At 69.5% G+C, this 56,395-nt stretch carries 46 protein-coding genes (2 of these 46 running past the window's edge); 26 read left to right on the top strand and 20 right to left on the bottom strand.

Features of this window, described 5'->3' with window-relative positions:
• The 7 genes from DAT35_RS37065 to DAT35_RS37095 all read left to right on the top strand — a co-directional run.
• Nucleotides 1–122, top strand: partial view of a thioredoxin domain-containing protein gene (locus DAT35_RS37065; protein ID WP_108073997.1) — the final stretch only. 874 nt of this gene lie to the left of the window's left edge; the window shows 122 of its 996 coding nt (coding positions 875–996); its start codon lies off the left edge, out of view; the stop codon is at nt 120–122.
• A gap of 7 nt (nt 123–129) precedes the next feature.
• Nucleotides 130–1,545 carry a DUF4388 domain-containing protein gene (locus DAT35_RS37070; protein WP_199243107.1) on the top strand — a complete coding sequence of 472 codons (1,416 nt, stop codon included), beginning with the start codon at nt 130–132 and terminating at the stop codon, nt 1,543–1,545.
• 1 nt (nt 1,546) lies between these two features.
• Nucleotides 1,547–2,566 (top strand): tRNA pseudouridine(13) synthase TruD, encoded by a 1,020-nt coding sequence (gene truD / locus DAT35_RS37075; protein ID WP_108073999.1) that lies wholly within the window; start codon nt 1,547–1,549, stop codon nt 2,564–2,566.
• 228 nt (nt 2,567–2,794) lie between these two features.
• A complete protein-coding gene (locus tag DAT35_RS37080; protein ID WP_233261944.1) occupies nt 2,795–3,907 on the top strand; it encodes a sugar ABC transporter substrate-binding protein in 1,113 nt (370 codons plus the stop codon).
• Between the two features lie 563 nt (nt 3,908–4,470).
• A complete protein-coding gene (locus DAT35_RS37085) occupies nt 4,471–5,790 on the top strand; it encodes a ferritin-like domain-containing protein (protein ID WP_108074001.1) in 1,320 nt (439 codons plus the stop codon).
• 76 nt (nt 5,791–5,866) lie between these two features.
• Nucleotides 5,867–7,132 carry an alpha/beta fold hydrolase gene (locus DAT35_RS37090; RefSeq protein ID WP_108074002.1) on the top strand — a complete coding sequence of 422 codons (1,266 nt, stop codon included), beginning with the start codon at nt 5,867–5,869 and terminating at the stop codon, nt 7,130–7,132.
• Between the two features lie 119 nt (nt 7,133–7,251).
• On the top strand, nt 7,252–7,476 hold the full coding sequence (locus DAT35_RS37095; protein ID WP_108068934.1) for a hypothetical protein: 225 nt from the start codon (nt 7,252–7,254) through the stop codon (nt 7,474–7,476).
• A gap of 256 nt (nt 7,477–7,732) precedes the next feature.
• Here DAT35_RS37095 and DAT35_RS37100 read toward each other — a convergent pair whose 3' ends face one another.
• Together DAT35_RS37100 and DAT35_RS37105 are read right to left on the bottom strand one after the other, a co-directional pair.
• Nucleotides 7,733–9,430 carry an OmpA family protein gene (locus DAT35_RS37100; protein WP_108074003.1) on the bottom strand — a complete coding sequence of 566 codons (1,698 nt, stop codon included), beginning with the start codon at nt 9,428–9,430 and terminating at the stop codon, nt 7,733–7,735.
• Between the two features lie 18 nt (nt 9,431–9,448).
• Nucleotides 9,449–9,778 (bottom strand): DUF4398 domain-containing protein, encoded by a 330-nt coding sequence (locus tag DAT35_RS37105; protein ID WP_108074004.1) that lies wholly within the window; start codon nt 9,776–9,778, stop codon nt 9,449–9,451.
• A 160-nt stretch (nt 9,779–9,938) separates the two neighbouring features.
• Between DAT35_RS37105 and DAT35_RS37110 the strand changes: the two genes are divergently transcribed.
• The 4 genes from DAT35_RS37110 to DAT35_RS37130 all read left to right on the top strand — a co-directional run bounded on the left by DAT35_RS37110 (nt 9,939) and on the right by DAT35_RS37130 (nt 14,605).
• Complete coding sequence (locus DAT35_RS37110; protein ID WP_199243108.1) at nt 9,939–10,925, top strand: HEAT repeat domain-containing protein; 987 nt, start codon at nt 9,939–9,941, stop codon at nt 10,923–10,925.
• On the top strand, nt 10,922–11,842 hold the full coding sequence (locus tag DAT35_RS37115; protein WP_108074006.1) for an N-acetylmuramoyl-L-alanine amidase-like domain-containing protein: 921 nt from the start codon (nt 10,922–10,924) through the stop codon (nt 11,840–11,842). The genes DAT35_RS37110 and DAT35_RS37115 overlap by 4 nt, the downstream gene beginning before the upstream one ends.
• A gap of 190 nt (nt 11,843–12,032) precedes the next feature.
• On the top strand, nt 12,033–13,925 hold the full coding sequence (locus DAT35_RS37125; protein WP_146210053.1) for a hypothetical protein: 1,893 nt from the start codon (nt 12,033–12,035) through the stop codon (nt 13,923–13,925).
• 11 nt (nt 13,926–13,936) lie between these two features.
• Nucleotides 13,937–14,605, top strand: a complete 669-nt coding sequence (locus tag DAT35_RS37130) for a hypothetical protein (RefSeq protein WP_108074009.1) — start codon at nt 13,937–13,939, stop codon at nt 14,603–14,605.
• Between the two features lie 30 nt (nt 14,606–14,635).
• On the opposite strand, the gene DAT35_RS37135 is transcribed toward DAT35_RS37130, so the two are convergent.
• The 5 genes from DAT35_RS37135 to DAT35_RS37155 form a co-directional block, all read right to left on the bottom strand.
• Nucleotides 14,636–14,986 (bottom strand): hypothetical protein, encoded by a 351-nt coding sequence (locus tag DAT35_RS37135; RefSeq protein WP_233261945.1) that lies wholly within the window; start codon nt 14,984–14,986, stop codon nt 14,636–14,638.
• A gap of 180 nt (nt 14,987–15,166) precedes the next feature.
• Nucleotides 15,167–16,126, bottom strand: coding sequence for a DUF2381 family protein (locus DAT35_RS37140; RefSeq protein ID WP_108074010.1), 960 nt, complete (start codon nt 16,124–16,126; stop codon nt 15,167–15,169).
• A gap of 58 nt (nt 16,127–16,184) precedes the next feature.
• Nucleotides 16,185–17,843 (bottom strand): PAS domain-containing sensor histidine kinase, encoded by a 1,659-nt coding sequence (locus tag DAT35_RS37145; RefSeq protein WP_108074011.1) that lies wholly within the window; start codon nt 17,841–17,843, stop codon nt 16,185–16,187.
• Between the two features lie 273 nt (nt 17,844–18,116).
• Nucleotides 18,117–18,560 carry a DUF2007 domain-containing protein gene (locus tag DAT35_RS37150; RefSeq protein WP_108074012.1) on the bottom strand — a complete coding sequence of 148 codons (444 nt, stop codon included), beginning with the start codon at nt 18,558–18,560 and terminating at the stop codon, nt 18,117–18,119.
• Between the two features lie 59 nt (nt 18,561–18,619).
• Entirely contained in the window at nt 18,620–18,976 is a 357-nt protein-coding gene (locus tag DAT35_RS37155) for a response regulator (protein ID WP_108074013.1), read from the bottom strand.
• A gap of 152 nt (nt 18,977–19,128) precedes the next feature.
• Between DAT35_RS37155 and hpf the strand changes: the two genes are divergently transcribed.
• The 3 genes from hpf (at nt 19,129) to DAT35_RS37170 (ending at nt 22,535) form a co-directional block, all read left to right on the top strand.
• Entirely contained in the window at nt 19,129–19,476 is a 348-nt protein-coding gene (gene hpf, locus DAT35_RS37160; protein ID WP_108074014.1) for a ribosome hibernation-promoting factor, HPF/YfiA family, read from the top strand.
• Between the two features lie 126 nt (nt 19,477–19,602).
• On the top strand, nt 19,603–21,543 hold the full coding sequence (locus DAT35_RS37165; RefSeq protein WP_108074015.1) for an MXAN_5187 family protein: 1,941 nt from the start codon (nt 19,603–19,605) through the stop codon (nt 21,541–21,543).
• A 104-nt stretch (nt 21,544–21,647) separates the two neighbouring features.
• Nucleotides 21,648–22,535 carry an NAD(P)-dependent oxidoreductase gene (locus DAT35_RS37170; RefSeq protein ID WP_108074016.1) on the top strand — a complete coding sequence of 296 codons (888 nt, stop codon included), beginning with the start codon at nt 21,648–21,650 and terminating at the stop codon, nt 22,533–22,535.
• A 12-nt stretch (nt 22,536–22,547) separates the two neighbouring features.
• Here DAT35_RS37170 and DAT35_RS37175 read toward each other — a convergent pair whose 3' ends face one another.
• From DAT35_RS37175 to DAT35_RS37195, 5 genes are all read right to left on the bottom strand, one after another.
• The gene (locus tag DAT35_RS37175) at nt 22,548–23,372 is read right to left on the bottom strand and encodes a slipin family protein (RefSeq protein WP_108074017.1); all 825 of its coding nucleotides are present in this window, start codon (nt 23,370–23,372) and stop codon (nt 22,548–22,550) included.
• 312 nt (nt 23,373–23,684) lie between these two features.
• Nucleotides 23,685–24,860 (bottom strand): elongation factor Tu, encoded by a 1,176-nt coding sequence (gene tuf, locus DAT35_RS37180; RefSeq protein WP_108074018.1) that lies wholly within the window; start codon nt 24,858–24,860, stop codon nt 23,685–23,687.
• A 338-nt stretch (nt 24,861–25,198) separates the two neighbouring features.
• Nucleotides 25,199–26,428 (bottom strand): HlyD family secretion protein, encoded by a 1,230-nt coding sequence (locus DAT35_RS37185; protein ID WP_108074019.1) that lies wholly within the window; start codon nt 26,426–26,428, stop codon nt 25,199–25,201.
• 5 nt (nt 26,429–26,433) lie between these two features.
• Entirely contained in the window at nt 26,434–28,062 is a 1,629-nt protein-coding gene (locus DAT35_RS37190; protein ID WP_108074020.1) for a DHA2 family efflux MFS transporter permease subunit, read from the bottom strand.
• 4 nt (nt 28,063–28,066) lie between these two features.
• Nucleotides 28,067–28,690 carry a TetR/AcrR family transcriptional regulator gene (locus DAT35_RS37195; RefSeq protein WP_108074021.1) on the bottom strand — a complete coding sequence of 208 codons (624 nt, stop codon included), beginning with the start codon at nt 28,688–28,690 and terminating at the stop codon, nt 28,067–28,069.
• A gap of 358 nt (nt 28,691–29,048) precedes the next feature.
• Here DAT35_RS37195 and DAT35_RS37200 point away from each other — a divergent pair, with 358 nt between their 5' ends.
• Complete coding sequence (locus DAT35_RS37200; RefSeq protein ID WP_146210054.1) at nt 29,049–29,723, top strand: hypothetical protein; 675 nt, start codon at nt 29,049–29,051, stop codon at nt 29,721–29,723.
• A gap of 55 nt (nt 29,724–29,778) precedes the next feature.
• Nucleotides 29,779–31,053, top strand: coding sequence for a DEAD/DEAH box helicase (locus tag DAT35_RS37205; RefSeq protein ID WP_108074199.1), 1,275 nt, complete (start codon nt 29,779–29,781; stop codon nt 31,051–31,053).
• A 42-nt stretch (nt 31,054–31,095) separates the two neighbouring features.
• Here DAT35_RS37205 and DAT35_RS37210 read toward each other — a convergent pair whose 3' ends face one another.
• From DAT35_RS37210 to DAT35_RS37235, 5 genes are all read right to left on the bottom strand, one after another.
• A complete protein-coding gene (locus tag DAT35_RS37210; RefSeq protein WP_108074023.1) occupies nt 31,096–32,745 on the bottom strand; it encodes a PAS domain-containing sensor histidine kinase in 1,650 nt (549 codons plus the stop codon).
• On the bottom strand, nt 32,742–34,115 hold the full coding sequence (locus DAT35_RS37215) for a peptide ABC transporter substrate-binding protein (RefSeq protein WP_108074024.1): 1,374 nt from the start codon (nt 34,113–34,115) through the stop codon (nt 32,742–32,744). The genes DAT35_RS37210 and DAT35_RS37215 overlap by 4 nt, the downstream gene beginning before the upstream one ends.
• Entirely contained in the window at nt 34,112–35,491 is a 1,380-nt protein-coding gene (locus DAT35_RS37220) for a VCBS repeat-containing protein (protein WP_233261946.1), read from the bottom strand. Before DAT35_RS37220 ends, DAT35_RS37215 begins: the two co-directional genes overlap by 4 nt.
• Nucleotides 35,488–38,067, bottom strand: coding sequence for a penicillin-binding protein 1A (locus DAT35_RS37225; protein ID WP_233261947.1), 2,580 nt, complete (start codon nt 38,065–38,067; stop codon nt 35,488–35,490). Before DAT35_RS37225 ends, DAT35_RS37220 begins: the two co-directional genes overlap by 4 nt.
• A 101-nt stretch (nt 38,068–38,168) precedes the next feature.
• Entirely contained in the window at nt 38,169–39,185 is a 1,017-nt protein-coding gene (locus DAT35_RS37235; RefSeq protein WP_108074027.1) for a tetratricopeptide repeat protein, read from the bottom strand.
• 264 nt (nt 39,186–39,449) lie between these two features.
• On the opposite strand from DAT35_RS37235, the gene xth reads away from it, so the two are divergent.
• Entirely contained in the window at nt 39,450–40,220 is a 771-nt protein-coding gene (gene xth, locus DAT35_RS37240) for an exodeoxyribonuclease III (RefSeq protein ID WP_108074028.1), read from the top strand.
• Here the strand turns inward: xth and DAT35_RS37245 are convergent, their stop codons facing one another.
• Genes DAT35_RS37245 through DAT35_RS37255 form a run of 3 tightly spaced genes read right to left on the bottom strand, consistent with a single transcriptional unit; the run spans nt 40,221 to nt 44,378 of the window.
• Nucleotides 40,221–41,522: an FtsX-like permease family protein gene (locus tag DAT35_RS37245; protein ID WP_108074029.1), complete on the bottom strand. Its 1,302-nt coding sequence runs from the start codon at nt 41,520–41,522 to the stop codon at nt 40,221–40,223. It lies immediately after the preceding gene.
• A gap of 4 nt (nt 41,523–41,526) precedes the next feature.
• Complete coding sequence (locus tag DAT35_RS37250; RefSeq protein ID WP_108074030.1) at nt 41,527–43,623, bottom strand: ABC transporter permease; 2,097 nt, start codon at nt 43,621–43,623, stop codon at nt 41,527–41,529.
• A complete protein-coding gene (locus tag DAT35_RS37255; RefSeq protein ID WP_108074031.1) occupies nt 43,620–44,378 on the bottom strand; it encodes an ABC transporter ATP-binding protein in 759 nt (252 codons plus the stop codon). The genes DAT35_RS37250 and DAT35_RS37255 overlap by 4 nt, the downstream gene beginning before the upstream one ends.
• Nucleotides 44,379–44,627: 249 nt before the next feature.
• Between DAT35_RS37255 and DAT35_RS59435 the strand changes: the two genes are divergently transcribed.
• The 9 genes from DAT35_RS59435 to DAT35_RS37295 all read left to right on the top strand — a co-directional run.
• Nucleotides 44,628–44,783, top strand: a complete 156-nt coding sequence (locus tag DAT35_RS59435) for a thiopeptide-type bacteriocin (RefSeq protein WP_158502067.1) — start codon at nt 44,628–44,630, stop codon at nt 44,781–44,783.
• A 121-nt stretch (nt 44,784–44,904) separates the two neighbouring features.
• Nucleotides 44,905–46,089: a M20 family metallopeptidase gene (locus DAT35_RS37260; protein WP_108074032.1), complete on the top strand. Its 1,185-nt coding sequence runs from the start codon at nt 44,905–44,907 to the stop codon at nt 46,087–46,089.
• A gap of 4 nt (nt 46,090–46,093) precedes the next feature.
• On the top strand, nt 46,094–46,987 hold the full coding sequence (locus DAT35_RS37265; RefSeq protein WP_158502068.1) for a SagB/ThcOx family dehydrogenase: 894 nt from the start codon (nt 46,094–46,096) through the stop codon (nt 46,985–46,987).
• The gene (locus tag DAT35_RS37270) at nt 46,977–48,053 is read left to right on the top strand and encodes a TOMM precursor leader peptide-binding protein (RefSeq protein ID WP_108074034.1); all 1,077 of its coding nucleotides are present in this window, start codon (nt 46,977–46,979) and stop codon (nt 48,051–48,053) included. Before DAT35_RS37265 ends, DAT35_RS37270 begins: the two co-directional genes overlap by 11 nt.
• Before the next feature lie 20 nt (nt 48,054–48,073).
• On the top strand, nt 48,074–48,811 hold the full coding sequence (locus DAT35_RS37275) for a nucleotidyltransferase domain-containing protein (protein WP_108074035.1): 738 nt from the start codon (nt 48,074–48,076) through the stop codon (nt 48,809–48,811).
• The gene (locus DAT35_RS37280; RefSeq protein WP_108074036.1) at nt 48,808–50,715 is read left to right on the top strand and encodes a hypothetical protein; all 1,908 of its coding nucleotides are present in this window, start codon (nt 48,808–48,810) and stop codon (nt 50,713–50,715) included. Before DAT35_RS37275 ends, DAT35_RS37280 begins: the two co-directional genes overlap by 4 nt.
• Entirely contained in the window at nt 50,712–52,679 is a 1,968-nt protein-coding gene (locus tag DAT35_RS37285) for a TOMM precursor leader peptide-binding protein (RefSeq protein ID WP_108074037.1), read from the top strand. The genes DAT35_RS37280 and DAT35_RS37285 overlap by 4 nt, the downstream gene beginning before the upstream one ends.
• 17 nt (nt 52,680–52,696) lie before the next feature.
• Nucleotides 52,697–54,259 (top strand): SagB family peptide dehydrogenase, encoded by a 1,563-nt coding sequence (locus DAT35_RS37290; RefSeq protein WP_108074038.1) that lies wholly within the window; start codon nt 52,697–52,699, stop codon nt 54,257–54,259.
• Nucleotides 54,250–56,395: the 5' portion of a lantibiotic dehydratase gene (locus DAT35_RS37295; RefSeq protein WP_108074039.1), read on the top strand. Its footprint extends 542 nt past the window's final position; 2,146 of the gene's 2,688 nt are visible here — the first part of the coding sequence; the start codon lies at nt 54,250–54,252; the stop codon falls past the right edge of the window. The genes DAT35_RS37290 and DAT35_RS37295 overlap by 10 nt, the downstream gene beginning before the upstream one ends.

The following is a 56,395-nucleotide window of genomic DNA, read 5'->3' on the forward strand; positions in this document are numbered from 1 at the left end:
GCCTCTTCTTCAACGGCCGCTCCTACTCCGCCGAGATGGGCCTGACCGACGACGCGCTCAGCCACACCCTGGAAGACGAAATCGAGTGGCGCTCCAACGGCAACGCCTGGGCTGCCGACTGACGGTGTCATGAGCCAGCGCTTCCGCATCGACGGCGTCCAGCTCGTTCCCGACGAACGGCAGGGGGCCCCCCAGCAGCAGCAGCCCCCCGTGCTCGCGGGCCGCACGGGCTCGTACGTGCTGCAGCCCACCTCGCCGGATCTGCTCGTCTTCTCCCGCTCCCCGGCCGAGGGCGGCTCGCTCTCCGCCCCGCGCGTGGTGCTCTCCGGGGATGCGTCCGGCTTCCCGTTGTCGGACCTCATCGCCTTCCTCAGCCAGTCGCGCTGGAACGGCGTCGTCCGCGTGCAGGCGCCCGGTGGCGAGCGCTCGGTCCTCATGCGCGATGGCGAGGTGCGCGGGGCGACCTCGGACGTGGCGGCGGACCGGCTCGGAGAGGTGCTCGTGCGGTTGGGCTACCTGGACCGCCCCCAGCTGGAGACCGTGCTGCGCGAGCACCCGCCCTCCAAGATTGGCCGCGCCCTGGTGGAGCGGGGCCTGCTGCAGGCGCATGATCTCTTCCGGTGCGTCACCCACCAGGTGAGTGAGATCTTCCACGCCATCGTCCTGTGCCGGGAGGGCAGCTTCTTCCTCATCGACCAGCCGGTGGAGGACAAGCTCGGCCACAACATCCAGCTGTCGACGCAGAGCCTGCTGATGGACAGCATCCGGAAGATCGACGAGCTGGCGCACTTCCGCAAGCGCATCCCCCACAGCCGCCTCTACGTGCTGCGCAAGGGCCAGACGAACGCCAAGCTGGAGGCGGACGAGGACAAGGTGCTGGCCCTGGTGGATGGCCGGCGCACGCTGCTGGACCTGGGGCAGGCCTCCCGGCTGTCCGAGTTCGACGTCACCAAGGTCGTCTACGGCCTGCTGGAGGGCGGCTTCGTGCAGTTGTCCGACAAGCCCCTGGGAGGCACGGCGCAGTCCCTGTCCGGCATCCCCGCGGTGCGTCCCAAGACGTTCATGGGGATTCCCGTGGTGCGCCCGTCCTCCACGGGCATCCCGACGGTGCGCCACTCGCAGTCGGGGCTGCGCGCCATCACCCAGCCGCCGATTCCGCCCCCGGTGGTGGACGTGCGCGAGGTGGTGCGCGTCTTCAACCGCATCTTCCGGGAGATCGCCTCCGAGGTGTCCAAGCAGGGCCTGGCGCGCGAGTTCATCGCCTCGGCCAACGCCGCGCTGTCGGGACAGGCGCTGTCCTCGTCGCCGGTGCTGGCGGGGCTGGCCTTCGCGCCGGATGGAAGCCTGCCGGACATGCGGCTGGTGGAGGCCTACGAGCAGCACCGGGTCGCGCTGGGTCCGGAGCCGCTGGTCTCCTTCCGGCAGGCGCTCAGCGACGTGATGTTCTTCCTCCTCTTCCAGGCGGGAGAGCTGCTCGAGTCGCGTGCGGACGAGGACCTCGCCAGGCGCGTAAAGGACATGCTCGCCACGCTCGGCGGGTCCTGACATGAGCGCGGACAGACCCCGGTTGACCGAGGACGTGCCGGGATGCGGCGGCGCCTTCAAGCTCGTCCCCGAGGACTTCGAGGTGGAGGAGCTGCCCGCCTACCAGCCGTCGGGGGAGGGGGAGCACCTCTACCTCTGGGTGGAGAAGCGCGGCCGGGACACCCGCGAGGTGGTGCGGGCCCTGGCCACCGCGCTGGGCGTGGACGAGGGTGACGTGGGCGTGGCGGGCATGAAGGACCGGCAGGCCATCACCCGCCAGCTCCTCTCCGTGCCCGCGAAGGCCGAGGCGCGCGTTGCGGACTTCGCCCTGGACGGCGTGCGCGTGCTGTGGACCCGGCGCCATGGCAACAAGCTGCGCACCGGGCACCTCAAGGGGAACCGCTTCCGGCTGCGCCTGCGGGGCGTGAAGGACGTGGGCGCGGCGCGCGAGAGCTTCACCCGGCTGGGCGCTCGGGGCGTGCCCAACTACTTCGGCGACCAGCGCTTCGGGCGCGAGGGCGACAACGCGGATTTCGGCCGCCTGTTGGTGCTGGGCCAGCGGCTGCCGCGCCGCCCCGACAAGTTCCAGCGCAAGCTGTACCTGTCGGCCTTCCAGTCCCGCCTCTTCAACCGGGCCCTCGTGGACCGGCTGCGCGCGGGCACCTTCGACACGGTGCTCCTGGGGGACGTGCTGCGCCGTGAGGACTCGGGCGGCCTCTTCGTCTGCGAGGCGCCCGAGGTGGATGGGCCCCGCGCGGCCGCCTTCGAGGTGAGCCCGGCTGGACCTCTCTTCGGGCCGAAGATGACCGCGGCCGCCCACTCCGTGGCCGAGGCCGAGGCGAAGCTGCTCGCCGACGAGGGCGTGACGCTGGACGACTTCCGGCGCGGTGGCGACGAGACCCAGGGAGGGCGCAGACCCTACCGGGTGCGGCTCGGGAGCCCCTCGCTGGAGGTGGATGGGGAGGACCTGGTGCTCAGCTTCGAGCTGCCCAAGGGCTCCTACGCCACCGAGGTCCTCCACGAGCTGTTGAAGGACGGCTGACGCAGTCACCCCGGGCCGCTCATTCCCAAGTGGTGGTCGCGGAGATGTCATTGCTCCTGCCGCGATGCCTCTGGGTTACTGGCAGGCGAGATCTTTCTCGCCCATCTCCAGGTGTTCACCACGAGTGAAGAAAAAGTTGTCGCATCTCCAAGACGAACCGCAGGATGCACCCCGGTCCCATGAGGGGACCCTCTCATCGGAGAAGGACGGGTGGATATGCGTTCATCGATGTCTCGTATTCGCACCGTGGGAATGCTCGCGGCGCTGATGCTCGTGGCGCCGGCCTGCAAGCGTGACAACACCGAGGCGAAGAGCAATGCGGCTCCGGCGGCGGGTGGAGCTGCCTCGGGCGGGAAGATCGCCCTGCTGCTGCCGGAGTCGAAGACCGCGCGCTATGAGACCCATGACCGCCCCCACTTCGAGCGCAAGGTGAAGGAACTGTGCGCGGACTGTCAGATCCTCTATAGCAACGCCGACCAGGACGCTTCGAAACAGCAGAACCAGGCCGAGGCGGCACTGGCCAACGGCGCGCAGATCATCGTGCTGGATCCGGTGGACTCGGCCTCGGCGGCCGCCATCGTGGTGCGCGCCCGGCAGTCCAAGGTACCGGTCATCAGCTACGAGCGCCTCATCCTCAACGCGGACGTGGACTACTACATCTCCTTCGACAACGAGCAGGTGGGCCGGCTCCAGGCCCAGGCCCTGCACGACAAGCTGAAGGCGGATGGCAAGGGCACCGGCACCATCGTGATGATCCATGGCTCGCCCACCGACAACAACGCGAAGCTCTACAAGTCCGGATCGCACAGCGTGATCGATGGCAGTGGCCTGAAGGTGGGCGCCGAGTACGACACCCCCGACTGGAGCCCGGACAAGGCGCAACAGCAGATGGAGCAGGCCATCACCGCGCTCGGCAAGGACAAGATCGTCGGCGTGTACGCGGCCAATGACGGCACGGCCAGTGGGGCCATCGCGGCGATGAAGGCGGCCGGTATCAGCCCGCTGCCGCCCGTCACGGGCCAGGACGCCGAGCTGGCCGCCATCCAGCGCGTCCTCTCCGGCGAGCAGTACATGACCGTCTACAAGGCCATCAAGCAGGAGGGGGAGATCGCCGCCGAGGTCGCGGTGGCGCTCCTGCGCGAGGGCAAGCTGCCGGCGGGCCGGGTGAACGGCAAGGTGAACAATGGCACCAAGGACGTGCCGTCCATCCTCCTGCCCGCCCAGAGCGTGACGAAGGACAATGTGAAGAGCACCGTGATCGCGGATGGGTTCTGGACCACCGCGCAGATCTGCGAGGGGGCCTACTCGAGCGCCTGCGCGACGGCGCAGCTCCAGCCCTGAGGTCGCTTCGGGACCCGGAACCAGGGGGGCTCCCATCACCGCCAGGATGACGATGGCCTCGGGGAGGCACGCTCGCTGCCCCTCGAGCCCGCGTCCAGGTGCATCTCCGCCATGTGGCCGAGCATGGCCTGGAGACTGACCTTCTCTCATGGGCGGGGGCGCGGCATGGCCCGTGTCCTCCCGCCAACGTCCTCGCGGGTGTGTGGCTGGAAGATGGGGTGACGGGCTCCCATCTTCAGCACTTGGTTGATTTGTGATTGAGCCTTGCGGTCGCGGCCATGGACATGGAGCGCCCAGGCATACGCGTAGAAGAGCAACGCGCGTCTGGCATTGCCGCCGCCCCGCTCGCCTTCATGGCTCGCCTCTCAACGGTGCGGAAGACTCTTCGCGCTTCGCGGGGCGGCCCGCCTGCCAGGTTGTCGAGGCCGACCCTCAGGTTTCTGAGCCCGATGGGGCGTCGTGAGCGCGCTCTCCCGGCGCCTGCCGCTCGGGGCTCGCGGCGCGAAGGTCATGGCATTCGCGTTGCTCCTCGGACCTGTTCCTCATTTCCACCGGAGCCATCCATGGACTCGCCCCTGCTGCGCCGCCTCTTCGCTCGCGCCCTGCGTGCCTCACTCGCTTCGCCGTTGGTGCTTGCCGGCTGTGGCGGCGCGGACCTGACGGGCTACTCCGCTCCAGCTTGTGAGAATGGGTTGCTCGCGGTGAGTGGGCTGTCACCCGCGTCACCGGTGGACTTCGTTCAATTGCGGACACTCTTCTCGTCGCCGGGCATGGGCCAGGTGACCGAGACGGTGGGGGCTTCCTCGGGCACGGCCTGCGCGACGGCTTCCAGCAAGGACACCTGCGAATCCGCCCTGCGCGCGCTCACCTCGCAGCACGGCTTCCGTCTCTCCTGCACCGACATCTGCACGGAGTACTACCTCGCGACGACGCGGGGAGATGAGGTGTCGGCCCACACGTCGTTGGAGGCGCTCAAGGGCCTCCTGGGCACCATCGACACGGCGCAGGAGGCCGTGCTGCTCGCTTTCGCCTCAGGGTACGACCTGACCTGCGGCCGCCTGGAGCGCGGCGCGGTGAAGGCGAACACCCACGGTGGTTTCAACGTCATCGCCACCCGCGGCTTCGCCTGCGGTGCCAACACGGCGGTGACGCAGTTCGTCCTGGAGGTGTCCGCCTCCGGCGAGGTGAAGGAGGTGCGTAGCGCCGTCATCGAGCGGGGCTCGCCGGGCTGCGCCGTCGGCCGGCGGCCCGCGGGGTTGCGTGCCTCGGAAGGGGTCTCATGCGCGGACGCGCTGGGCCGTCACTTCGCCGAGGTCGCGCACCTGGAGGCGGCCTCCATCCATGCCTTCCTGCGGCTGCGCGAGGAGCTGGCCTTGCTCGGGGCGGACGTCGCGTTGCAGGACGCGGCGCTGCTGAGCGCACTGGAGGAGGTGATGCACACGGACGTCAGCACACGGCTCGCCCACCGCTTCGGGGCGACGCCGCGGCGGCCCGAGGTGGAGACGCTGCCCCTGCGCTCCCTCTTCGAGGTGGCGCTGGACAACGCTGTCGAGGGCTGCGTGCGGGAGACGTTCGGGGCCCTCGTGGCTCACCACCAGGCGCTGAACGCGCGTGACGCGGAAGTGCGCCGCGTCATGGCGCGCATCGCCGAGGACGAGACCCGGCACGCCGATCTGTCCTGGGCCATTGACCGGTGGGCGCGGGAGCAGCTCTCCGCCACCGGGTGCGAGGCCCTGCGTGATGCGCAGAGAGCGGCCGTGGCCACATTGCGCGAGGAGGTGGCCGTGCCTCTGGAGGCCGCGCTCGTCACGGAGGCCGGAATGCCCGCACCGGAGGTCGCTGCCTCCCTGGTGGACTCGCTCTCTGGGGAGCTCTGGGCCTGACACCTCGGCGGGTGACAGGTCTCCCGGGTGGTGGTGCCGCGAGAGCGCGGCACGGGCGGTGGTAGCGTGACTCCCCATGCGCCGACTCTTCCTGCCTGGTGTCGTGCTCCTCCTCGCCTCGGTCCTGTCCATGCCTTCTCGGGCGGACGCTGCCTCTCCGCAGAAGGGCGTGCCCATCACCCTCGGGATGAAGTACAGCCTCCGCTCCTCCATCCTCGGAGAGGAGCGCGGCTTCTTCGTTTACCTGCCGCCGGGGTACGAGACCTCCTCGGAGCGCTACCCCGTCCTCTACCTCCTGGATGGTGATGCGCACTTCCATTCCGCCACGGGCGTCGTGCAGTTCCTCGCCGAGAGCATGCGCATCCCCCAGATGATCGTGGTGGGGGTGCCGAACACCGTCCGCGCGAGGGATCTCACTCCACCCGTCCATGGGAACACCCAGGTGCCCGGCTCCCCGAGGAGCGTCGAGGAATCGATCCCCAATGCTGGAGGCGCGGAACGGTTCCTGCGCTTCCTGGAGGAGGAGTTGGCTCCCCACATCGAGGCGCGCTACCGCACGCGGCCGTACCGCGTCCTCGTGGGGCACTCGTTCGGCGGGCTGTTCGCCGTACACACCCTGATGAACCACCCGCGGAGCTTCCATGCGTACATCGCCATCAGCCCGAGCCTCTGGTGGAACAACGGCGAGCTCGTGAGTGGCGCGGTGAAGTCCCTCGAGCAACTGCCTCCCCAGGAGCGTTTCCTCTACATGAGCATGGGGAACGAGGGGGACGACATGCTGAAGCCCATCCAGCAGCTCGCGCGGACGTTCGAGCAGGCCAGGCCGGAGCGGCTCAGGTGGCACTACTCCTTCCTCGAGGACGACCACCACGCCAGCACGCCCCTCCGGACGCTCTACGACGGACTGGAGGCCCTCTTCGTGGACTGGCGGATCTCCGAGCCGCTGATGCGTTCCGGCGATCTGGCGAAGGTGGAGGCGCAGTACGCCAGGCTGGCGAAGCAACTGGGCTACGAGCTCCGGCCGGCCGAGGATCCGGTCAACGTCATGGGGTACCAGTTGCTGGGGAGTGGGAAGGCGGAGGCCGCCATCGCCGTCTTCCGGCGGAACCTCGAGTGGCACCCCGATTCAGCCAACGCCTCCGACAGCCTGGGCGAGGCGCTGGAGGCCGCGGGCCAACTGGATGCGGCGCTCAACAGCTACAAGCGCGCCCTCGAGCGGGGCATCAAGACCGGGAAGGTGCATCCCGCCTACCAGCAGCACCTCGAGCGGGTGTTGCGGAAGCTGGCACCTGCGGCGAAGCCCCCCGAGCCTCCGCCGGCCGCGGGTGGCAAGGCTCCCTGAGCCCCCAAAAATGGGCCGGAAAATGAGGAGGAAACTCCCGGCGGCCCCCACCGATAATCCAGGTGTAGGCAGCTTCGCACCCCGCTTCCAAACCACCTTCCTCCTCCGGAGAGACCGCCATGGGCATCACCAACGACTCGCTGAACGCCATCCGCAGCGCCTCCACCGCCACCTTCAACCAGGGCATCAACCAGGACCTGCTGGCCGGCCTCGAGGGCGCGGACCGCACCCGCATGGAGGCTCAGCTCAAGCTCCAGCAGCAGCAGGAGACCGTCGCGTTCGTCTCGAACACGCTGAAGAAGCTGAACGAGATCGCGATGAGCGTCATCAACAACATGCGCTAGTGGCTGGCGGCTTCTGGCCGCTGTGCTCCGAGCCGGATTCGCGTGGCCCCCGCCACCGCGAGTCCGGCTTTCGTCGTTTTCTGGACCTCGGGCGTTGCCAGACCGGGTCCTGGGCCCTGAAGTACTGCTGGGCCCTGGTGGCGAGCGCGCCCCTGGCTCCTCCGGCGGGTGGGTCCTCCCCAAAAGGAAGAGGGTGCTCGCGGCCCGGAGGCTCGCGGCACCCTCTCTTCGGCCCTCCCGGTGGGGGAGGGGGTTACTAGTCGGCGATGTTGAACTCGGTGCGGCGGTTCTCCGCGCGGCCCTTCGCCGTCCCGTTGTTGGCGATGGGCTTCTCCTCACCGTAGCCCACGGCCTCCAGCCGGCCCGGGTCCACGCCGCGCTTGATGAGCTGCGCCATCACCGAGTCCGCGCGGGCCTGTGACAGCTTCAGGTTGGTCAGGTCCTTGCCCAGCGAGTCCGTGTGGCCCTCGACGCGCAGCTTCTTGATGGTGGGCATGTCGCGGAGCACCTGCGCCACATCGTCGAGGATGGTGAAGCTCTCCTTGCCGATGATCTTCGCCGAGCCGGCCGCGAACTTGATCTGCTTCTTGATCTCGATCTTCTCCTTCTTGACGACCACCATCTTGTACTTCTTTGCGCACCCGCGCTCGTCCTTCACGCCGGGCTCGTCCGGGCACACGTCCACGCGGTCGGGAATCCCGTCGTTGTCGCGGTCGGGATCCGGGCAGCCGCGCATCTCCTTGGGACCGGCCTGATCCGGGCACACGTCCAGACGGTCCACCAGGCCATCGCCGTCCTTGTCCTCGTCGGGGCAGCCGCGCGTGTCCTTGGGACCGGCCTGCTCCGGGCACATGTCGAGCCGATCCGGCAGGCCGTCATTGTCCTTGTCGGGATCCGGGCAGCCGCGCATCTCCTTGATGCCGGGCTGGTCGGGGCAGAGATCCTGGCGGTCCACCACGCCGTCGCCGTCCTTGTCGTCGTCGGGGCAGCCGGCGTTCTCCAGCGGGCCGGCCTTCAGCGGGCAGCGGTCCAGACCATCCGGGATGCCGTCGGCATCGTTGTCCAGGTCCGGGCAGCCGTCCTCGTCCTGGAAGCCGTCCTTGTCCTCGGGCTCGTCCGGGCACTTGTCCAGCGAGTCCTCGACGCCGTCGCCGTCCTTGTCGGTGCGCGGGCAGCCCATGTTCTGGATGGGGCCGGCGGCGTTGGGGCACTTGTCCGCCGTGTCGATGAGGCCGTCCTGATCATTGTCCGGATCCGGGCAGCCGTCCGAGTCCTCGAAGCCGTCCTTGTCCTCGGGCTGGTCGCGGCACTTGTCCACGTTGTCGGGGATGCCGTCGCCGTCGCTGTCCCCGGGCGCCTCCTCGGGGCAGCCCTGGTTGGAGAGCGGGCCGGGGGTCAGCGGGCACTTGTCGTTGCCGTCCAGCACCCCGTCCTTGTCGTTGTCGGGCTCGGGGCAGCCGTCCGCGTCCTCGAAGCCGTCGCGATCCTCGGGGCGGTCCGGGCAGGGGTCGTCCTTGTCGAGGATGCCGTCGCCGTCGGAGTCCTTCTCCTCGATCTGCACCACCACCTGCTGCGGGGGCGGCTTGGTGGGAGTGATCTCCACCTGCGTCTGCTGCTGATCCGGCTGGCGGGGGCCGGTGGGCTCCTGCCTGTCCTTGACGAGCACCTTCTGGGGCGCGCAGCTCTTGGAGAGCTCCAGCGCCTTCTTGATGGAGGACTCGGCGGTGCGGATGTGCTCGGAGGCGCGGTAGCTGGTGCCCTGGCTGAGCTCGCCGCGAGCAAAGTCGAGGTTGGCCTCGGCGGTGGCGAGCTCCACCGGGGCACAGCGCATGGCGCCGCTGCGGCGGGCGCGCTCGATGTCGGCCTGGATGACCTCGGAGTCCGCACGGACCTTGTTACCGCTCACACAGGCGGCGCAGAGCAGGAGCAACGAGGAGGCGAAGAGACGTCGCATCGGTAGGGTGCTCTCGCGTCAGGGGTTGGGGCTGGAGGAGGAGTCGTCGCCGCCGGTGGCGTTGGCGTTGGCCACGGCGATGGCCTTCTCACGGGCCTCGTTGGCGTAGCGGGAGGCCTTCTCGGCGAAGTCCACGCCGGCCTGGTAGTCGGAGTAGCTGACCTCCTCCCGGGCCTTGTGGATGTAGAGGTTGGCGGCCGTCCACTCGTAGGGGGCCAGTTTTTCGGCACCGGCGGTGCGGGCCGCCTGGATCTGCACTTCGGCGTCCAGCAGGTGCGAGGTGGACTTCAGGGGGCCGCATCCGGCGAGGGCTCCCGCCGCAGCCACCAATACCAGGAGTCGCTTCATGGGAGGAGCCTCGGGATAAGGGCTGGAAGACACTGGGTCCGGTCGTATCAATCGCGTCGGGGAGGGTCAAGAATCGGGCAGTAGGATGGACCCGAGGTAGGGAGCGGGCCCGATCCGGGATTTTGACAGCCTCGCTCGGGGCTTGTCATCGTGGTGGGCCGTGCGCACCTTGCCCGCCTGCCTGCTGCTCGTCCTCGCACTCACCACCCCGGCCGTCCAGGCCGCCCCGCCGTCCGTCCAGAAGCGCCTGGAGCGCCGGGGGGAGACGCGCGGGCTCGTCGAGCAGGTGCTGGGAGGGAGCCTGCCGGTGCCCACCGCCATCTCCCGCCTGCGCATCCTCCGGGAGGAGGAGTATGCGGCGAGTCTCATCGCCACGGCCCTCCCTGGGGTGCTGGAGCCCCGGCGGCTGAGGGACGTGACGGCGGTGCTGGCCGGGCTGGAGACGCGCGTGGCCGAGCCCAACCTGTTGAGGCTCGCCCAGCATGAGGACGGGGCGGTGCGCATGTACGCCGTGCAGGGCCTGGGCAAGCTGCGCAGCCAGCGCGTCGACGTGTTGCTGCCGTTGCTGGAGGACAAGTCGCTCGGGGTGCGCCGGGAGGTGGCGCGGGCCCTGGGGGCCACCCACAACCCCAAGGTGGGCAAGGTGCTGCTCACCTCGGCGCAGACGGAGACGGATCCGCAGACGCGCGTGATGTTGCTGGAGGCGGTGGGGGCCGCGGGTGACAAGAAGCAGGCGCCGGCCCTGAAGGCCTTCCTGGATGACAGCTCGGAGAGCACCCGCTTCGCCGCCGCACGGGGGCTGTGCCTGCTGGGGGCTCCCGAGGGGTTCTCCTTCGCGCGCAAGCTGCTTTCCGCGGAGGACAAGCTGGTGCGCCGCCAGGGCCTGGCCCTCTTCGAGGGGCTGCCCGTGAAGCAGTCCGAGCCCGCGCTCCGTCCGCTGCTGGAGGACAAGGACAGGACGCTCGCGGCCGGCGCGGCGCGCATCCTCTACCAGGGGGGCGACAAGACGATGCTGTCGTGGCTGGTGCTCGCCTCGTGGAACGCCAAGGGCGAGGAGAAGCTCGTCTACGAGAAGGAACTGGAGCCGCTTCACCTCGCGGACGACGAGCGCAAGGCCATCCTCCGGAAGGCGGGAATGGTGAAATGAAGGCACTCGCGCTCATCTCCACGCTGCTCGCCCACACGCCCGCCATGGGGGCCTCGCCGGCTCCGGCCATGCCCGGCGCGCCGCGCAACAAGGCCACGGAGCCGGTGGTGGTCTGGGCCTCGCTCAGCCCTCAGGAGCGAGCCACCGTCATCACCCAGGACGCGAGCCTCCCGCTGAGTGAGCGGCTGCTGCGGGTGAGCGAGCGCTTCCTGGGGACTCCCTATGTCCACTCGCCGCTGGGGGAGGGGAGTGGGGTGGATCCGGATCCGACCTTCCGGCTGGACGCGGTGGACTGCCTCACCTTCGTGGAGCAGGCGCTGGCCATGAGCCTGGCCCACTCCGAGTCCGAGGTGCCGGGGATTCTCGAGCAACTGCGTTACGCGAGCACGCCCAGCTACGAGGATCGCAACCACCTGATGGAGGCCCAGTGGCTGCCCAACAACCAGCGCAAGGGCTTCGTGGTGGATGTGACGAGGCGCTACGGAGGTGAGGACACGGTGCGCGTGCAGAAGACGCTCACCGCGCTGACGTGGACGTCGCGCTCCTCGGTGTCGCTGGGGCTGTCCAAGGCGCATCAGCCGCGGGGGACGTACAGCCTGGACATGATTCCGCTGGACCGGGTGTTGGAGCGCGCGCGCAAGGTTCCCTCGGGCACCATTCTCGTGGTGCTGCGGGAGGATCTGCCGCTGAAGGCTACGCGGGTGACGCACCTGGGCTTCGTGGTGCAGAAGGGCAAGAGGACCTGGCTGCGGCACGCGCGGCGCGGCGCCGACGGCAACGGCCGGGTGGTGGACGAGGACCTGGAGACCTTCCTCGCGCGCAACGCGAAATACGACAAGTGGAGGGTCTCCGGCGTGAGCCTCTACGAGCCGCACCACCCCGACGCGGGCGGGGGCGAGATCGTGCGCTCTCCATAGGCGGCTTCACGAGCCTTCCGCTCCAGCAGCTTCGAGTGCTCGGCCCTCTGCCGATCTCGAGTTGGAGCGAACTCCCCGCCACACCGGCGGCGAAGACCCCCAGCACACCGTTGTGGTTCCTTCGATGAAGTAACGCTCCCGCGCCTCGGCTACGATCCGCGGCCCACGGGCTCTAGAGGAGAGGTGCGGCATGTCCACCGGTCTTGTTGAGCCGCGCCGGGTAGGCGCACGGCTGTGCGGCTCGTTGGGCGGATGGGTTCTCATCGCGCTCGTCTTCCTCGTTCTCCAGCTGGGCTGCGCCACGAGAGCGGCGTTGGGTGGCCATCTGGGGCGTTTGCATGACAAGGCGCTCATGCATCAGGGCTCCATGACAGCGTCGCCTGCGTGGGTGGAGGAGTCATCCGATTCAGGCAGTGTTGGTAGTGCCGGAGCGAGTCCCATCCCGGAGGAGGCTCCGGTGGGGGAGTGGGGGCCGGAAGGCGGAACCCGCCACGAGGAACAGATCCGGGCGCGGACTCAGCGGGTGGAGCGGGCCCGGGCGGCGAGGCTGGTGCTGGCGGCGCAGCAAGAGGGGCGGGAGCTGGAGGCGGCGCGCGAGGCCGAAATGGACAGGGCCGTGGCGCGGATGGTGGGCCTGTACAGCGAGGTGGATGAGGTGGGTGCAGTATTGACCTTCACCTTCTGGGCGGAAGGGGGTGCGCTGACGCCGGTGGGCTTCCTGGAGGAGCGCGGGGGCGGACGAGCGGGGCGGTCAGTGGACCCTGCGGGACCGGCTCGGGTGCTGCGCCGCATCTTCACCGAGTACGTCGGCCGGCGGACGGGAGAGGTGGTGCTGAGGCTGCGGCGCGAGGAGGCGCGTTGGGCGGTGGACTACGACGCCACGCGCCAATCCGCCCGACCCGCCGAGGCGCGAACATTCCCGGTGCGCACGCAAGGCACCCCGGCCGCAACCTTCCTCGCCCTCCACGAGGCCTCCGGCAGGTGGGCGAGCGCCGTGCAGGTGTCGGCTGGGGGCGCGGCACAGGTGGAGCTAGAGGTGCAACTGGAGGACGGCCGGCTCACCGGGTGGCGATTGCGCGAGGTGCGGCGCACGAGCGAGGGGCTGGGAGGAGGCTCTCATCCCCTCGCGGGTGAGGTGGCGGGACACCTGGTGCAGGTGTTGCTGCCCTTCACCGAGGGGCTGGGCGCGCGCACGGTGCACGTGGTGCTGCGAGCCGAGCACCGGCTGGGTGATGTGTGGGCGCGGGGCCGCGTGGAGTCCGCGAGGGTGGCGCGCGCGGTGCAGACGCCCGGGCCAAGCTGGTACCTGTCCATGCACGAGGCCACCCTGCTGCGCTGGCGAGAGGGGGTGGTGGAGGGCTCGGCATGGCTGTCGCAGCGGGGGGCGGAGGAACTGGCTCTCTGGATGGTGGGAGGCATCATCGCGAGGGGGCTGGGCTTCTTCGCGACGGAGGGCTTGGAGTGGGTGACGCGGGCGTTGGGGCGCGAGCCCGAGGTGGCGGCGGGGTGGTTGCGCACCGCTCTCAAACGCCTGTCCAAGGAGGAAAGGGCGGCCTTCGAACAGCTCTGGCAAAAGGTGATGCTGGAAGGCGAGCAGGCCCTGAGCCGGAGCGAGCGCAATGCGCTGCGAGGCCTCTTCGTCCGCATCGAGCAGGCCATCCAGCAGCCGCTGGATGAGAATCTGAAAAAAGCGCTTCGAGATGCGGCTCGCGCGTATTACGCGGAGCTGTATCCTCAGTTCGCCAACCTCATGGAGATGCAGGCCAAGTTGCTTCCCATCCACCATCGGCGTCCGCTTCAATACGCGCACCTCTTTCCGTCTGAAGACATCAACGCAGCGGACAACCTGGCGATGTTGCAGAAGTACGTTCACGAGCAAATCAACTTCTTGTGGGGAAGGTTTCGAAAGGCTCGTCCCAACCCAACCGCGGATGAAGTGAGACGCGCAGCCGAGATCATTGATAGGCAGTTCGAGCCCTGGTACCACCGCGCTACCGATCCGCCAGGAGCGCTGAAGACTACCGAACAAGCCAGGGAGGCTGCATTGCGCGAGTTACGGGGCCGATTCCCTGGCCTCGAATAGGAGGGAAAACGATGGAGCGGTCTATTGCGCTGCCTGGTTTGGACCGGCTGATGGAAGTATGCCAGCGGTTGAATCTGAGGCTGGAGACCTCGCCTCCTGCACGTGAGCCATTGAAGGCAGGAAGCCTGTTGGAGGGCGTCCCCTTTGATCCGGTATTGGCGAGTGTTTATGCTCGTCTGGGGTATGCGGCATTCGCTACGGAGTTGATTGGAATAGGGTGGGTTCTTGATCGCTCCGATGACCAGGTGCATGAGTTGGAGGAGAACAATAAACCCTGGCGAAAGGGTTGGTGGGAAGAACTGGGTGAGCCAATGACTGTTTTCGGTGGCGATATCTATATACATGCCACCGTGCCTGGGCTCGCGGATCAGTGGGGAAGGCAGCCCGTGGTGGAGGTGAACACATATGAATTTGATGGGCCCCACGTGATGCCCGTGGCCTCGAACGTGGACCGGTTTTTCGACAGCTACTCGCGCTACCTGGAAGCCCTGGTCTCGGATTCGCGCTACCTGCAATCAGGGGAAACAGAACTCCTCTTTCCCTGGGATGCGACTGAAATCCTCGCACGGGACGAGCGATTGGTGGAGTTGATGCATGCGGGGCGCTTCGACGCATTGATGAAAAACGCAGACGACTCGACGCGCCGCTGGGCCGCCAGGGTGATGGGCACCGAGGTGTGACCGGGTACCCATCAGGCAAGGGGCGAGCGCTCAGCGGAAGCCGTCGACGATGTAGACGCCCGCGATGGGGAATTCGAGCTCGGCGGTTCCCGGGGCGGGTCCGGGCCTCTTCTTCATCTGGCCGTGCCCCAGGCGCGCCACGGCGCAGATGGGGATCGGCTCTCCATCCGGAGGACGCGCCTCGTAGTAGCGGATGACCACGTTCGGACCACCGGTCCAGATCTGCCCGTACATCCGGGTTCCGGCATCCAGGAATCCGAGCTCGTATCGCAAGTGACTCTCGACAGGGCCATCGTTGACGATGATCGGGCTCTGGCTGTTCTGGTTCGCGTCGATCACCACGGTGGAGCTATCGCCGGGCCGGAGTCTCAAGATCCGCATGGCCTCCAGTGCCTTCTCCGGACACTTCTGTGGCCCAGGGCCTCCGTCAGGGCGCAGGGCAACGCCCGAGGTCGTGCAGCCAAGGGCCAGGCACGAGAGGACAAGGGCTGTACGGAACGGTGCTTTCATCGGGACCATGGAAGGGGCTCCTATCAAAGCGGACCTATTCGTGCTCTCAGGTCAACGCAGCAGATGGGAGGGAATCAGTTCGACGTAGGCTTGCCGCTGCCCGCCATTCCTGAAGAGCTCCAAGACGAGCTTGTTGCCGTCCCTGTCGGGCTCGAACGAGGCCAGGTCGGTGATGATGGCGATACGGCCCGTCTTGCCGGGAGCGATCGAGGACGGGGTTGCGCGAAGCGCGAACGGTCTTGGTGCCCGAGTGGTGGGGGACGAGAGCCGTGCCTCCTGCAACTCCCACGGTCTCGTGGGCTCCTTGTTCAGCACATTGAAGACGACGCCGACCTTCGTTTTCGCCGCCTTCTTGCTGGTCCTCTTGGGGATGAAGACGAGGATTTCGATCTCGAGCCCCTCGTTGCGCAACACCCACTTGTCGCCCTCCTGGAACGGGGTCAGTTCGATCTGGTCGTTGAGCAGGAGCGCGGCGAGGGCATGATCCACCGAGGTCTCCTCCTCGCGATGGCGGAGGTTCTCCTCTCGGAGGGCAGCGCTCTCCTCGCGCTCCGCCTGCAGTTGCCACCGGGTCGCCTCGGAGGACTCCTGATCGGGGAAGAGGTTGACCTGTCCATCCGTGCGTTCCTTGCTGGAAGTGATGGTGAACGGCAGCGAGGTGCCGTCCATCAACGTCACCAGCAGCATGAAACGGTCCTGTGGGTCCAGGTCCTTGAGCGGGACAATGACCACGGTCTTGCCACCCACGAGCAGGGGCTCGAAGCGACCCTCCCATCCCAGCATCTTCGTTCGACTCGGATCGCACTCGGTCACGAACCGGAGCGTGCTCACCACCCCACCGGCGACGAAGATCTCCGGCACTTCATGGGCGGGGTTCTTCGAGACGAACAGGGCCCTCGGCCGCGGTGATTCCGGGGGGAATTGCTGTCCGTGGGCGCTCGCGATCGTGGACGCCATCAGAAGCGCAACCAGGACCGCCTTCTGTGACTGGCCGATGGCAGAGGTCATCATCGGCCACCGAACCTAACCGGTCATGAGCCCGGTTCGCCAGGATTTTGAGCTCCCCCTGTCAGGAGGGCGTCGGGGCCTTGGCCGCGGGCGGGGGTCCCTCCAGGGGCAGTTCGACGGTGAAGGTCGATCCTTCTCCGGGCGTGCTGTCCACCTTGATTGTCCCCCCGTGCGCCTCGACCATCTGGCGGGAGATCCACAGCCCCAGCCCGAAGCCTCCGTACTGGCGGGACGACACCAGCCGCTCGAATCTCCCGAACAGGCGTTCCTTGTTCTCGGGCGAGATGCCGATGCCGTGATCCTTCACCCTCACCCGCGCTACGCGCGAGTCCCGCTCCAGCCGGACCTCGATGGGTTTGCCCGCCCCGTACTTCAAGGCATTCGAGAGCAGATTGGTGAAGACCTGGTCGATGCGGAGCGGATCCCATCGGCCCATCACCCCTTCCGGCGCTACCACCGACACGCTGCAATCCGCCTGCTCGGCCTCCCTCGAGAACCGGGCACACACCTCCCGCACCAGCCCCGACAGCTCGACCTCCTGGGGATCCAGCTCCAGCCGTCCTCCTGTGACACGCGACACATCCAGCAGCGAGGAAATGAGCTTCGTGAGCCGCTGGACCTGCCGGTTGACGACGTCCAGCGTCCGTTGGACCTTGGCCGGCCCGAGCGCCTCGATTCCCTTCTCCGCCACGATTCCCGAGAGGCTCTGGATGTGGAGCTGCAGGGAGGTGATGGGCGTCTTGAGCTCGTGGCCCGCGATGGACAGGAACTCCTCGCGGGTCCTCACGGCCTCCAGGGCGGCGGCCAGGCGGTGCCGCTGTTCTTCCGATTGTCTCTTCGCGGTGATGTCCCGGGCCAGATGGGAGAAGCCGCGCAGCTCCCCCGTCTCGTTCCGCAGCGCGGTGATGACGACGTTGGCCCAGAAGCGGCTGCCATCCTTACGTACCCGCCAGCCCTCCTCCTCGTAGCGCCCCTGCTCCCGGGCCACCTCGAGCTGCCGCTCGGGCTCGCCGCTCCCTCGCTCCTCGGGTGTGTAGAAGCGCGAGACGGGCTGGCCGATGATCTCCCCGGCCTGATAGCCCGTGGCCCCTCGGGCGCCCGCGTTCCACGTGGCCACGTTCCCGTCGGGATCCAACATGCAGATGGCGTAGTCCTGCACCCCCTCGACGAGCAGCCGGAACCGCTCCTCGCTCTGGCGCAGCGCCTGTTCCATCTTCATGCGCTCGGTGAAGTCGCGCGTCACCTTCGCGAAGCCGCGCAACTCTCCCGTCTTCGGGTCCCGCAGCGCGGTGATGATGACGTTGGCCCAGAAACGGCTGCCATCCTTGCGCACCCGCCAGCCCTCGTCCTCGAAGCGGCCCTCGGCCGTCGCCACCGTCAGCTCCCACGCCGGCTTGCCCCGCTCCAGATCCTCGGCGGGGTAGAAGCGCGAGAAGTGCTGGCCGATGATCTCCTCGGCCCGGTACTGCTTGATGCGCTGGGCCCCCTCGTTCCAGGAGCTGACGTACCCCTTGGGATCCAGCATGAAGATGGCGTAGTCCCGGACGCTCTCCACCAGCAGCCGGAAGTGCTGCTCGACCTGTTTCGTGGGCTCGATGGCCAGAAGGGCCCCACCCGCTGACGGTGCGCCCCTCTCTCTCGGGCTGGCGTGGGACCGCTCGCCTGCTACGTCCGCGTCTGCTGGCTCAAGGGGATTCGACTCGTTGTGCGGACCCATCATCAGTTGATCTCGGAACACTCTGGAAGATGCATTCACGTAATGAGCACAAACGTTGAGCCTCCCCCAGGGCTTCCAGCGGGAGCAGCGGGACATGGCCCACTCTCCCCTGCCTGACGTCCTGCCAAGAGATGAAAGGCGCGTCGATGGTGGAACGACCCCTCCGCTCACTTCGAGACGTCTCGAGGCGGTGTGGGTGAGGGGTAGGCCATGCACGCACAAACACCCCGAGTCCCAGGTGGGTCGACTCGGGGACGAGAGACAGCGAGCGTCCGCTCAGAGGGTTCCGGCGGGCGGGGGAGTGTCCTCGGTCTCGCGCTCTTCTTCCTCGGCGGCGCGGGCTGCGTCGTCGGCGGTGGCGTCCAGCTCGGCCTTCTCCCGGGCCAGCAGCTGGGTGGCGCGCTCCAGGTACTCCTCGCCGACCATGATCTCCCACCAGGGCTCGAGGGTGCCGGTGGTGAGCACGTCCACGGTGCCGGCGCGGCGCGGCCGGACGAACACGGGGATGTGCTGCACCTGGAGCAAGCGGGCGTAGTCCTCGGCGGTGAAGGGATCATCCGCCGTGGTGGCCCGGACGAACTTGCGGGTGTCTCCCTCGCCGGGCAGGGGGATGTGGCGCTGGCGCATGGTCTCGGCGTCCACCAGCTCGCTGCCAGGACAGTCCGCGCACTGCTTCACGCCGTCCTGGTATTCGGAACCACACTGCGTGCAGTACTTCATCGTGCCTCCCTCCAGGAACAACACCCTGGCAACCGGGCACGAAGTTAGCACGCCCGGCCTCAGTGCCTGGCTGCTTCCCCCAGGCTCCCGACGGCGGCTGACAAGCGCTCGACATCAATGGGCTTGCGCAGCACCACGTCACAGCAGCCCGCGTCCACGTCGGTGTAGCCGGACACGAGGATGACACCCGCCTTGGGCTGGCGCGTCTTCACTTCGTGTGCGAGTGCGGTGCCACACATGCCGGGTAGCGACTCGTCCGTGACGACCACATCCGGGTGATCGTCCTCGAAGGCCCGCAGCCCCGCGACTCCATCCGGCGCCGTGATGACGTCGAAGTCCATCTCGAGCAACTCCGCGAGGAGCTCGCGGCTGTCGCCGTCATCCTCGACCAGCAGCACCTTGATTCGCTCTCCCATGCGACTGAGCAACCCCGGAGCTCCGGCGAATCGTCCGCGCCGCTCGAGTGCCCGGTCCCCAGGCAGGAGAGCGGCCGAGGGAGCCTGGGCCAACACCGCTCACCGAATGTCCACGGGCTGTCCATTTTGAGAGACCAAGGGGAGGTGACGCCATGAAGGTGTTGATGCGAGGAGTCCACCTGGAGCTGTCGGACTCGCTGCGGGATTACGCCACGCAGCATCTGGTGGAGCCCATCAGCAAGTTCATCGATGACGACGAGGCGACCGAGATTGAGATCTCGCTGGTGGACGTCAACGGGCCGAAGGGGGGGCGGGACCAGGAGTGCCGGGTGAACGTGCGCATGCCGGGCTTCGCGGGCATTCACATCACGGAGACGGGGGAGACGTTGTTCCAGGCCATCGACCTGGCGAGGGATCGGCTGGAGAATACGGTCAAGCGCACCGTGCAGAAGCGGCGGGAGGCGAGCAGCCAGGGCCTCCCCGAGGACGTGCGCTCCTAGCGCACCAGTGGAGCCCGGACCCCTCGGCAGGAGTCCGGGCTTGCAGGCGGACCCTGACCGATTCTTGCTGGCCCCGAGCGGTGGACGCTATAAGCGGGACCCTTACCCCCGGGCTAAAGGTCGGCGATGGTCCGCTTCAAGTTCTTCGTCTTCGCGCTCCTGGTCCTCGGACTGGGGTTGGCTCATCTTCCCCTGGTGTCGGGACCGCTGAGCGTCCGGGTCACGGAGGATGCTTCCGCGCCCACCCGGACGGCCATCAGCGAGATGGCCCGTTCGTTGGAGTCGCGCCGGCTCGCGGTGCAGGGTGTGGCGCTGAAGCTGGCGGCGAGCCCGAACGTGGCCATCGCGGTCCAGCCCCACGTGGTGGCGCTGCCCAAGGGCAAGGGCATCCGCATCGAGGAGCCGCCCACGGGTGAGCGCTTCAGTGGCCTGCGCTCGGCCGCGAAGGAGCTGGTGCCCGAGCCGCTCAAGGGCGGCCTCGTGCTCGGGCTGCTCACCAACGAGGGCTCGCTGTACGCGCGCGCCGAGGAGGAGCCTGTCTCGGACGACAAGCTGGACGTGCAGGCGCTGGCGAAGGCGGGCAGCGAGGGCGTGGTGGTGGACGTGTTCGACGCGCCCCACGTCTTCTACTCGGTGCCCGTGCTGTGGAACGCCGAGGGAGGCCACGCGCAGGTGGCGGCGACCCTGGTGGTGGGCGCCCCGCTGGTGGCGGACAAGGCCGTGGAGTCCGCGGCCCTGGCGTCCGGCGTCGCCGCGATCGCGCTGGTGAAGGGGGACAAGGTGTTGGGCACCGCGGGCTCGCAGAAGGAGCTCGCCGAGGCGGGGCTCAAGGCGCTGCGCGCGGGCCAGATCGGCCACGTGGTGGAGCGCGGCAGTGTGCGGGGGTGGCTCCCCCAGGTGCCGCAGGTGAAGCTGCCGCTGTTCACCAGCCTGGAGGACAGCAAGGGCGGCCAGGCTCCGCTCGCGGTGGGCTCGCGCCGGGCGCTCGAGGGGGGACTCGAGGTCGTGGCCGTGGCCAGCGTACGGCCCTTCATGACCGCGCTGGCGGACTACCAGCAGAGCGCCCTCTTCGCGCTGATGTGCCTGCTGGGCTTCTCCCTGGTGTGGACGCTGGTGATGGGCTCGGCCCGCGCTCCGGCCCAGGCGCCCGCCGCCAAGGAGGAGAAGAAGAAGAAGGGCAAGAAGGGCCAGGAGGCCGAGGCCCCCGCGCCCGCTCCCCAGGCCGCGGCCCCGCTGCCCGTGGCGCCCGCGCAGGAGCCGCCCGTGCCCGGCCCGGATGACTTCCCCTTCCCGGCGTCTCCGGCGCCCACGGCCCCTCCGGTCGCGGCGGCCGCCGAGCCCGCCGACTTCCCGTTCCCTCCGGCTCCGGCTCCGAGCGGGGATGCCTTCCCGTTCCCGCCGCCCCCGGCTCCGGGCGCGGATCCGTATGGGTCGCCCACGGTGCCGGGGAAGGATCCGTTCGCCGGGCAGGCCCTGGGCGGGGATGCCTTCCCGTTCCCCACCGGGGACTCGGGTATGGGCGTTGCCACGGCGGAGGCCCGGCGTGGGGCGTTCGCCTTCGAGGATCAGCCGACGGCGGCCTACTCCCTGAAGCAGGCGGCGGATCCGTTCGCGGCCGCCGCTGCGCAGGCGGGGCTTCCGCCCGCGGACTTCGGTGCGGAGGCCGCTCCCGAGACGACCCGCGTGGCCGCCATCCCGCAGGAGTTGCTCGCGCGCTCGGCCCGGCCCAACACGGCCGAGGTGCCCCTCCCGAACCGACCGGGCCACCCTGGCGTCGCCGCTCCCTCGGCCGCGTCCACGCCCGTCATGGGCACGTCGACGCAGAGCCTGGGCATGCCGCCGCCCCCGTCCGAGGAGCAGCACTTCCAGGATGTCTTCCGCGAGTTCGTGGCCACGCGAGACCAGTGCGGCGAGCCCAATGACGGCCTGACCTACGACAAGTTCGTGGCCAAGCTGCGCAAGAACAAGGAGCAGCTCGTCCAGAAGTACGCCTGCAAGACGGTGCGTTTCCAGGTGTACGTGAAGGAGGGCAAGGCCGCCCTCAAGGCCACGCCCGTCAAGGACTGACGCGCGACACGGAGACTGTCGTCCAGAGGGCTCCAGGTCTTCTTGACCTGGGGCCCTCGTGTTTTTCCTGGTAGCTGTGGAGCCTTGCTCTCGGGGGAACGCACATGAAGGTGGGCTTCATCGGACTGGGGAACATGGGCCACGCCATGGCGAGGAACCTGCTCGCGGCGGGGCACGAGCTCAGCGTCTACAACCGCACGCGCGAGAAGGCCGAGTCCCTGCGCCAGCAGGGGGCCCGGGTCGCGGACTCGCCAGCGGACGCGGCGCGTGGGGTGGAGGTCGTCTTCACCATGCTCGCGGATGATGCCGCCGTGGAGGGCGTTGCCTTCGGCGGGTCGGGCCTACTGGCGGGGCTGGGGCAGGGGGCCCTTCACGTCTCGTCGAGCACCATCTCGGTGGCGCTCTCGGAGCGCCTGGCCGAGGCGCACGCGAAGGCGGGGCAGCGGTACGTGGCGGCGCCGGTGTTCGGCCGGCCGGCGGCGGCGGAGGCGAAGCAGCTCTGGGTGGTGGCCGCGGGCGCGAAGGCCGATGTGGAGCGGTGCCGGCCCCTGCTGGAGGCCGTCGGGCGTGGGCTCTCGGTGCTCGGGGAGCGGGCGTCCGCCGCGAACGTGGTGAAGCTGTCGGGCAACTTCCTGATCGCCTCGATGATTGAGACGCTCGGGGAGGCGTTCGCGCTGACGCGCAAGTCCGGCATCGAGCCGAAGGTCTTCCTGGATGTGTTCCAGTCGGTGTTCGCGCGCTCGCCCATCTTCGAGAACTACGCCGTGCAGATCGCCCGGGAGCAGTACGAGCCCGCGGGCTTCAAGCTGCGGCTGGGTCTCAAGGACGTGCGGCTGGTGCTGGAGGCCGCCGGAGCGGCGGAGGTGCCGATGCCGGTGGCGAGCCTCGTGCGCGACCACTTCCTCAGTGGCATGGCCCAGGGGAAGGGAGACCTCGACTGGTCGGCGCTCGGGGCGCTGGCGGCGGAGCGGGCGGGCCTCGACGGGAAGTGAGGCCGCGCTCGCTCAGGTAGACTCGGGCTCGTCACCCTCGGGGGGCGGTACCGGCGCGCTCCCCCTGGCCGGGCGCTTGTGCCCGAAGGGAGTCAGCTCCGGGCCCACGCCCAGGACGAAGGTGTTGCCGGGCGTGGTGCTCGCGCCGTCGAGCGTCTGCAGCATGCGCAGGTTCAGCAACGACGGGTTCTGCTCCACCATCCTCGCCGCGTTGGCCAGATTGCGCAGGGCCGCCGACTCGCCGCGCGCCTTCTCCAGCATGGCCTGTGCCTCCTTCTTCGCCTTGAGCGACTCGGCGAAGGCGCGGCGCAGATCCGCCGGCAGCATCACGTCCTTCACCTCCACCGACTCCACCGAGAGCCCGAACGCGCGCACCTCTCCGGCCACGCGCTCGCGCATGCGCTGGCCCAGGTCGAGCCGCCCCGACACCAGCTCCTCCAAGGGATGGCGAGCCACCTCCTCGCGCAGGGCGAGCTGCACGCTCAGGTAGAGCGCCTCCAGGAAGTTCTGCACACGGTGCAGGGCCTGCGCGGGCTCGGCCACGGTGAAGCGCACCGCGGTGCTCACCTTGAGGCCCACCTGCTCCTGGCTGAGCACGTCCTGGCCGGGCACGGTGAGCGAGCGCTGGCGCATGTCCACCTGCTGCGTGGTGACGCCGGAGCGCCGCATCCGGTGGGCCCCGGGCTCGAGCACGCGCACGAAGCGCCCCTGCCGGTAGACCAGGGTAGTGAAGCCCTCGGGGACGATCACCTTGAGCACGAGCACCTTGTAGGCCACCACGCCCAGGGCGAGTGCCATCACCATCAGCGGGAAGAGTCGCAGCGCGAGCGCGTCCATCGTGCACACCTCGTCTGGCGGAAGACGCCGGCTCCGGGAGCCCCGGCGGTACGGCGGGGGCTCTCCACCCGCATGGCCGTTCCGCACGGTGCGCCCGAAGGCGCTGGCTCCCGGAGCCTTCGTTGAGGAGTCGAACCTCGGCCTTTTCAGGCTGCCAGGGAAAGGGAGAGGCCCCAATCCCAGAACACCCCCGGACGATGTCCGCGGGCGCTGGAGAGGTCCTCCCAGGGGGCAGGGACGCGGTGTGCCCCTATGCCTGACATGTGCATGAAAAAAGCGCCGCTCCCGTCTCCGGAAGCGGCGCTCCTCACCTCACTTCACCGTGGTGACGACCCCGGCGCCGATCGTCTTCCCACCCTCACGGATGGCGAAGCGCATGCCCGGCTCCACGCCGATGGGGTGGAGCAGGCGGAAGCCCACCTGCGCCCGCCCGCCCGGCTGGACGAGCCCCTCGCCGTGCACCTCGATCGTCCCCGTCACGTCCGTACTCCCGAAGAAGAACTGCGGCGTGTACCCGGTGCCGAACGCCGTGTGGCGGCCGCCCTCGTGGGCGGAGAGCACGTACAGCTCGGCCTCACCCACCGCGTGCGGGTGGATGGAGCCCGGGGCGCAGAGCACCTGGCCGCGAGCCACCTCTTCCCGCTTGAGACCGCGCAGCAGGAGCCCCACGTTCTCACCCGCACGAGCCTCCGGCCGCTGGCGGTGGAAGGACTCGATGCTGGTGACCACCACCTCTCGCGTGTCCGGCCCGCCCGCCCCCACCAGCTCCACCGCCGACCCGGCCATGAGCACCCCGCGCTGGATGCGGCCCGTCACCACCGTGCCGCGCCCCGAGATGGTGAAGACGTCCTCGATGGGCATCAGGAACGGCGAGGTGTAGTCCCGCACCGGATCCGGAATGTGTCTGTCGAGCGCGTCCACCAGCTCACGGATGCAGCGGGTGGCCTCGTCCTGCACGCGCCCGGCGGTGACGGCCTCGAGCGCCTTGAGGGCCGAGCCCTTCACCATCCGCACGTCCGTGTAGCCATGGGCCGCCAGCAGCTCCTGCGTCTCGAGCTCCACCAGCGCGAGCAGCTCCGGGTCCGCCACGTCCACCTTGTTGATGAACACGACCATGTGCTCCACGCCCACCTGGCGGGCCAGGAGGAGGTGCTCACGCGTCTGCGGCTGGGGCCCCTGCGAGCCGTCCACCAACAGGATGGCGCCGTCCATCTGGGAGGCACCGGTGATCATGTTCTTCACGTAGTCCGCGTGACCGGGGCAGTCGATATGGGCGTAGTGACGCGTGTCCGACTCGTACTCGACGTGGGCGATGTTGATGGTGATGCCGCGGGCCCGCTCCTCGGGCGCGCTGTCGATCTGGTCGTAGCCGAGCCCCTTGCCGCCATGCAGCGCGGCCATCACCTGGGTGAGGGCGGCGGTGAGGGTCGTCTTGCCGTGGTCCACGTGGCCGATGGTGCCAACGTTGACGTGCGTCTTGGTGCCCATGGGAGTTGCTCCTGGTTGTGGGCCGGGCCGGCCCGGTTGAAGTGCTGGAAAAAGAAAAACCCCTCGGACCACGCGGGCCCGAGGGGTCGGACGGGGAAGGCGCTGTCGGACTCAGCCGATCAGAGCGCTCCCTCGCGCCGCACACGCGGGTCTCGCGACGAGCGGTTCGCCGCTGAGACTGAGAGTGATGACGTGGGCGCGAAGGGGGTCATGGCCGTCGAAAAGAAGGAGAAAATCCAGGAGCACGGACGCGGGGGGCTACAAAAACTGACGCGCCCCGGCGCGGGGGCACCGGGACGCGTCTGGGGGTGGGCTCGGGGGAGCCCGTGGGGGGAGTCCTATCCGCCCGTGTGCACGGTGACCTCGGCGGAGAGGCCGGCGCGCAGCACCAGGTCCTTGGGCGGCTTCACCCAGGTGATGCGCACCGGGACGCGCTGCACCACCTTCACGAAGTTGCCCGAGGCGTTGTCCGCCGGCAGCAGGGAGAAGCGCGCGCCGGTGCCGCCCGACAGGCTCTCCACCTTGGCCTCGAGCTTCTCGTCGTCGTAGGCGTCGATCTTCACCGTCACCCGCTGGCCCGGCTTCATCTCGCCGACCTGCGTCTCCTTGAAGTTGGCCACCACGTACGTCTCCGGCGGGACGAGCTCCGCCACCGCCTGGCCGGGCGACAGCAGCTGGCCCTCGTGGATGGTCAGCTTGGACACCTGGCCGTCCGAGGCCGCGACGATGTGCGTGTAGTCCAGCTGCAGGCGGGCCTGCTCCAGCGCCGCCTCGGCCGACTTCACCCGGGCGTGGGCGAGCGCCGCGCTGGCGCGGGCCGCGGCGATCTTCGCGTCGATGGGCGCGCTCTGGTCCAGGTTGCCCTGGGCCTCGGCCACCTTGCTCTGGGCCACGCGCCGGCCTTCCTCGGCCGCGGCGAGCTGCGCGCGAGCACCCTCGAGGGCGGCCTGCGCGGCGTCGTTGGAGGCCTTGGCGTCGTCATAGCTCTTCTGGGAGACGGCCTTGGCCTCCACGAGCTGCTCCTGGCGCTCGAGATCCAACTTCGTGCGGCGGGCATCCGCCTCGGCGCGGGCGAGCGAGGCCTTGGCCACGGCGATCTGCGCCTCGGCGCTGCTGGCGGCCGCGCTGCTGGTGGACACCATGGCGCGGGCGCTGGAGAAGCCGCCCTTGGCACCCGCCTCGGCCACGGTGGCCTGGGCGTCGGCGGCCTGGGCCTGGGCCTGGGCCGACTCGAGCTCCGCCTCCGCCTGCTTCACGCGGGCGGCGTAGTCGCGCGGGTCGATCTCCACCAGCGCGTCGCCCTTGTGCACGAAGGCGTTGTCCGCCACGAGCACGCGCATCACCGGCCCGCCCACGCGCGAGGCGATCGGCACCACGTCCGCCTCCACCTGTGCGTCATCCGTGGTCTGCTGCCCGCGTGTGGCCACCAGGTAGCCACCGATGCCGAGCAGCAGCACGCTCACGATGGTGCCGAGGATGAGGAAACCCCGGCGGCCCTTCTTCTGGAGTTGAGCGGGCGATGGGGCCTGCTCTTCGGGTTGAACGATATGGGGTGCGGTCGAGGCCATGGGTTTCAAATCTCCACGTCGATATGAGCGGGTTCTTGAGGCCCGTCTTTGAGCTTCGGGGCCTTGAGGAAGAGGACGAGCGGCATCACCACCAGGAAGAGCAGTGCCGCCAGAACGAAGAGCTTGTCGAAGGCCAGCACCATGCCCTGGCGGGCGGTGATGCCGGAGAGCATGCGGAGCGCGGTCTCCTGGGCGTGCGCGTAGTCCATGCCGCGCGCCATGAAGCCGCCGCGCAGCTGCGCCAGCCGGGTCATCACCTCGGGGCGCTCGGCCGTGATGTGCGTGGCGAGGACCGCCTTGCCTTGCGCGCCGTAGCGCGACAGCAGGCTGGCGAACACGGCCAGTCCGATGGAGCCGCCAATCTGCCGCAGCAGCGAGCTGAGGCCCGTGGCATCTGGCATCCGGTGGCGGGGGATTCGCGACAGCGCCACGGTGGACAGGGGCACGAGCATCAAGGAGAAGCCCAGGCCCTGCAGCATGATGGCGGCCATGATGTTGCTCGTGCCGGTGTCCAGGTTGAAGTGGCTCATCTTGAAGACGCCCAGGCCCGTGAGCGCCAGCCCACACGCGATGAAGACCTGGGGCGGGAAGCGGGTGTAGATGCGCCCGATGATGGGCATGAGCGCCAGCATCATCAGCGTGCGCGGCATCAGCGCCAGGCCGGACTGCGTGGCGGTGAAGCCCAGCAGCTCCTGCATGAACATGGGCAGCAGGAACATGCTGGCCATGAGGATGGAGAACATCAGCGCGCTGAGCAGCGTGCCCGAGGTGAAGACGGCGTCCTTGAAGAGGCGCAGGTTGACCACGGGCGCCACGGCGGTGAGCTCGCGGATGACGAAGGCCACCAGGCACACGCCGGACAGCAGCGCGCAGATGACGATCTCCGCGGAGTCGAACCAGTCGTTGCTCTGGCCTTCCTCGAGCATGTACTGGAGCGCCGCCAGGCCCACGCACAGCAGCACGATGCCCGCCCAGTCCATGTTCTTGCGCTGCTTCTCGCCCTCGGCCCGGTTGGCGGCGAGCAGGTCCGCCGGCTCCTCCACGAAGCGCGCCACCATGAAGAAGCCGAGGATTCCCACCGGCACGTTGATGAAGAAGATCCACGACCAGTGGAAGTTGTCGACGATGTAGCCACCCAGCGTGGGGCCGATGGCCGGCCCCACCATCACCGCCATGGAGAAGAGCGCCATGGCCATGCCCTGCTCCTTGGGCGGGAACGTCTGCCGGAGGATGGCCTGCTCGGTGGGTTGCAACGCGCCGGCGCCGAAGCCCTGGATGGCGCGGAAGAACACCAGCGAGGGCAGGTTCCACGCCAGGCCACACAGGAACGAGCCCACCACGAAGAGCGCGAGGCAGGCCAGGTACACCCGCTTCTGGCCGAAGAGCCGGCCGAAGAAGGCGGTGAGCGGCATCACCATCACCGTGGCGAGGGCGAAGCCGGTGGTGGTCCAGGTGATCTCCTGCACCGTGGCGCTCACCGCGCTGCGCAGCTGCGGCATCGCCACGTTGACGATGGACGAGTCGATGGCCCCCATCAGGGTGCCGAACGTCACCGACAGCGTGACGAGCCATTTGTTGGGCGGAGCCCGGAGCGGAACCGCCGCTGCCGGGGCCGCTACTGCGGCAGATGACATGGAGTCAGACCTCGATACCTTTCAAGAAGACCTGGAGCAGCACATCCGCCCCTCGTTGGAGCTCGTCGCTCCGCTGCGTATCCGCCGCCTTCATGAGCAGGCCTCGCACCATGCCCAGCAGCAGCGACGCGTAGAATTCCGAGCCCTCGCGCCGCAGCTCGCCCGAGGCGACTCCGCGCTGGATGAGCCGCTCCATCCGGGTCGAGATCTCCGCCAGGGTGCCCGCCTTCTGCGGGAACCCGGCGCTGCGCACGAGCTCCGACTGCATCACGATGGCGAAGAACCGGGCGTGCTCGCGGAAGTGCGCGAAGGTCGTGTCGAGCAGCGCCCGGAGCTGCTCCTGAAAGGCACGTCCCTCCACCTTGGTCAGCACCGCGTCCACCCGCGTCATCAGCGCCTCGCGCCTCACCCGGATGAGCTCCAGCAGCAGCGCGTTGCGATCCTCGAAGTGGTTGTAGAGCGTGCCCACCGACACACCCGCCCGCTCGGCGATGTCCTCCATCCGAGCCCCGAACCCCTGCTCGGAGAAGACCTGCTCCGCCGCGGCGCGGATGGCGTCTCCTGTGGCTTCCCGGAGCCGGGCGCGAAGCCTCGGGGCCGGTGCACGTTTCGCTGAATCTCGGTTCATTTTCTGAGTTCTGAATTAACTCCGTCCCAGCCGCGCGTCAACTCGGACCCTGGACCGAGACCTGGGGTGTGGGTCGGGGTAGGGCTCGGAGTCCTGTTTACAGTCCAGACGGCCAGGGAGGCGCTCATGTGAGACCTCGGCCGGAGGTGGCGGTGACGAGCGCGGGCCGCATCTGCTGGCCGGGAAAGTGGGGACGGGTGTCACGCTTTCCGGGCAGCGGCCTATGAAGGGGCGGAGTCGCCAGACAATGGCAATGGTGACTTCTACGAAGTACCGCTCGCGGCCGTGGGGCTGCCCGCGCCGGGGAAGTAGCTCGTGTGCTAAGGCCACGCGTGAAGACACCGAGCGGAGGCTTCTCGTGTCGACATGCGTGGCGGTGCGGTGGATGTTGGCGCTCCTCCTCTTGCTCCCGGCGGTGGCTCGGGCCGGGGAGGGGAGGCGCTGGGATGTCCCCACCCTGGGGGCTGGCGGAATCCCGCGAGGGCTGAGGCTCGTGCAGGAGCCGGCCGGGGACTCGCCGAAGCTCATTCCGGATGTCGTACAGGGGACGCCCCCCGTGCGCCCCTTGTGGCAGCGATTGCTCGTCGAGGGGGCGGCGGGTGTGGGCACGGGCCTCGTGGGGGCTCTCGTTGGCGCTGAGCTGCTCCTGGTGGGGAGCGGATTTCAACTCTTCGATACCTCTGCCCACCTGCCGCTCCTTCCCTTCGCGCTCGCGGGCATGGCGGTCGGTTTCCCGCTGGGCGTCTGGTGGGGCGGCGAGTTGATGATGGGCCAGGGGCGCCTGCTCGCGACGTTCGGAGGTTCTGCCATGGGGTGGCTCCTGACGGCGGGGCTGTGGGTCCTGTCGGAGCAGGCGAGCACGCCGCTCTCGGGCATCCTCAAGGGCGTGGCCGTCCCCCTGCCCGCCGCGGGCGCCCTCCTGGGGTACGAGGTCTCCTCCAGCCTCCGGAAGAAGGCGGAGGGACTTCAGGTGCAGCCGGCGCTTGTCCTCTCCTCGGACCATGGGGCACTGGTGCTGGCCGGGTGCTTTTGAAACCTCGAGCGCGCGCCGGGTGGTTCTCTCCCTGGCGGCGTGGTACCCCCGTCCCGTGAGCGACACCTTTGCCCAACTCGGTCTGTCTCCCGAGTCCCTCGACGCCGTGCGCCGCGCTCGCTTCTCGCGGCCCACTCCCATCCAGGCGCAGGCCATTCCTCCGGCGCTCGCCGGCAAGGACGTCATCGGCTGTGCTGCGACCGGCACGGGCAAGACGGCCGCGTATGTGCTGCCCCTGGTGGAGCGGTTCGCTGGCCGGAAGGGGACGCTGGGACTGGTGCTGGCACCCACCCGCGAGCTGGTGCAGCAGATCGCCGGGCCGGTGGAACTCTTCGGCGGGTCGCGTGGCGTCTCGCACTCCGTGGTCATCGGCGGCGAGGACATGGCGGCGCAGGCCGAGGCGCTGAAGCGGCGGCCCTCGCTGGTGCTCGCCACACCGGGGCGGTTGGTGGACCTGCTGGAGGCGCGCGCCGTGTCGTTCGCGCACCTGGAGGCCCTGGTGCTCGACGAGGCGGACCGGATGCTGGACATGGGCTTCCTGCCGCAGATCGAGCGCATCCTCGCGGCGCTGCCCCGCCGACGGCAGACGTTGCTGTTCTCCGCGACGCTGGGCCCGGATGTGAGCCGCTTCGCCCGCGAGCAGCTCTACCGGCCGGTGCGCGTGGAGGTGACGCGAAGTGGGACGCCCGCTGAGCGCGCCGAGCAACGGCTGTACGTGGTGAAGCCCGAGGAGAAGTCGGCGCTGCTGCTCACGTTGTTGGCGCATGACGAGGAGACGGCGCTCATCTTCACGCGGACGAAGGAGCGGGCGGACAAGGTGCTCCTGGCGTTGCAGCGGGCGGGGTACCGGTGCGCGGTGCTGCATGCGGATCGGACGCAGGATCAGCGCAACCAGGCGATGAAGGGCTTCCGGCAGGGGGCGTACAGGTGTCTGGTGGCCACGGACATCGCGGCGCGTGGGCTGGACGTGGAGGACGTGGGGCACGTCATCAACTACGACCTGCCCCATGCTCCGGAGGACTACGTGCACCGCATCGGCCGCACGGCGAGAGCTGCCGCGAGCGGAGTGGCCTCGACGTTTGTCACGGCGAAGGACCGGCTGATGGTCGAGCGCATCGAGAAGATCATGCGGGCCGGAATTCCCCGAGCGACGGTGCCACGCGAGGACCCTGTCTTCCAGGCGGAGGTGGAGCGCCTGGAGGCCGCCCAGCGAAACCCGGGTCCGCCGCAGAAGGACCACGGCGTCTCCAAGAGGGCCCCTGGACAGGCCCCGGGGCGGCACGCGCGGTCGCACGGGAAGGATCCTCGCTCCGGTGGAACGGAGGAGTGACGCTCAGTCCCGCGAGGGCTCGGCCTTCCCGCAGATGAGCTGTCAGCGCTCGCGGGGCAGGGACAGGGTGAAGCAGGCGCCCTGGCCGGGTTCGCCTCCCACGTCCAGCTTGCCTCCGTGCTCCTGGAGGATCCGCGCTGCAATCGCCAGTCCCAGGCCCGTGCCCCCCTCTTTCGTCGTGAAGTAGGGCTCGAAGATGCGGGCGCGGTGCTCGGGTGGAATCCCCGGGCCGCTGTCCTGGACCTCGACCACCGCCTCCCGCTCGTTGCCTCGCACTCGCACGTGCAGGTTCCCGCCTCCCTTGGTCATCGCCTCCTCGGCGTTCTTCACCAGGTTCACCAGCACCTGCGTCAGTTGGTCCCGGTCCGCCTTCGCCACCACCCCCGGCTGGACCTCCGAGTGGATGTGGATGCCCTCCGGCGGCGAGGCGTACAGCGCCAGCACGTTCTGCGCGAGCTCTCCCAGGTCCACCGGCTCTAGTTGGGGCTTGGGCAGGCGCGCGAAACGGCTGAACTCGTCCACGATCCGCCGCAGCCGGTCCACCTCTTCCAGGATGACGCCCGCGCTGTCCCGGAACAGTGCCGGGAAGCGCGCGTCCTGCGCGTCCTGCACCGCCATCAGCGTCTCCAGCGACATGCGGATGGGCGTCAGCGGGTTCTTGATTTCGTGCGCCAGCCGCCTCGCCACCTCCTGCCATGCCGCCACGCGCTCGCTGGCCACCAGCCGCTCCGTGGTGGAGCGCAGCTCCGTCGTCATGTGGTTGAACGTCTTCACCAGCTCGCCCACCTCGCCCGTGGCCTTCACCTGCACCTGCACGTCCAGCGCGCCCTCTCCTACGCGCCTCGCTCCCGAGGTGAGCGCTTCCACCGGCTGCGTAATCCGCCGGGCCATCAGCAGCCCCAGCAGCACCGCGAAGCTCAGCCCCAGTCCGGCCAGCAGCAGGAAGGCGCGCAGCACTCCGAGCGAGGCCTCGCGCTCGGCAGCCCGGCTGAAGACGAGCCGTACCGTGGCGGCCTCTCCCATCGGCAGCACCCGCGCCACCGTGGGCGGTGTGACGCTGCCCGCCTTCGCCACCACCGTGTCCCCGGACAGCAGCGACACCTCCGCCCCCGTGAGCCGCGCCAGGTGTGCCGCCAGCCCCTGGTCCAGTAGCACTCCGCCCACCACCCACAGCCTCGAGTCCCCGTAGTCCACCGGTCTCGCGATGACGAGCGCGGGCACCTCGCTCAGCCCCTGGTCCCCTCGCACCGACACCTTCACCGGCACCGGCCTCGCGGACTTCTCCCGCGTCACGGCGAAGAGCACCGGGTCCGGGTCTCCCCGGCGCGCGGGCAGGTGTCCCGAGGACAGCGTCGTCCCCTTCCGATCGAAGAGCGACAGCACCGTGAGGCCCCGGCTCTTCATCAGCGCTTGCGCGGTGTCTCCGCGGATGGCCCGGGCGGGGGACTCGCGGGCGTCTCTCGCCAGGTCCTCCATGACGGGGCTCTCCACCAGCTCCTCCACCGCCCGGCGCGCGGTGGCTCCGGCTCGCTCGAGGGCCTCCTGCGCGGAGTCGGTGGCGCCCTCCATGCGCGCGTCCAGCCCCTTCGACAGCGTGGCGCGCAGCCGCGTCAGCGTGAAGGGCACCATCACCGCCAGTGGCACCAGTGCCAGCAGGGCGAAGGCGAGCGCCAGCCTCGTCCTCAGTCTCATCTCCGTGCTCCCGGGACTCCCGCCTGCGCCGGCTGGAGCCATACACCGTCCAGCACGGGCAGCCCCTGGGCGTCGAAGACGAGGCCTCCCACCTCCGGTGCCGCGCGCAGTGCCAGTCCCTGTGCATAGAGGGGCAGCAGTGGCACGGACGGGGCGAGCGCCAGGGCCCGCTCGCGCACCTTCGCGTCACGCGCCTCCGGGTCCGTCAGGGCACCGATACGTGGCAGCTCCACTCCGAGCAGATCCTTCCGGCCCGCGGCGTCCAGCACCACGGCCAGGGCCGGGCCGGGCACGGGTGGCAGCAGCAGCGAGTGCAGCATCAGCTCGTAGTCACCCTTCGCCCAGCGGGCGCGCAGCTCGGCGCGCGGCAGCGGCTCCAGCGCCACGTTGTAGCCCCGGTCGTGCAGCTTCACCTGGAGGCGCTCGGCCACCGCGCGCTGGTCCTCGTTGCCCACGTCGTAGAGGAGCGTCACCTTGCGTCCGGCCTGGGGCTCGGGCGGCGTGGGACGCACTCCGGGGGTCGGCGGGAGCAGCGCGGGGGGCAGCAGGTTCGGCATGGGCACCGCGGGCCCTCGCACGAAGAGGCGCGTGAGATCCTCCCTGTCGACGGCGCTCTCCACCGCCTGCCGGAAGTCCGGCGGCACGCGCCTCGGCGACCAGGCCAGATAGGTGGCGTACAGCGCCGCTCCGGAGACGGTGCCTCCATCGGAGAGGACGCCGAGCGCCACCTGGGTCTCATGCGTCGACCACAGCCGCGAGAGGCCGCGCTCATCCGTGGGCAGCAGGCGCACCCTGTCCACGTACGGCCGGCCCTCGGTCCATGCGAGCCGTGCCTCCACGGTGTTGCTCCCAGCGGCGGAGAACGGGCCGAGCGCCGCAGGGGCGGAGCGCGGCGGGGCGAGCGCGGGGTGGCACAGCGCGCGCTCCAGGTCCGGCCACGGGAAGGCGAGCGCCATCTCCAGGGTGTCGCTGGTGGCGGAGAGCTGCCGGCCCTCGCCGCGCAGCGGGAAGAGGAGGGCGCGGTAGGGCGAGGGGGCCTCGGCGCCCGTGAGCCGAGCCCAGGCGCGGACGAGTGCCTGGGCCTGGGCGGGCGAGGGCAGTCCCAGGCGTACCACCTGAGCGGAGGGGCGCGAGGGCTCCCGGGCGAGTCCGGGCGACAGGTGTCCGTCCGGGGCCAGGTGGCAGGCAGGCCGGGAGACGAGGCCGAGCAGGGTGGCCTCGATGGGTGTATCGGCGAGGGCCGGGTCTCCGGGCTCGGCGGGGCCGGTGTGGGCGACGCGCAGCTCGCCTCCGTAGGGGACGCGGCCGGCGGCGAGCGACGGCGTAGCACCGAGCAGGAGGAGGCTGACGAGGGCGTGGTGGAGCGTCATGGCGCACCCTGGCGCAGGAGGAAGAGCACGCCGGTGCCGTCCGGGAGGGTGAGGCCCACCACCACCTCGCGGCGCTTGTCTCCGTCCAGGTTGGCCGTCACCACCTGAAGGGCGCGGCCGGAGGGCAGGGGCCCCTGCCAGAGGGGCTCGTGGATGGTGGGATCGCCCCCATTCGTCTTGAAGACGCGCAGGACGTCCGGCGACGGTTGGAGCTCGGGCGAGGTGGTGATCAGCTCCGGCGTCCCATCTCCGTCCAGGTCTCCGAGCGCGCTGCCGGCGCCGAGGCCGGAGAGCTGCAGGGGCGCCGCCGAGGGCCGGGGGAAGAAGGTGGCCGAGCCCTCCGGGTGGACGAGGAGGACGCGGGAGTTGGCGGCGCTGAAGGTGGTGAATCGGGTCGGCACACCCGCCAGACGCTGCTCCCCGTTGCCCAGCCGCACCTCGGGAGCGAAGGCCGTCTGTCCGGGCACGAAGGCGCCACGAGCCTCCGGGCCCAGGATCGGGGCCTCGAGCCGGGACACGCCTCGCAGCGAGCCACCCTCCAGGGAGAGCACCTCGCCGTGGGCGAAGCGGGTGGAGAAGGCGGCGATGCGCGGCGGCCCGGAGAGGATGGCCAGCGAGCCGAAGGGCTCACGCGTGGGAGCGGGGCTGGGAGGCAGCACCTCCAGTGAGCGCTCGGCGACGAGGCGCCCATCCGCGGCGAAGACCAGGACGGAGCGCTCGGTGAGCACGGCCACCTCGTCCTTGCCGTCCCCATCGAGGTCCCCGGCGGCGAGCGCGGCGGGAGGGGCGGGAAGGCGCGTCAGCACGGCGCCCAGCAGGCGCAGGGGGCGTGGCTCCTCGGGGGGCGCGGGCGTGCGTGGAGGCTCCACGGCGGCGAGTGCGAGTGCCGCGGCATCCGCCTCCACGGAGCGGGCGATGGCGGCGGCGGGCGAGGGCGCGCGAGTGGCGGCGCGGCCGGACCAGAAGTTCACCCAGGTGCCGAACACATCGCCGTGCGCGCGCAGTTCCCCGGCCTCCACGCCGAGGGTGATCCGCGCCAGGGTGCGGGCTCCCTGCTCGCGGGCGCGTGCTTCAGCGGCCTCGGGAGAGGGCGCCTCCAGCACCACGGGAGCGAGCCCGGCGGAGGCGAGCCGCGAGGCGAGCAGCGTCCCGAAGGCGCGCCGCAGCTCGGGGGCACCGCCTGAGAGGAACAGGGCCACGGGGGGCTCGGGCTTCACTTCGCGCACGTCCGAGGCCACGGCCTGGGCGAGCCGCTCGAGGGCGGACGCCTCCGGGGTGGACGGAGCGGCCTGGGCGGCCGGAGGGGGCGTGGGAGGTTTCGCGGCCGGAGCGGGGAGCGCGGCCAGGAGCAGAGCGGCGGTGAGGGCGCGGCTCACAAACCCCCCCGGCTACCTTCCTGGAGGAAGAAGTCGCTCGGGCTGACGTGGCCGGGAGGAGGCGCCTCGGCGGTGGGCTGGGTGCCCTCGAGGAAGGGCTCGAGCCGGCCGGGCACGGAGTTGCCCGCGAGCAGGCCGGTGGCGGGATCGATGCGCACCTGCACCACGCCCGGGGGCACGTCGAACTCGCGCGCGGGCAGGCCCTGGTGGGCGGCGCGCATGAACTCCAGCCAGATGGGGAGGGGAGCGCGGCCACCGGTCTCGGAGCTGCCCAGGGGCGAGTGGTCGTCAAAACCCACCCACGCACTGGCGACCCAGTCCGCGGTGAAGCCGGAGAACCAGGCGTCGCGGTTCTCGCTGGCGGTACCCGTCTTGCCGGCGGCGGGGCGGTTGAGCTCCGTCACCGCGCGGGCCGTGCCCTCTTCCACCACGCTGCGCATCAGCGAGGTGGTGAGGAAGGCCACCGCTGGGGGCAGCGTCTCCTCGAAGGCCGGCTGGTGCTCCTCGAGCACCTTGCCCTGCGCGTCCATCACCTTGAGCAACAGGAGCGGCTCGGCGTAGCGGCCGTTGGCCTGCAGCGTGGCGTAGGCGTTGGCGGCCTCGAGGATGGACACCTCGCCGGTGCCGAGCGCCAGGGTGAGGTTCTCCGGCAGCGGCGAGCGGATGCCAGCGCGGCGGGCGAAGTCGATAGCGGTGTTGGGGGTGATGGCCTCGATGAGGCGCACGGACACGGTGTTCTTGGACTTGGTGAGGGCCTCGCGCAGCGTCATGGGGCCCTCGAAGGTGCGGTCGTAGTTCTGCGGCTTCCACGTCTTGCCGGTGTACGGATCGCGGATGGCCTCGGGGGCGTCGTTCACCGTGCTGATGGTGGTGTAGCGCCCGCTGCCGAGCGCGGCGCCGTAGAGGAAGGGCTTGAAGGACGAACCGGGCTGACGCCGGGCCTGGGTGGCGCGGTTGAAGGGCGAGAGCTTGAAGTCATAGCCGCCCACCATGGCCACCACGTGGCGGTTGCTCGGGTTGATGACGACGAGGCCGCCCTGCACGAGCGGCACCTGGTCCAGCGTGGCCTCGAGCAGCGCGGGAACGGGGGTGACGCGCGTGATGCGCACGATCACGATGTCCCCGGCCTTCATCACGTCCGACATCTTCGTGGGAGCACCCTTGCCCTTGAGGCGCGCCCAGGTGACGGAGGAGAAGGGAATCTCCGCGGTGCGGCCCACCAGGTCCACGCGGGCCTTCTTGCCCGAGTCATCCACCTGGGTGACGTAGCCGGCCACGCGCAGGCCCTCCTTGAGGGGCGCGAGCTGCACGTCGCGCGCGAGCTTCTCCTCGGCGGAGAGCTTCTCGTCCTCTTCCTCCTCTGCGGTGGTGGTCACCACCGGCTCCTCGGCCGACTTGGGCGGCTGCTCGCCCGTCTGCGCGAGCGAGGAGAGATCGGCCACGTAGGCGCCTTCCTTCTGGCGCCGGCCCGCCTCCTCGATGTGCGTGGCGATGAGGGGCTTGAGCTTGTCGAAGCGCGCGGGCTCCAGCGTGCCCAGGGCGCCGCGGTAGCCCTGCCGCCGGTCCACGGCCTCCAGCCCCTTGCGCACCGACTCATCGGCGATGCCCTGGAGCTTCGGATCCATGGCGATGTCCACGCGCAGGCCCCCGGTGAGCACGGCCTCCTCGCCGTAGCGGGCCACGAGCGTGCGGCGGATCTCCTCGGCGTAATAGGGGCCCACCTCGGGGGGCGGCCGCGGGGCGAGCACGATGGGCTTGTCCAGCTCCTTGGCCACCACGTCCTTCGGGAGGAATCCGTGCTCGGCCATCTGCCCCAGCACGTAGCGCTGGCGCTGCTTGGCCTTGACGATGTTCCTTTCCGGGTTGATGCGGTTGGGCGACTGCACCGTGCCCCCGAGCACCGCGGCCTCGCCGATGCTCAGGTCCTTGGCGTGCTTGCCGAAGTAGTAGAGCGCCGCCTCCTCGATGCCGCTGCGGCCCTGCCCGAAGTAGGACTGGTTGATGTAGAGGCCGAGGATCTGATCCTTGGTGAGCGTCTGCTCCACACGCGGGGTGAGGATCCACTCGCGAATCTTGCGCGACAGGCTGCGCTCGGGAGACAGCAGCATGTTCTTCACCACCTGCTGCGTGATGGTGGAGGCGCCGGACTTGCGGCTGCCGGGGATGAGGTTCTTCACGGCGGCGCGGGTCATGCCGATGAAGTCGAGGCCCTCGTGCTTGTAGAAGTCCGCGTCCTCGGCGCCGAGGAACGAGTTGCGCACGTGGGGCGGCAGGTCCTTGACGTCCACCACGGTGCGGCGCCCCTGGGGCATGAAGAACTCGGCGCACACGGAGCCGTCGGCGCACCGCACCTTGGTGACCTGGGGCAGGGCGTAGGTGCGCAGGGCCTCGGGCGAGGGCAGATCTCGGCTGAAGTAGAGGTATGCGCCCAGGACGGTGAGCACGAGCAGCACCAGGCCCACGGCGGCCACGAGGAGCAGCCGCTTCGTCCAGTGCCACAGGCGGGCACCCAGACCGGAGCGGGCGGGAGGCGCCGGAGGAGGGGCGGGAGTCGGGGATTGGGGCTGGGAGCTCATCTCGCGGGCCGTGTTCATGGGGCGCGGGGACAACGAAGGGTGGACGACGTTAAACCGCCGGGCGGGGAACCGGAATGGGCGAGACGAACGGCAGGGCCCGGCTATTCCGGGCAGCCTGGATCCTTCCGGCCCCCGAGGAGCGCCTGGAGGTCGACGGAGGCGCGGGCCTCGCGATTCACGCGCTCGAGGTTGAGGCGGGCCTTGCTGTCCCTGGGAGACAGGCGGGTGGCGGTGTCGAAAGCCATGCGGGCCTCCTCGTAACGCCCCAGTCGCTCATAGGCGAGCCCCAGGTTGTTGTGGACGAATCCCACGTGGGGAAGCAGGTAGGCGGCCTGGGCGAGCGACTCGGCGGCGAGCGCGTCCTGGCCGGAGCGCAGGTAGGCGAGCCCGAGGTTGTTGAGGGCATACCCATGGTACGGGTCGAGGTGCACGGCCTGTTTGAAGCGGACGATGGCCTCGTCGAGCTGGCCGGCGGCGAGGTGGGCGCGGCCGAGCACCTGGTAGGTCTCCGGGTACTCGGGGTCGAGCTCGATGGCCGCCTCGGCGGAGCGCAGGGCGGCCTCGGTGTCGCCGAGCTCGATCAGGAGGCGGGCCTGCTGGACGAGGGGCTCGGGGCCATCGGGGAAGATGCGGGCGAGCTCGCCATACGCTCTGGCGGCGAGCTGCTTCTGGCCGGAGAGGCGCGCCAGGTGGATGAGCGTGTCGAGCGCCTTCTCCTCGGCGTCGAAGTCGTCCCCGGCGTCGTGGACGGCGCGGCGGGCCTCGGTGAGGGCACCCGAGAGGTCACCCTCCGCGCGCAGCGCATCGGCGCGGGCGACATGGTCCACGGGGTAGAGGTGCTCCTCGTGCGCGAGCGCGAGCGGGCCCGCGAACTCAGAGGGGGAGAGGTCCTCGATGGTCTCGGGGAGGCGGTCGGCTGTCACGGGGAGGGCCTCGGTCCTCACGGGGAGCAGCGCGGCCGCCGTGGCCGGCTCCGGCGAGCTGGGGAGGGGGAGCGCCCGGTTCTCGAGGCGATTGGGCTCGGAGGGGAGGAACCCCTGGGGCCGCCGGGACTGGCCGGCATCACAGGCGGCGAGGGAGAGGGCGGCGAAGCAGGCGGACAGGATGGTGTTCCTCATGGTGCGGCTCCTTGTCGGGAGGAGCCCATTGCGATGCCCGTGCCAGCCCGCTTCTCCCTCTGGGAGAGAGCGGAAGTGAGTGCCTGCGAGGACGCCTCCCCGCTCCCCAGGCCAGCCCGGTGCGGCCCGAGGGCCACACCCGGGGACTTCTGGAGCCCGGAGGCCCGCGGTGGCCCGGCCCCGCCAGGACCTACAAGGGTGTACCCCGGAGGGGGAGGGGAAAAATCGTGGCGAGCCTGGAGGTGACGTGCGACGTTGGGCGGGATGAAGATCGCTGCCTGGAACGTGAACTCGATCCGCGCCCGGTTGGACCGGCTGGTGGATTGGCTGAAGAGCGCTCAACCGGACGTGCTGTGCCTGCAGGAGCTGAAGTGCCAGGACGCCGAGTTCCCGATGGAGGCCGTGCGGGAGCTGGGCTACCACGCCGCGGTGCACGGCCAGAAGACGTACAACGGGGTGGCCATCCTGGCGAAGACGGAGCCCACGGACGTGGTGCGAGGCCTGTCGGATGGGGTGGACGACACGCACTCGAGGCTCATCGCCGCGACGGTGAACGGGGTGCGGGTGGTGAGCGCGTACGCGCCGAACGGGCAGGAGGTGGACTCGCCGGCGTACGAGTACAAGCTGCAGTGGTACGCGCGGCTGAGGCGCTACCTGGACACGCGGCACAAGCCGGGCGAGCCGATGGTGCTGTGCGGTGACTGGAACGTGGCGCCGGACAACATTGATGTGTGGAGCGTGGCGGAGTGGGAAGGGCAGACGCTCTTCACGCTGAAGGAGCGGGCGGCGCTCAAGGAGCTGTGCGCGTTCGGGCTGACGGACACGTTCCGCAAGCTGCACCCGGAGGAGCAGAAGTTCAGCTGGTGGGACTACCGGATGCTGGCGTTCCCGAAGAACCGGGGCGTGCGCATCGACCACATCTTCGCCACGGCGCCGCTGGTGGAGCGGCTGGTGGCGGCGGACGTGGACCGCGAGGCGCGCAAGGGCAAGCAGCCCTCGGATCACGCGCCGGTGTGGGCCGAGTTCAAGGACTGATCAGCTCACGTGCTGCATGGCCGTGATGGGCTCGAGCTTCGCGGCGCGCAGCGAGGGGATGAGTGACACGGCGGTGGTGCACAGGGTGATGATGGCGATCGCCCCCGCCACCGCGCCGGGCCGCACCACGAGGTGCAGCGTGTCGGACATGAGGAAGGACTGCATCGACGCCGGCACCGCGGGGTGGGCGGCGTTGGTGGCCAGACACATGCCCAGGCCCACGGCGGCGCCGGCCAGCGTCGCGAGCAGCGCCAGACTGAAGACCTCGAACAGGAACATCAGGGACACCCAGCCGCGCTGCATGCCGATGGCGCGCAGGGTGCCCACCTCGCGCGTGCGCTCGCGGATGGAGATCCACACCGTGTTCATGGTGCCCACCGCGATGATGAGCAGCAGCACGGAGGTGAGCCCCCAGGTGAGGGTGTCCATGGTGGACAGGGACCAGTTGAGGAAGGAGACCTCGCCCTCCCAGGTGGTGATGTCCAGCTTCTGCCCCACCCAGGGCTCGCGGTTGACGGTGTCGAACTTCATGAAGAAGGGCTGGGGATTGGAATCCATCAGCCGGTAGCCCAGGGCGGCGAGCCGCTCGCGCAGACGGGCCTGGACCTCGGGCACGGCGTCGCGGTCCTTGAGGTAGAGCTGCACGGCGCCGGTGGCATCCGCGCGAAGCTGGTAGAGGCTGCGCAGGGTGGCGTCCGACACGAAGACGGTGAACGAGCTCAGCATGCCCACGTTGGCGGCGATGGCCACCAGCCGGACGTCCACCGTGTTGCTGGTGCCGCGCATGGTGGGGGCGGACAGCGTCAGCGTGTCGCCCACCTTCACCTCGAGCTGCCGCGCCTGCTCCTCGAAGAGCAGCAGGGTGTTGGGCTGGGCCAGATCCTCCAGATGGCCCTCGCGCACCTGCACCACCTTGCGGAAGCCCTCCTCCTTCGTCACGTCGATGCCGCCGACGCTGGCCTGCAACGAGCTGGTCTCGCTGATGAGCCGGGCCCAGCCGCGCCCGCGCTGCACGGAGTAGTCCAGCTCGGGCACCTCCTGCTTCAGCTGCTCGAGCAGCTTGGGGTAGTCGCTGACCACGGGAGCGGAGCGGCCCGACGTCACCTTGTAGAAGCCGGCCACGTTGACGTGGCCCGTCATGAGGGTGGTGGCGGACTCGAGCAGCGTCTCGCGCATGCCGTTGGACACGCCCATCAACGTGACGAGCAGCGCGGTGACTCCGGCGATGGCACCACCGAGCATCAGCGTGCGGCGGCGGTGGGTGCCCAGGTTGCGCACGGCGATCAACAGGAGCTGGAGCATGGGTTCACTCGTCCATCTGCATCGCCTGGAGCGGCGAGACACGGGTGGCGAGCAGGGCCGGGTACAGCGTGGAGAGGGCGGACACCCCCAGCACGATGACGAAGGCCGCCACCAGGTTGCCCGAGCTCAGCCTGGGATGGAGCTCCGGCCCGGAGAAGAAGAAGTAGAGCGTCTCCTGGGTGGCGGGGATGCCCACGCGGCCCAGCACGAACACGATACCGGCGCCGACGAGCGCTCCCGCCGCGCCGCACACCAGCCCCAGCAGCAGCGTCTCCACCATCACCATGGCCCGGACGAAGGACTTCTGCGCGCCGATGGCCCGCATCGTCCCGATCTCTCGCACCCGTTGCAGCGTGGCCATCATCATCGCGTTGTTGATGATGACCAGCGCCACCACGAAGATGATCATCACGGCGCCGTAGAGCACCATCTTGGCCGTCTGCACGAACTGGCCCACCTGACCGGATGCCTGCTGCCACGAGATGATGCGCAGCGGGAGGTTGGCCGCGTTCGCCTTGTTGCGCAGCTCCATCATGGTCTGCTTCATCAGGCGCGGATCCTTGAGGAGGATCGCCGCGTTGAGCACCACGCCGCTCTCGATCTCCTCCTGGGTGTAGATGCGGCGCATCAGCTCGTCACGCACGTGCGCGCCCGACACGCCCTGCAGGGCCTGGTCCTCGTTGATGGCGTCCTGTCTGGCCTCCGTCACCAGCGCGCCCTCTCCGCCGAAGAGGGCCTCCTCCGCCCCGGCCCGGTCCACCTGCTTCACGCCGCTGGCCTGCTTGAGCTGCTCCAGCTCCGCCTTCCGATCCGGCGTGAGGAAGCCGTACAGGTCCCGGAAGGTCATCAGGTCCATGAGGTTGAAGGAGCCCGCCACCGTGGACTTCTCCAGGCCCTTGAACTCGAAGGTGCCGTAGACGCGGACGTTGATGCTCCGCACGTAGCCAGTGCGGGTGTAGGCGGTGATGGTCAGCTCGTCACCCAGCCGCACGCGGTACAGCTCCAGCAGCGGCGCCAGCTCCGAGTAGAACTGCGCATAGCGCGTGTCGAAGCTCGCATCGTCCATGTCGAGGAACGCCACCAGCAGCTTCTCCAGGTCCTTCTCCTGCGAGCCGAGCACGCGCTGGAGCCGCTCGGTGGCCTGCTTCGCCTTGATGGGATCCAACTGGAAGAGCAGCTCGCGCGTCTGCGTCTGGTTGTCCTTCACCATGCGCCGCAGGTTGTCACTGCGAGCGAGGGTCTGCCCGTTGTCGCGCGCCGCCTTGATGATGTCCAGCCTGCGTGCCGTCTTCAGCTTGAAGTTCTGCTCGTAGAAGTACCTGGACAGCAGCATGCCCCGCTGGCCCTGGGGCACCGGCTGGCCGTCCACGACGTGCATCCGATCGAAGTTCTTCTGGAAGGAGTCCAGGTCCGTCCCCACGTAGCGGATGTAGACCATGTCCGCGTCCGACACCTGCGGGGCGATGCGATTCTCCAGGAACTCGAGCGAGGTGAACGGATCCGCATCGAACTTCGCCCAGAAATCATCCGAGCCGGCCCGGGCAATGGCCTCCGTGTCGGCCGGATCCGTCCTCGCCTCGTCGATGATCTCCCCGCGCCGGGTGATGTCCTCGCCCAGCACCGACACCATGTGACGCACGTGCGTCTTGAGGCTGTCGAGCTGCGCGTCGAGCTCGGGGCTCGCGCCCTTCTCCTGGCGCTGACGGTACATGCCGCGCAGGCGAGCCAGCGTCAGGTCCACCGTGTTGCCCGAACCGATGAGGGCGCTGTTGAGCCCCATGGGCACCACCGTCTTCACGTTGGGGTGCTCCTCCAGCAGCCGCTTGAAGCCGGCGAAGTCATCCAGCGCGCCCAGGTCCATCTGGCTGCCCGAGCGCCCGAAGAGATCCAGCCTGTCCCGGGACTTCGACGACAGCACCTGCAGGTGGCCCGCGATGCTGCCGATGATGCTCCGGCTCATCCCGTCATCCACGCTCTCCAGCACCGCGCCGCCCACCACCACCACCAGGGTGCCCACGAAGATGATTCCCCCGATGACACGGTTGATGGAGCTGGCCAGCAGGTTGCGGAACGCCACCTGTAACAGCAGCAGCGGGTTCATCCGTGTGCCTCCATCTTTGCCACCATCGCCTCTCCGCCCTGCTGGTTCCGCTCGAGGATCTTCCCGTCCGCCAGTTTCACCACCGCGTTGGCGTGGCGCATCACCTTGGCGTCGTGGGTGGAGAAGATGAAGGTGGTGCCCTCCTTGCGGTTGAGCTCCTTCATCAGGTCGATGATGTGCTGGCCGGTGATGGAGTCGAGGTTGGCGGTGGGCTCGTCGGCCAGCACCAGCTTGGGCCGGGTGACGAGCGCGCGAGCCACCGCCACGCGCTGGCGCTGGCCACCGGACAGCTCGTTGGGCCGGTGCTTCGCGTGCTTCTCCAGGCCCACCTGCTCCAGCAGCGTCATCACCCGCTGGCGGCGCTCGGAGGCGCTCAGCTTGCGCTGCAGCAGCAGGGGGAACTCCACGTTCTGGAACACGTCCAACACGGAGATGAGGTTGAAGCTCTGGAAGATGAACCCGATGGTGTGCAGCCGCAGCTCCGTGAGCTGCCGCTCGGAGAGGGTCTTCGTGTCCTGACCGTCCACCCTCACCACGCCCCCGCTGGCCGTGTCCACGCAGCCAATGAGGTTGAGCGCCGTCGTCTTGCCACTGCCGGACGGACCCGCGATGGAGATGAACTCCCCGGGGTGGATGTCAAGTGAGACGCCGCGCAGCGCGGGCACCTCCAGCTTGCCCATCATGTACGTCTTGGTCACATCCGTGAGGGAGACGATGGGGGCGGCGCCGCCGGAGGCGGGAGCAGGGGCTGTCATGAGGGAAGAACTCTTAGACCATCGCACCTCACCAACGCAAAAGGGCGCGGCGCGTCGGGCGCGCTGCGTCATGTCTGGCTTTGCGATGGAGGGGGCCGGGTGCCCTTCATTCGGTTTGAACGCCGAGCACGTGTGACCTGTTTGTTTTGAACGGGGGGTACTAGATCCTTAAGCAGGATTAATGTAATGTTCCGTATTGCTTGCACGTTGCGAGCAACCCGTAAAACCCCAAAAACAGGGAGCACTGCCATGAACAACGAGATCAAGATGGAGAACCTCGACCTGGACTCTCTCGAGCTGCCGAAGATCCAGGAGCTGGAGATCTCTGACTCGCTCGCGATGCCCGAGGCCGGCGCATCTGTGGGCGACTCCAACTGCTGCAGCTGCTGCTGCTGCTGCGCCTGATACGCTTCGTCCAGAGCGGCTTGTGTGCGGTTCGAGCCGCTCTGGATGTTTCAGTGATGTCAAGATGAAGGCTCGGGCCGGCGTCCCGTAGGCCTGGACACCGGCGTTTGGGGAGACGTCGATGAACTTGGCCGAGCCCATCAGTAAATGGGGAGCGGAAGCCACCCGGTGGCGCCGTCACCTGCACATGCACCCGGAGCGCTCCTTCCAGGAGCATCGGACCGCCGCCTTCGTGCAGGAGAAGCTGGCGTCGTTCGGACTTGAGGTGCGTTCGGGTGTGGGTGGCCTGGGGGTGGTGGCGGAGCTGGTTGGAGAGGGGGAGGGACCCGTGCTTGCCCTCCGGGCGGACATGGATGCACTGCCCATTCCCGATTCGAAGGAGTGTGAGTATCGCTCGCGTGTCGAAGGTGTCACGCACGCGTGTGGACATGATGGCCACACCGCGACCCTGCTGGCGGCTGCCGCCGTGCTCTCGGAGCTGCGCGGGGCGTTGGGTGGCTCGATACGCTTTCTCTTCCAGCCCGCCGAGGAGACGCCTCCAGGCGGTGCGCGGCCCATGGTGGAGCAGGGCGCGCTGGAAGGGGTCTCCGAGGTGTTCGGCCTGCATTACGCGCCGTTCCCCGTGGGCAAGGTGTGTGTGCCGACTGGTCTGATGATGGGGCTGGTGGATACCTTCACCATCCGGTTGCGTGGCGTGGGAGGACATGCGGCCTATCCGCACCTGGGCGCGGACGCGGCCCATGGCGCCGCCCAGTTGCTCGTGGCGCTCCAGTCCATCGTGAGCCGCCAGGTGGATCCGCTCCGGCCGGCCGTCCTCACGGTGGGGCAGCTCTCCGCCGGTCACAATCACAATACAATCGCCGAGCAGGCCGAGATGCGGGGCACGGTCCGGTGTCTGACGCCCGCCATCCGCGACACCATCCGCGAGCGGCTCACGTCCATGAGCCATGGCATCGCGGCCATGTTCCAGCTCACGGCCGAGGTCCAGTACGAGGAGGGCTACCCTCCGGTCGTCAACCACGCGGCCTCGGCGGAGTATGTGGGCCGTGTGTGCCGCCAGGCGCTCGGCGCGGACTGTGTCCTGCCCATGCCGCCCTCGCTGGCCAGCGACGACTTCGCGTGTTTCCTCCAGCAGCGGCCCGGGTGCTACTTCATGGTGGGCTCCGCCGGGGCGGACGCGGCGACGCAGTTCCCCCTGCACCACCCGCGCTTCGACCTTGATGAGCGGGCGCTCACCGTGGGCACCCGGCTGCTCGTGGGGATTGCGCTCGGACGGCTCGCATCCACCCGGAAGCAGGGAGCTTGACGCGATGTCCCGCCGCCCGCGAACCCCCGTTCCCCAGAGCGAGCTCGAAGGCAAACCGTGGATCCGCTCCCTGGGGGGGCCTCCGTCCGAGCCGCCTGTCACCTACTCGCTCGCGGAGCAGTACCACGAGGCCAGCAAGTACCACCGCGCGCTCATGGTACGCGAGCCGCTCGATGTCCGGGCCGCGCTCGCCATTCCCCGGCGCTCGGAGCGCACCGGTGTCCCGCTTCCGCCTCCCTCGGAGGATCTGCCCGTGTCGTTGGGGCAGGTGCTCCGCAAGCGCCGCTCCATCCGCCACTTCCAGCCCGCGCGGATGCCGCTCCAGGTGCTCGCGGACCTCCTCTTCTACACGGCGGGCTCCACGGGTGAGGCCCGGTTCCAACTCGGCCAGGACACGTGGCGCCGCTCCCTGCGCACCTATCCTTCCGGGGGAGCGTTGTACTCGGTGGAGCTCTTCGTCATTCCCCGGAGCGTCGATGGGCTGGATGTCGCGCAAGGGGTCTACTGCTACAATTCGATCGCCCACTGCCTCGTGCCTGTTGATGCCGACAAGGACACGGCCACCGCGGTGGTGCGCACCACGCCCATGCACCCGGCCGTCTTGAACCTCGAGCACTCGCAGGTCGTCCTGGCCCTGGTGGGGGTGCTGGCGGTGGAGAACGCCAAGTATGCTCGGCGCGGCTACCGCTTCGTCCTACAGGAATCGGGTCACATGGCGCAGAACGCCCTGCTGACCACCACGGCGCTCGGGTTGGGCGGCGTGGTGATGGGCGCCTTCTTCGATGATGAGGCCAACCGCATGCTGCGGCTGGATGGTGTGAGCGAGACCGTCCTCTACATGATCCCCGTCGGAGTTCCGGCTCCAGGCGCCAGCGAGGAGGGCGGCCATGGCGGATGAGGCCTCGCTGCTCGGGTCGAAGCTGGCCTTGTGCCGGGGCTTCTACCTCGGCGCGTCCACGCCCAACGAGGTGCAGGTGCGCTCGGGACTGATGGCCGGCCAGGCCCTCGCGCTGCCGGATCCGAGCCGGCGCGGGATGCTCGCGGAGTTGCTGGGCCTCATGGATGGTCAGCGCTCCGTGGCCCAGCTCCTCGAAAGCTGGCCCGAGCCGGCGCGCTCGGCTGTGCTCCGGGTGCTCGCCCAGTTGGTGGAGCGGGGTGTGCTCGTGCCCGCGGACGCGGACCGCTCCTCGTGGATCCGCCAGGGGTTGGCTTCTCTTCAGGGGCGTGTGACTCCGGAGCGGCTCGCGGCGGCGGATGTGGCCCTGGTGGGCGCGGGCGTGCTGGGCAGCCGCGTGGCGAGCAACCTGGTCCTCATGGGCGTGCGGCACCTGGCGCTCTGGGACCCGGCACCGCTGACCGGCTATGACCGCGCGCTCTCACCCGCGTACCTGGATGGAGAGGAGGGCACTCCGCGCGCCCTCGGGCTCGCCCGTTACTTGTCCCGCCTGGAGCCTTCGCTGACGGTGCAGCAGCTCGAGCAGCCCGAGCCTGGGCCGCGCTCACTGGTGATTGCCGCCGTGGACCGGGTGGAGCCCTCGCTGCTCCACACGCTCAACCAGTCCGCGCTCCGCACCGGAACGCCCTGGCTGCTGGCGGCGATGGATGGGACCACCGGCATCGTCGGCCCGCTGATGGTGCCGGGGCAGACGGGTTGCTACCAGTGTCTCGAATCCTCGTGGATCGCTCGCAGCCGCAAGCCCGAGCAGCTCCGCGTCACCGTCGACAACCTGCGCGCGCAGCCCCCCGCCGAGGCGTCCTTCTACGGCCTCCCCGCCTTCGCCGATGTCGTGGCGGGACTGCTGGCGGCGGATCTCCCCAACATCCTCACCCAGGGGCTTGCCCTCACGCTGGGTCAGATCCTCTCGGTAGACTTCCTGTCCCTGTCCGCCTTCACCTACCCCATCCTCAAGCTCCCTCGCTGTCCGGCCTGTCAGCTCCAGGCCCCAGCCGCGGGAGCCTCCTGAATCCGCTGCCGGGAGAGTCCATGGAAGAGCGCTTCAAGGTGGCCGTTGCCCAGGCCCTCGAGGATCTGAAGTCGGATCCCGAGATACGTGTCGTGCAGATCTTCGGCTCGGTCCATCGCGGCCAGCCCCACGCACACTCGGACATCGACCTCTATGTCCTCTCGTCACGCAACGCCTTCTGGCGCACCTGCAAGGTGTACGGCGACGTCCAGGCCGAGGCCATCATCGGCCCCCAGCAGGGCTTCGATCGGATCATCCTCTCGCGGGACGTGCTCGCCGTGCAGTCCTTCGCCCATGGGGGCACGCTGCTGGACCGTGATGGGACGGTGCCCGCGCTGAGCGCGCTCGCCCGCAAGGTCTTCGACGAGGGCCCCGCGCCCATGCGCACCTCGCTGCGCACGAAGAACCGGGCCGTGCTCACGCGCCACATGGCCAAGCTCGCGCGGCTCTCGGATGACTCGGTCGTGGCGAAGCTGGTGGCCGCCGACGCCCTTCAGACCGTCATCCTCTCGTTCTACCAACACCACCGGATCTGGATGAACAACCTGGCCACCCGGCTGCGGCTCATCGAGGAGCGGGATCCCCGGTTGGGCAAGCTCCTGCATGACTTCTACATGGGGGGACAGAAGCCCCAACAGGCCATCGCCGCCATCGAGGTGATGCTGGAGCAGCTCGGCGGACCGCTCGTGGACTACGTCAGCGAGCAGGTCCCGTGGCCCGCGCGGCCTCAACAGTCTTCGGAGGGGAATCCCGGGTGAGACCCAAGCTCAAGGACAACGTCTTCTTCGCTCCCACGGACGACGGCATCTTCTTCCGGGGTCCCTCCGGCGCCATGGAGCTCAAGGGCGCGGGCCTCTACGCGTGGTTCGAGCGGCTGATTCCGTACCTGCGCGGCAACGTCGAGCTGGAGAAGCTGCTCCAGTCGCTCGCGCCGGATCGCCGCGCCGTGGTCAGCACGCTCGTGGAGAAGCTGGTGGGCCGCGGGTTCATCAAGGACGTGTCGAAGGACGCGCCCCATGACCTGACCGAGGCCGAGCAGGCACGCTACGCGGACGTCATCCGGTTCATCGACGACCTGCAGGACTCGGCGGGGCGGCGCTTCGCGGACTTCCGGCGGGCGAAGGTGCTCGTGGTGGGGCGGGGCCGGCCGCTGCAGGCGGCGGCTCGAGGGCTGATGCAGTCCGGCCTCAAGCGGTTGGTGACGCTCACGGACGATGCCGAGGCGCAGCAGCGCGTGGCCCCCGAGGCCCGGAATCACGGGGAGAGCGACCCCGACTTCTCCTGGGAGGCGAGGCTGGCGGGCGTGGCTCCCGCGTGGGAGCAGGAGTTAGAGCCGTTCGACATCGTGGTCGCGGCCGGCGTGGAGGAGTGGCTGGAGGAGCTGTCGGCCCGCTGTCTGCGAGGGCAGAAGCGGCTGGTGGCGGCGGCGCGACTGGAGGGCGCTGGCTGGGTGGGTAGCGTCGTGGTTCCGGGAACGCCGGGGTGCTGGTCGTGTGCCAGAGCTCGCTTGCGGGCCTCGTCCGAACCGGTCCAGGCCGCCTGGCCTTCCATGGGCGACATGCTGCTGGGGCAGATGGCCGCGCTCGAGGTCCTCAAGTCCGTGACGGCCGTGTTGCCGTCGATGGTCCCCGGCAACGTGCTGCACATCGAGACTCGCCAGCTCCAGGTGTTTCAGCGCGCGCTGCCCGCCTGGCCCGCGTGTCCCGTGTGTCACAAGCCGGCGGAGGGTGGGTTGGAGCAGCAGCTCGCCGCATGGCGAGAGGCCCGCCCGCTGGAGCCGGCCGAGGTCTGGAGCACCGCGGAGCGCTACATCAATCCGTCGACGGGGTTGCTCGCCCAGGTGGCGCCCGAGGCCCTTCAGCAGATTCCCCTGTACCAGTGTGAGGCCACGCTGCGGCTGCCCGGCCGTCCCACGGTGGTGGCCGCGGGCCGCAATGGTGACCAGGCCCGGCTCGAGACGCTGCGGCTGGCGCTGGAGACGTATGCGCGTCTGACGGCGGAGCGGATTGGGGATACGCGCGGCGCCGTGCTCCACTCGGGCGGGGCGCTGGCGGACGCGGAGGCGCGCTCGAAGCCGTTCGCCAGTGGTGTCACGCTGGATGAGTGGATGGGCCGCGGACTGCTCGCCTTCGCGGCGCGGCGGGTGGAGGAGCGGCTGCTCTCCGGAGACGGCGTGCCGCTGGCGCCCATCGACCTGGAGAAGGGCTTCGTCGAGGGCTGGCACCCCCTGCTGCACCGGGCCGCCGTCGTCCGCTACGGCGTGCCGTTGGAGCTCTACCGCTGCGCGGAGGAGGGACCCTCTTCGGTCCTGGTGCTCCTGCAGGGGCGGCGGTTGCTCGGCGTGGTGGCCGAGCGGAACCTGTCCGCCGCGGTGGAGAAGGGACTGATGGCGCTCGTGCATGCCATCCAGCAGCTCCCGGCGGGCGGGTCTCCCTCGGAGTGGGCCTCGCGCAGGCCCGAGGTGACGTGGCGGACGGCCGAGCCCGTGACCGCGGGTGTTCAGGGCGCGCCGCCCGCGTGGCGCGAGTGGACGCCGGCGGCCCTCGCGTCGCTCGAGGGGCGTGGGCAGCGGGTGGTGTTGCGGCCCTTCACCTCGGATGCCGCCGTGGCCCGGGCGGGGCTGCTCTGCGGCTGGGTGTGGTTGGAGGAGTCGGGCCGATGAGCCGGCTCCTCGTCGCGGGCGAAGGAGAGCTGCGCGAACGGCTCCAGGCCGCGCTGGCGGACCTGCCGCTGGCCTCCCTGGAGCCGGGGACCGAGGCGGCCTCGGGCGACTGCGTGCTGCTCGTCCTCGACACCCCGCTGCCGGGTGAGGAGCTCGAGTGGCAGCGGCGGTGCCGCGCGGCGGGAGCCAGTCTGTTGCCCGTGCGCGTGGATGGCAGTGAGCTGCTGGTGGGCCCGTGGGTTCCTCCGGCGGGGCCGGGCTGTGTGGCGTGTCTCGAGCACCGGCGTCAGGCCATCCAACCGCTGAAGACCTTCCGGCGGGTGAACGAGGCCGCCGCGCAGTGGGCGCGCAAGCACGGCAAGAGCCACCCGTGGCTCAACCCGATTGCCCGAGGCCTCGCCGAGGAGCGGATCCGCGTCGAGCTCGACGGCTGGCGCCAGGGCACGGGCGGCGAGCTGCGCAACCGCGTCTGGTTCATCGAGCTGTCCACCAGCCACGTCTCCGAGCACTCCTTCCTGCCGTTCCCCCGCTGTCCCGTCTGTGGCGAGCTGCCCGAGGACAGCGCCGGGGCGGTGCAGCCCCCGCGCGCCTCCATCCCCAAGCCGGATCGGCTCTCCCTGCGCGTGCCGGAGCGGCCGCTCGAGCTGGGGGAGCTGCGGCGCCGCTTCGTGGACCACCGCACGGGGCTCATCGCCAACGAGTACGTCCAGCGGGACAACGAGGTGCTGGCGCTGGCCGTCTCCGAGCTGCCCCTGGACTTCCGGGACCAGCGCGAGCCCGGGATCGGCCGCTGCAACTCGTTCGCGCAGAGCGAGTTCACCGCCCTGCTGGAGGCCCTGGAGCGTTACGCGGGCCTGCGCCCCATGGGGAAGCGGACGGTGGTCCGCGGCTCGTACCGCCAGCTCGCGCCCCAGGCCATTGATCCGGCGGAGCTGATCCTCCACGCCCCGGAGCAGTACACGCGGCCCGGTTTCCCCTTCGTGCCGTATAGCCCGGACCTGGAGTTCAACTGGGTCTGGGGCTACTCGTTCCGGCGCCGCGAGCCCGTGCTCGTGCCGGAGCAGAGCGCCTACTACCGGCTGGTGGACCTCACGCGCGAGCCCAACCGGGAGAACCTCTTCGCCTTCGAGATCTCCAACGGCTGCGCGCTCGGCGGTTGCTTGGAGGAGGCCATCCTCCACGGGCTCTTCGAGGTGGCCGAGCGCGATGGCTTCCTGATGACCTGGTACGCGCGGCTCTCCGCTCCGCGCGTGGACCTGCACAGCTTCGGAGATCCCGAGCTGGAGCTGATGCTCGACCGGCTGGAGTCGCGCGGCTTCCAGGTGCATGCCTTCAACACCACGTATGACCTGCGCATCCCCTCGTTCTGGGTGATGGCGGTCAACCAGCGTGGCGAGGGCCTCCAGACGTACTCGGCCGGTGGGGCGCACATGGATCCGCTCAAGGCCGTGCACGGCGGGCTCTCCGAGGTGGCCGCGGGGGTGTTCGACTTCGTGCGCATCTACCCGAAGGAGCGTGAGCGCCTGCTCACCCTGGCCGAGCACCCCGAGAAGGTCCGGACGATGCGCGACCATGCCCTGCTGTTCGGGCTGCCGGAGCTGCGCTCGCGGTTGGACTTCCTGCTCGACAGCGGCCGCCCCGTCCAGACGGCGCGCGAGGCCTTCCCGGAGTGGTACGCGAAGGGTCCTTCCACGGACCTGGCCCGAGACCTGGAGGGCTGCGTGCGGCACTTCCTGGACTCGGGATGCGACGTCATCGCCGTGGAGCAGACGCCTCCGGAGCTGAGGCAGGTGGGCGTCCGGTCGGTGAAGGTGCTCGCGACGGGCTCGCTCACCATGACCTTCGGGCACGACTTCACGCGGTTGCACGGGGCCACCCGCCTGTCCACGGTGCCGGTCTCCTTCGGCTACCGCGCTCCGGGCGAGCTGTTCCCCATCAACTCCTTCCCCCATCCCTTCCCGTGAGTGACGGTGGCGCGACCATGAGCAACGAGGAACTCGTCCGGGGCTTCGCTTTCGACAACCTCTACGCCAAGAAGGAGTCGGGCATCTTCGTGGATGCCTCGGACCTGCCGCCGGTGGTGCCCTTCAAGCGGCTGGTGGGCGCGCCCCTCATCCCATTGCCCGAGCGCATGCCGGAGCTGGGTTCGCTGGGCGAGGCGTTCGCGGGGCTCGTGGGTCCGGTGCGTCAGGTGGACGCGCCGAGGCTGGAGAAGCTGGCCGCCCTGCTGAGCTATGACCTGGGGCTGCTGCGCCGCGAGGTGATGCACCGGTACAACAACCACCGGGCCGTTCCCTCGCCGCGCTGCCTCTATCCGTCGGAGCTGTATGTCTGGATGCCCGGGGGCGCCGACCTCGACGAGGGCCTCTACCACTACCTGCCGACGGAGCATGCACTGGAGCTGGTGCGCCCGGGGGGCCGCGCGTGGCTGGAGGCGAGCCTCGGCGTGACGCTCGAGGGCGTGGAGGTGGTGGCCCTTCTGGGCCTCGAGTTCTGGCGGGTGTGCTATCGCTACGGCGACTTCGGCTACCGCCTGTGCAACCTCGAGGCGGGACACCTCGCTGGCAACCTGCTGCTCGTCGGCAGTGCGCTCGGCTGGCAGGGGCAGGTTCGCTACCAGTTCGTAGACGGGTGGCTCCACGAGGCGCTCGGGTTGCCCGAGAGCGAAGAGGCCTGCGCCGGCGCCGTCATCCTCGGAAGCAGGCTGCCCGCGTCGCTCGACCGGGTAGAGGCCCGCTCCAGGCCAGAGCGCTCCGAGCCTCTCCAGGGCCAATGGCACGCCTCTGGCGGCACGCGCTTCACCGCGCAGACGGCCCGGTTGCGTGAGGCCGCTCGGGCCTCGAACCTGGAGAGCCTCGGGGAGCTTCGCCGTCCGGCGGGTCCCGCCGGAATGGTGAGCCCGCCCGCCGCGTCCGGGCTGGATCGTCTGTACGCGCGCCCGTTGGTGGATGCCCTCTATGAGCGCAACGCGGGGGTCGGTCCCAATGGGTTGGCGCCAGACCCCGTGCCGTTGCCGGGGCCGCTCGTCATGCAGGCCATGGCAGCGGCGCTGAGCCCGTACCGGCACGACTCGGGCCCTCTGCCCCACGTCCGCCCCTGCGTGGACATCCACGCCGTCGCCGTGCGCGTCGAGGGCCTGGAGCCCGGAATCCACCGTTACCAGACCGAGACGGGCAAGCTGGAGCTCTTCCGGCGGGGCATCGACTCGCTCGCGCTCCAGAAGACGTACCTCGTCCAGGAGACCGTCAACGTTGCCGCCCACGGACTCGTCTGGTTCCTCTCCACCGACGTCAACGCGGCGTTCTCCCGCTGGGGCGCCCGCGGCTACCGCATCCTCCTGATGGAGGCCGGCCTGGTGATGCAGTGGCTGTCGCTCGCCATGAGCGCCCGGAACCTGCTCGCGCGTGCCAGCCTCAGCTACGCCGAGCGGCCCGTGGAGCGCATGCTCGGGCTGGCCGGGACCACCAGCACCGTGGTGTACCAACTGCTCGTGGGCACCACCCGGTGCCAGGGCTATCGCCTCGACCTGCGCCCATGGAGCTGAGCGAGACCTTCCCGACGCCGTTCGTCCTCATCCGCTCCGCCGGGCTGCCGCTCTCGGTACTCGAGAGCCTGCGCGCCGGGCGCAGTGCGGCCGTCGTCTCGCGCCTCCTGGAGGACGAGCGCTGGCGCACCTCGCACGCCGACGCCCTGTGCGATGCGCTCTTCCGGGCTTGCAAGGCCTGTGGCGATGAGGCTCCCGAGGACCGCAAGCTTCTGCTGAGCGCGAAGCGGGACGTCTTCAATGACCGGCCGCTGGCGCAGAAGGTGCTCGAGCGGGCGCGGGTCCGGCTCGCGTCCGCGGACCTCGAGCTGCTCGAGGAGTGGCATCAGCGCCACGCGCGGCGGCAGGAGCTGCTCGTCTCCGGCGAGGCGCTGTTCCGAGAGGAGCAGGTGGCGCAGCGGCGGCTGATGCAGGAGCTGGCCCGCAATCCCATCCTCCTGCGGGGGCTCACGCTGGCGAGCGACAGCCTCATCTCGAAGCTCCACAAGTACGCGGAGACGCCGGTGGAGGAGCAGGACGCGCGCCTGCGCAAGGTGGAGATCGGCCTGCTGGCGTACGTGTCGCGCATGGTGACGAAGACGAGCCCGTTCAGCACCTTCACCCAGGTGACGCTGGGCCGGTGGGACGCGGCCGAGGCACCGGGGCGCATCTCCGTCCAACCTTCCACGGCCGGGGTGAAGGGGCAGCTTCAGATCGGTCACCTGCCGCTGCGCCAGCTCCAGGAGGCCATCCAGCGCCACCCGGTGCTCAAGGAGCACGTGCCCCTGTGGCCCAACCCGCACCAGTGGGTGCGCGAGGGCCGCCGCAACATCCTTCAGCGGTTGGAGGTCGGACCCCCGCGCCCGCGCATCTCGCACACCACGGAGCGGCTCACGGCTGTCGCCGAGACGCCCCAGCTCGGGACCTGGGTCTCGCTGATCCGTCCCGGGGAGACGTATACCGAGGCCGTCCAGCGGCTCACGGGCCCCACCGCCTCCTCGCAGAAGGTGTCCCAGCTCCTGAACCAGCTCCTCGAGACAGGCCTCGTTCTGAGACAGTTCGCGCTGCCGGAGCAGCGGTGGGATCTGCTCGAGGCGCTCCGCGGCGCACTGGAGCGCATCCCGGTCGAGCCCGCGCCCTCCCTGGTCGCACGGCTCACCGCGCTCGGAGAGTGCTACCGGCGTTTCGAGTCTGCACAGCCCTCGGAGCGGCTGGCGCTGTTGCGGCGGATGGAGGAGGTGTTGCGCGAGGCCTTCGAGCTGGTGCAGGGCACGCTCGCGCCGGAGTGGTCGGAGTGCATCGTCTACGAAGACACCACCCTCGAGGCGACGGAAGCACGGATCGGCAGCGGACTATGGGAGCAGAGCCGGGACGATCTGCTGCTGCTCCAGCGGCTGCTGCCCCTGTTCACCAACCGTCCCCTGGGCCGCCGCATCCTGACGTCCGCGTTCGTGCAGCTCTACGGGCGGGGTGGCACCTGCGACAACGTGCTCGACTTCTACGAGCGCAGCCGCCGGGTGTTCGGCGGAGACCTGGACGCGGTGGAGCGCTTCAGCCCGGGGTTTCCCCAGGACGCGAAGGACACGCCGCTGCTGCCCAGGGAGGAGCGGCTGCGCGTGCAGGAGCTGCGGGAGGAGTTCATCCTCCGCGTTCGTGAGGAGCTATCCCGCGAGCAGCCCGTCTGGGAGATTCCGCGCGACTGGCTGAAGAGCCTGGTGGAGCGGCTGCCGGCGAGCTACTCGGCACCGTGGGCCTCGTTCTCGTACATGGCCCAGGTCGTCCCCGGGGAGCAGCCCTTGCTGGTCCTCAACGAGGCGTACAGCGGTCATGGCCAGTTCCTCGCGCGCTTCGCCGCGCTGACCGGTGGCCTGGATGCGCGAAACAACCCGCTCTGCCAGGGGATGCTGGAGACGGAGCGGCGGCTGCTGCCTCCCGGGCACTCGCTGGCCGAGCTGCTCGGCGTCTTCGGCTTCAACGCCTGCCTGCACCCGCGGATGACGTCGCAGCTTCTCGCCTATCCGGGGAGCTGGCCCGAGCCCGGCGAGGAGGGCGTGCTGCGGCTGCCGGAGCTCCGGCTCGTCCACGACCCCGAGACGGAGCGGTTGCGGCTGCTCGCGAAGGACGGCACGGAGCTGCACCCGGTGTACCTGGGGCTCC

It is taken from the genome of Vitiosangium sp. GDMCC 1.1324 (genome assembly GCF_003044305.1).
GTDB lineage: Bacteria > Myxococcota > Myxococcia > Myxococcales > Myxococcaceae > Archangium.

Excerpts from the sequence above, each read along its gene's own strand:
- DAT35_RS37115 (WP_108074006.1), top strand. The coding sequence starts at position 10,922 with ATGAAGGCACTCGCGCTCATCTCCACGCTGCTCGCCCACACGCCCGCC.
- DAT35_RS37235 (WP_108074027.1), bottom strand. The coding sequence starts at position 39,185 with ATGAGGAACACCATCCTGTCCGCCTGCTTCGCCGCCCTCTCCCTCGCC.
- tuf (WP_108074018.1), bottom strand. The coding sequence starts at position 24,860 with ATGGGCACCAAGACGCACGTCAACGTTGGCACCATCGGCCACGTGGAC.
- DAT35_RS37275 (WP_108074035.1), top strand. The coding sequence starts at position 48,074 with ATGGAAGAGCGCTTCAAGGTGGCCGTTGCCCAGGCCCTCGAGGATCTG.
- DAT35_RS37095 (WP_108068934.1), top strand. The coding sequence starts at position 7,252 with ATGGGCATCACCAACGACTCGCTGAACGCCATCCGCAGCGCCTCCACC.
- DAT35_RS37130 (WP_108074009.1), top strand. The coding sequence starts at position 13,937 with ATGGAGCGGTCTATTGCGCTGCCTGGTTTGGACCGGCTGATGGAAGTA.
- DAT35_RS37170 (WP_108074016.1), top strand. The coding sequence starts at position 21,648 with ATGAAGGTGGGCTTCATCGGACTGGGGAACATGGGCCACGCCATGGCG.
- DAT35_RS37270 (WP_108074034.1), top strand. The coding sequence starts at position 46,977 with ATGGCGGATGAGGCCTCGCTGCTCGGGTCGAAGCTGGCCTTGTGCCGG.
- DAT35_RS37225 (WP_233261947.1), bottom strand. The coding sequence starts at position 38,067 with ATGAGCTCCCAGCCCCAATCCCCGACTCCCGCCCCTCCTCCGGCGCCT.
- DAT35_RS37085 (WP_108074001.1), top strand. The coding sequence starts at position 4,471 with ATGGACTCGCCCCTGCTGCGCCGCCTCTTCGCTCGCGCCCTGCGTGCC.
- DAT35_RS37185 (WP_108074019.1), bottom strand. The coding sequence starts at position 26,428 with ATGGCCTCGACCGCACCCCATATCGTTCAACCCGAAGAGCAGGCCCCA.
- DAT35_RS37070 (WP_199243107.1), top strand. The coding sequence starts at position 130 with ATGAGCCAGCGCTTCCGCATCGACGGCGTCCAGCTCGTTCCCGACGAA.
- DAT35_RS37125 (WP_146210053.1), top strand. The coding sequence starts at position 12,033 with ATGTCCACCGGTCTTGTTGAGCCGCGCCGGGTAGGCGCACGGCTGTGC.
- DAT35_RS37165 (WP_108074015.1), top strand. The coding sequence starts at position 19,603 with ATGGTCCGCTTCAAGTTCTTCGTCTTCGCGCTCCTGGTCCTCGGACTG.
- DAT35_RS37250 (WP_108074030.1), bottom strand. The coding sequence starts at position 43,623 with ATGAACCCGCTGCTGCTGTTACAGGTGGCGTTCCGCAACCTGCTGGCC.
- DAT35_RS37105 (WP_108074004.1), bottom strand. The coding sequence starts at position 9,778 with ATGAAGCGACTCCTGGTATTGGTGGCTGCGGCGGGAGCCCTCGCCGGA.
- DAT35_RS37210 (WP_108074023.1), bottom strand. The coding sequence starts at position 32,745 with ATGAGACTGAGGACGAGGCTGGCGCTCGCCTTCGCCCTGCTGGCACTG.
- DAT35_RS37135 (WP_233261945.1), bottom strand. The coding sequence starts at position 14,986 with ATGCGGATCTTGAGACTCCGGCCCGGCGATAGCTCCACCGTGGTGATC.
- DAT35_RS37175 (WP_108074017.1), bottom strand. The coding sequence starts at position 23,372 with ATGGACGCGCTCGCGCTGCGACTCTTCCCGCTGATGGTGATGGCACTC.
- DAT35_RS37215 (WP_108074024.1), bottom strand. The coding sequence starts at position 34,115 with ATGACGCTCCACCACGCCCTCGTCAGCCTCCTCCTGCTCGGTGCTACG.
- DAT35_RS37145 (WP_108074011.1), bottom strand. The coding sequence starts at position 17,843 with ATGATGGGTCCGCACAACGAGTCGAATCCCCTTGAGCCAGCAGACGCG.
- DAT35_RS37245 (WP_108074029.1), bottom strand. The coding sequence starts at position 41,522 with ATGCTCCAGCTCCTGTTGATCGCCGTGCGCAACCTGGGCACCCACCGC.
- DAT35_RS37285 (WP_108074037.1), top strand. The coding sequence starts at position 50,712 with ATGAGCCGGCTCCTCGTCGCGGGCGAAGGAGAGCTGCGCGAACGGCTC.
- DAT35_RS37090 (WP_108074002.1), top strand. The coding sequence starts at position 5,867 with ATGCGCCGACTCTTCCTGCCTGGTGTCGTGCTCCTCCTCGCCTCGGTC.
- DAT35_RS59435 (WP_158502067.1), top strand. The coding sequence starts at position 44,628 with ATGAACAACGAGATCAAGATGGAGAACCTCGACCTGGACTCTCTCGAG.
- DAT35_RS37080 (WP_233261944.1), top strand. The coding sequence starts at position 2,795 with ATGTCTCGTATTCGCACCGTGGGAATGCTCGCGGCGCTGATGCTCGTG.
- DAT35_RS37290 (WP_108074038.1), top strand. The coding sequence starts at position 52,697 with ATGAGCAACGAGGAACTCGTCCGGGGCTTCGCTTTCGACAACCTCTAC.
- DAT35_RS37155 (WP_108074013.1), bottom strand. The coding sequence starts at position 18,976 with ATGGGAGAGCGAATCAAGGTGCTGCTGGTCGAGGATGACGGCGACAGC.
- DAT35_RS37140 (WP_108074010.1), bottom strand. The coding sequence starts at position 16,126 with ATGATGACCTCTGCCATCGGCCAGTCACAGAAGGCGGTCCTGGTTGCG.
- xth (WP_108074028.1), top strand. The coding sequence starts at position 39,450 with ATGAAGATCGCTGCCTGGAACGTGAACTCGATCCGCGCCCGGTTGGAC.
- truD (WP_108073999.1), top strand. The coding sequence starts at position 1,547 with ATGAGCGCGGACAGACCCCGGTTGACCGAGGACGTGCCGGGATGCGGC.
- DAT35_RS37150 (WP_108074012.1), bottom strand. The coding sequence starts at position 18,560 with ATGAAGTACTGCACGCAGTGTGGTTCCGAATACCAGGACGGCGTGAAG.
- DAT35_RS37265 (WP_158502068.1), top strand. The coding sequence starts at position 46,094 with ATGTCCCGCCGCCCGCGAACCCCCGTTCCCCAGAGCGAGCTCGAAGGC.
- hpf (WP_108074014.1), top strand. The coding sequence starts at position 19,129 with ATGAAGGTGTTGATGCGAGGAGTCCACCTGGAGCTGTCGGACTCGCTG.
- DAT35_RS37255 (WP_108074031.1), bottom strand. The coding sequence starts at position 44,378 with ATGACAGCCCCTGCTCCCGCCTCCGGCGGCGCCGCCCCCATCGTCTCC.
- DAT35_RS37195 (WP_108074021.1), bottom strand. The coding sequence starts at position 28,690 with ATGAACCGAGATTCAGCGAAACGTGCACCGGCCCCGAGGCTTCGCGCC.
- DAT35_RS37190 (WP_108074020.1), bottom strand. The coding sequence starts at position 28,062 with ATGTCATCTGCCGCAGTAGCGGCCCCGGCAGCGGCGGTTCCGCTCCGG.
- DAT35_RS37100 (WP_108074003.1), bottom strand. The coding sequence starts at position 9,430 with ATGCGACGTCTCTTCGCCTCCTCGTTGCTCCTGCTCTGCGCCGCCTGT.
- DAT35_RS37260 (WP_108074032.1), top strand. The coding sequence starts at position 44,905 with ATGAACTTGGCCGAGCCCATCAGTAAATGGGGAGCGGAAGCCACCCGG.